The organism is Streptomyces rapamycinicus NRRL 5491 (assembly GCF_024298965.1).
Taxonomy (GTDB): Bacteria; Actinomycetota; Actinomycetes; order Streptomycetales; family Streptomycetaceae; genus Streptomyces; species Streptomyces rapamycinicus.
The window spans coordinates 9,541,543-9,599,213 of the sequence record NZ_CP085193.1; the positions used below are offsets into that span (position 1 = coordinate 9,541,543).

General features: G+C 69.7%; 14 protein-coding genes and 3 pseudogenes (2 of these 17 only partly in view). 9 read left to right on the forward strand and 8 right to left on the reverse strand.

Annotated features, from left to right (window positions below; translation table 11 throughout):
- Positions 1 to 21,337 carry the 3' portion of a type I polyketide synthase gene (locus LIV37_RS40155; protein ID WP_254807145.1) on the forward strand. Its footprint begins 3,539 nt before the window's first position, so only the last 21,337 of its 24,876 coding nucleotides appear in the window; its start codon lies beyond the left edge, outside the window; it ends in the stop codon at positions 21,335 to 21,337.
- A gap of 13 nt (positions 21,338 to 21,350) precedes the next feature.
- A complete protein-coding gene (locus LIV37_RS51870; RefSeq protein WP_420834391.1) occupies positions 21,351 to 45,269 on the forward strand; it encodes an SDR family NAD(P)-dependent oxidoreductase in 23,919 nt (7,972 codons plus the stop codon).
- 249 nt (positions 45,270 to 45,518) lie between these two features.
- Here LIV37_RS51870 and LIV37_RS40175 read toward each other — a convergent pair.
- A pseudogene (locus LIV37_RS40175) lies at positions 45,519 to 45,749 on the reverse strand (transposase); the annotation flags it as partial.
- A gap of 357 nt (positions 45,750 to 46,106) precedes the next feature.
- On the opposite strand from LIV37_RS40175, the gene LIV37_RS40180 reads away from it, so the two are divergent.
- Positions 46,107 to 46,781, forward strand: coding sequence for a lytic polysaccharide monooxygenase auxiliary activity family 9 protein (locus tag LIV37_RS40180; protein WP_020872782.1), 675 nt, complete (start codon positions 46,107 to 46,109; stop codon positions 46,779 to 46,781).
- A gap of 220 nt (positions 46,782 to 47,001) precedes the next feature.
- On the opposite strand, the pseudogene LIV37_RS40185 reads toward LIV37_RS40180, so the two are convergent.
- Positions 47,002 to 47,448: pseudogene (locus tag LIV37_RS40185) on the reverse strand (integrase); the annotation flags it as partial.
- Positions 47,449 to 48,493: 1,045 nt separating this feature from the next.
- Here LIV37_RS40185 and LIV37_RS40190 point away from each other — a divergent pair.
- Positions 48,494 to 49,293, forward strand: a protein-coding gene (locus LIV37_RS40190) for an IS5 family transposase (protein ID WP_167525821.1) whose coding sequence is annotated in 2 segments (ribosomal slippage) — positions 48,494 to 48,833 and positions 48,833 to 49,293 — 801 coding nt in all. Because the reading frame shifts where the segments join, the coding sequence is not laid out codon by codon here.
- A 35-nt stretch (positions 49,294 to 49,328) separates the two neighbouring features.
- On the opposite strand, the pseudogene LIV37_RS40195 reads toward LIV37_RS40190, so the two are convergent.
- From LIV37_RS40195 to LIV37_RS40210, 4 genes and pseudogenes are all read right to left on the reverse strand, one after another.
- Positions 49,329 to 50,611, reverse strand: a pseudogene (locus tag LIV37_RS40195) (IS701 family transposase).
- A gap of 131 nt (positions 50,612 to 50,742) precedes the next feature.
- A complete protein-coding gene (locus tag LIV37_RS40200) occupies positions 50,743 to 51,855 on the reverse strand; it encodes an alkene reductase (RefSeq protein WP_254807146.1) in 1,113 nt (370 codons plus the stop codon).
- Between the two features lie 66 nt (positions 51,856 to 51,921).
- Complete coding sequence (locus tag LIV37_RS40205) at positions 51,922 to 52,512, reverse strand: NADPH-dependent F420 reductase (RefSeq protein WP_020872786.1); 591 nt, start codon at positions 52,510 to 52,512, stop codon at positions 51,922 to 51,924.
- An 8-nt stretch (positions 52,513 to 52,520) separates the two neighbouring features.
- Entirely contained in the window at positions 52,521 to 53,288 is a 768-nt protein-coding gene (locus LIV37_RS40210) for a zinc-binding dehydrogenase (RefSeq protein ID WP_243146074.1), read from the reverse strand.
- A 362-nt stretch (positions 53,289 to 53,650) separates the two neighbouring features.
- Between LIV37_RS40210 and LIV37_RS40215 the strand changes: the two genes are divergently transcribed.
- The 4 genes from LIV37_RS40215 (at position 53,651) to istB (ending at position 56,239) form a co-directional block, all read left to right on the forward strand.
- Positions 53,651 to 54,250 carry a TetR/AcrR family transcriptional regulator gene (locus LIV37_RS40215; RefSeq protein WP_020872788.1) on the forward strand — a complete coding sequence of 200 codons (600 nt, stop codon included), beginning with the start codon at positions 53,651 to 53,653 and terminating at the stop codon, positions 54,248 to 54,250.
- 357 nt (positions 54,251 to 54,607) lie between these two features.
- Entirely contained in the window at positions 54,608 to 55,033 is a 426-nt protein-coding gene (locus LIV37_RS40220) for an IS5 family transposase (RefSeq protein WP_243146073.1), read from the forward strand.
- 8 nt (positions 55,034 to 55,041) lie between these two features.
- On the forward strand, positions 55,042 to 55,413 hold the full coding sequence (locus LIV37_RS52735) for a hypothetical protein (protein ID WP_020872790.1): 372 nt from the start codon (positions 55,042 to 55,044) through the stop codon (positions 55,411 to 55,413).
- Positions 55,414 to 55,471: 58 nt separating this feature from the next.
- Positions 55,472 to 56,239: an IS21-like element helper ATPase IstB gene (gene istB, locus LIV37_RS40230; RefSeq protein WP_020872791.1), complete on the forward strand. Its 768-nt coding sequence runs from the start codon at positions 55,472 to 55,474 to the stop codon at positions 56,237 to 56,239.
- A 61-nt stretch (positions 56,240 to 56,300) separates the two neighbouring features.
- Here istB and LIV37_RS40235 read toward each other — a convergent pair whose 3' ends face one another.
- Positions 56,301 to 56,786 (reverse strand): GbsR/MarR family transcriptional regulator, encoded by a 486-nt coding sequence (locus tag LIV37_RS40235; protein WP_020872792.1) that lies wholly within the window; start codon positions 56,784 to 56,786, stop codon positions 56,301 to 56,303.
- A 141-nt stretch (positions 56,787 to 56,927) separates the two neighbouring features.
- Here LIV37_RS40235 and LIV37_RS40240 point away from each other — a divergent pair, with 141 nt between their 5' ends.
- Positions 56,928 to 57,416, forward strand: coding sequence for a DUF6653 family protein (locus LIV37_RS40240; protein WP_121823942.1), 489 nt, complete (start codon positions 56,928 to 56,930; stop codon positions 57,414 to 57,416).
- Positions 57,417 to 57,621: 205 nt separating this feature from the next.
- Here the strand turns inward: LIV37_RS40240 and LIV37_RS40245 are convergent, their stop codons facing one another.
- Positions 57,622 to 57,671, reverse strand: the final stretch of a protein-coding gene (locus LIV37_RS40245) for an alpha-amylase family protein (protein WP_020872794.1). Its footprint extends 1,576 nt past the window's final position; only the last 50 of its 1,626 coding nucleotides appear in the window; its start codon lies beyond the right edge, outside the window; it ends in the stop codon at positions 57,622 to 57,624.

Sequence of the window (57,671 nt, forward strand, 5' to 3'; positions counted from 1 at the left end):
GGCGTTCGACGGTGCTGGTCAGCCCGTCTTGCAGGCACAATCGCTGGCGATGCGTGAGGCCTTGGCCGGTCAGCTCAGCGGCTCGGACCGGCAAGTTCGGCAGTCGCTGTTCACCGTCGACTGGGTTCCGCTGCCGGCGCCTCAGGTCGCTGACGCCGAAGTGCGGTGGGTGCGGCACGGCGGGTCCGACGTGGCGCCGGTGGTGGTGGCGGTGGTTCCGGCTGCCGAGCCCGGGGTGTCGGCGCCGCGGGCGGCTCAGCTGGCTGCCGCGAGGGTGTTGGGTTGGGTGCAGGAGTGGCTGGCCGATCCCGGGACCGATGGTTCGCGGTTGGTGGTCTGGATCCAGGGTGCGGCTGCCGGGCAGGATCTGGCGGGCGCTGCGGTGGTGGGCCTGGTTCGTTCTGCGCAGTCCGAGCACCCGGGCCGGCTGCTGCTGGTCGACGTCGACCTGTCAGCCGACTTGGACCCTGGTCGCGACGCTGATGTGGACGCTGTCCTGGCCGTGGCACTGGACGCCGACGAGCCCGAGGTCCGCATCTCTCCGGCTGCTGACGGCGGGGGCATGGTTGCCTTTGGTCGGTGCTTGGCCCGCGCCAGTGAGCTGGCACTGCCCCGTGGTTCGGGTTGGCGGGTCGAGGTCGCCCAGCCTGGTGACCTGGGCAGCGCCGCTGTCGTCGACGCTCCCGACGCGGGCGTGGCCCTGTCGGCGGGTCAGGTGCGGGTGGGTCTGCGTGCGGCGGGTGTGAACTTCCGCGACGTGGTGACCGGTCTGGGAATGGTCGCGGACAACCGAGGCCTCGGCGGCGAAGGTGCCGGGGTTGTCCTGGAGATCGGTCCCGGGGTGGACGGTCTGACCGTCGGTCAGTCGGTGATGGGTCTGGTTCCGGGTTGGGGTCCGGTCGGGGTTGTGGACAGCCGGTTGGTGGCTGCCATCCCGCGGGGTTGGTCGTTCCAGCAGGCCGCGGCGGTGCCGGTCGGGTACCTCACCGCGTTCTACGCGTTGCGGGACCTGGCCCGGGTCCGCCCGGGTCAGCGGGTCCTCATCCACGCCGGGACCGGTGGGGTCGGTACGGCTGCGGTGCAGTTGGCCAAGGCGTGGGGTTTGGAGGTTTTCGCGACCGCGAGCCCGGCCAAGCAGCCCGCGTTGCGGGCCATCGGTGTGGAGGAGAGCCACATCGCCTCCACCCGTGACCTGGCCTTCTGCGACCAGTTCCTGGCCGTGACCGGTGGCGGGGGCATGGACGTGGTCCTCAATGCCCTCGCCGGGGAGTTCACGGACGCCTCCCTGCGGCTGCTGCCGCGCGGTGGCCGGTTCGTGGAGATGGGCAAGACCGACATCCGCAACCCCGAGCAAGTGGCCCAGACCTGCCCCGGTGTGGTGTATCAGGCGTTCGACCTGATGGATGCGGGCGAGCCACGGGTCGCGGAGATGCTGGCCGAGCTCGGTGGCTTGTTCGACGCTGGGACGCTGACTCCGCCGCCTGTGACGTGTTTCGAGCTGTCGCAGGCGGTGGCGGCGCTGCGCCATCTCCAGGCCGCCCGGCACGTGGGCAAGGTCGTGTTGAACGTCCCCGCTGAGTGGGACCCGCAGGGCACGGTGCTGGTCACGGGTGGCACCGGGACGCTGGGCGGGGAACTGGCCCGGCACCTGGTGGACGTACGCGGGATGCGGCACCTGGTGCTGTTGTCGCGGCGGGGTCCGGCGGCGCCGGGAGTCGCGCACCTAGTCGCCGAGTTGGCGGCCTCGGGAGCGCGGGTGAGCGTCCTGGCTGGTGACGCTGCCGACCGTGACGCCCTGATGTCGGTGTTGGCGCGGCTTCAGGTTGAGCGTCCGCTGACGGCGGTGGTGCATGCCGCCGGTGTGATCGACGACGCGACCGTGGAGTCGCTGACGCCCGAGCGCATGGCGACGGTGCTGGCCGCCAAGGCCGATGCGGCGTGGAACCTGCACGAGCTGACCGAGGACGCGGGCCTGGCGGGCTTCGTGCTGTACTCCTCGGCTGCGGCTGTCATGGGCAGCCCAGGGCAAGGGAGTTACGCCGCCGCCAACGCGTTCCTGGATGCGCTGGCCGCCTATCGTCGCGATCGGCAGCTGGCTGGCCAGTCGCTGGCGTGGGGCCTGTGGGCCCAGACCTCGGAGATGACCGGCCACCTGGAGGGCGCCGGTCTGTCGCGCCTGCGCCGTGGCGGCGTCCAGCCGCTGACGACCGAACAGGGCCTGGCGCTGTTCGAGGCCGCTACCGCATTGGGTGCGCCTCTGGCGGTCCCGGCCCGACTCGACTTGGCCGCGCTGTCGCGTGCTGGCGGGCCGGTGCCCACGCTGCTACGGGGGCTGGCTGCTGGCGGTGTCCCCGTGCGCCCGACCGCGGCTGTGGCTGCGGGCTCGGTTGGCTTGGCGGCGCGGTTGGCAGCGCTTTCGCCCGCCGATCGTGAGCAGGAGGTCCTGCAGATCGTCCGGGCCGCTGCCGCCGTTGTCCTGGGGCACAGTCGCCCCGGGGACATCGATCCTCAGCGGGCGTTCCGTGAGATGGGCATCGACTCCCTGACCGGGCTGGAGCTGCGCAACCGGCTGGCGGCCGAGACGGGCCTGAGCCTGCCCGCCACCTTGGTCTTCGACTACCCCGTCCCGCTGGAACTCGCCCGGCACCTGGTGGCAGAGGTGTGCGGGACCGACGGTGTGGCTGCCGCCCCTGTGGTCCGCGTCGGCATGGACGAGCCGGTGGCGATCGTGGGCATGGGGTGCCGGTTCCCGGGCGGGGCGGAGGATCCGGAGGGCTTCTGGCAGATGGTCGTCGGAGGCGCCGACGCGATGTCGGGCTTCCCGGCGGACCGCGGCTGGGACATGGTGGCCCTGCCTGACCCGGACTCCGATGACGGGGGCGCGGGTTACGCCCGAGTGGGTGGTTTCCTGGATAAAGCTGGTGAGTTCGATGCGGAGTTCTTCGGGATCAGTCCGCGCGAGGCGTTGGGGATGGACCCGCAGCAGCGACTGCTGTTGGAGACGTGTTGGGAGGCGCTGGAGGACGCGGGCATCACTCCAGCTTCGCTGCGGGACTCCGATACCGGGGTTTACGCCGGCATCATCGCGTCGGGTTACCAGCTCGGTGAGCAGGACGGCGATGGCGGCTTCGGGATAACCGGGACGACGGCGAGTGTGGCGTCAGGACGCGTGGCGTACTCGCTGGGGTTGCAGGGTCCGGCCGTCTCGATCGACACGGCGTGTTCCTCGTCGCTGACGGCGATTCACCTTGCGGCGCAGGCGTTGCGGTCCGGTGAGTGCGGGCTCGCGCTGGCGGGCGGCGTCACGGTCATGGCCACCCCGGGCGCGTTCACGGAGTTCGCGCGGCAGCGAGGACTGGCCGGCGACGGCCGTTGCAAGCCGTTCGCGGACGCCGCCGACGGCACCGGTTGGGGTGAAGGCGTCGGGATGGTCGTCCTGGAGCGGCTGTCGGACGCGCGTGAGCGTGGGCACCGTGTTTTGGCGGTAGTGGCGGGTAGTGCGGTCAACCAGGATGGGGCCAGTAATGGTCTGTCGGCGCCGAATGGTCCGTCGCAGCAGCGTGTGATCCGGGCGGCGTTGGCGAGTGCGGGGCTTCAGTCGGCTGACGTTGACGTCGTGGAGGCGCACGGTACCGGTACGGCGTTGGGTGACCCGATTGAGGCGCAGGCGCTGTTGGCGACTTATGGGCAGGGTCGGCCGGAGGGTCGGCCGTTGCTGTTGGGTTCGGTGAAGTCGAACATCGGTCACACGCAGGCGGCTGCTGGTGTGGCGGGTGTGATCAAGATGGTGCAGGCGATGCGGCACGGGATGCTGCCGCAGACGTTGCACGTGGATGCCCCGTCCTCGCATGTGGACTGGTCGGCTGGAGCGGTGGAGCTGCTGACCGAGCCGCGGGAGTGGCCGGCGGGCACTGGTCCGCGGCGTGCGGGTGTGTCGGCGTTCGGGATCAGCGGCACCAACGTCCACCTCATCCTCGAACAGCCCGCGCAGGACGCGGCTGCTGTGGAGGTTCCTGTCCTGGATGGGCCGGAGTCTGCGGGTTCGGTGGCGTGGGTGGTGTCGGCGCGGTCGGCTGCGGCGTTGGCCGGGCAGGCGGGTCGGCTGGCGGAGTTCTTGGCTGATCGGCCGGAGGTTTCGGCCAAGGACTTGGCGTTTTCTCTGGCGGTGACGAGGACCACGGGGTTTGCGCACCGCCTAGCGGTGATCGGTCAGGACCGTGAGCAGCTGCTGGAGAGCCTGGGCGCGGTCGCGGCGGGCCAGGAGGCGTCCGGTGTTGTGACCGGGGTGGTGACCGGAGGCGCTGGTTCGGCGTCGGTGTCGCGGCCGGTGTTCGTGTTCGCGGGTCAGGGTGCGCAGTGGGTCGGGATGGGTCTGCAACTGTGGGATGAGGAGCCGGTGTTCGCGGCGGCGATGGAGCGCTGCGCGGCGGCCTTGGCGCCGTTTGTGGACTGGCAGTTGCGTGATGTGCTCGCGGATGCGGGATTGTTGGCGCGGGTGGATGCGGTGCAGCCGGCGTCGTGGGCGGTAGCGGTCAGCCTGGCCGGGTTGTGGCGCGCGTACGGCGTCGAGCCTGCGGCGGTGGCGGGTCACAGCCAGGGTGAGATCGCGGCGGCGTGCGTCGCCGACGGCCTGTCTCTGGAGGACGGTGCGCGGGTCGTCGCTTTGCGCAGCCGGGCGTTGGCGGGTCTGGCGGGTACGGGCGGGATGGTGTCGGTCCCGGCCGGGTTGGACGAGGTGGGGGAGTGGATCTCCCGCTGGGGTGAGGACCTGTCGGTCGCGGCCGTCAACGGCCCCCGGCAGATCGTGGTGGCCGGTGCCGCGAACGCGTGTGCGGAGTTCGTGGACGCCTACGGCGATCGCGGTGCGCGCCGCATCGCGGTGGATTACGCCTCGCACACCGCGCATGTCGAGGCCGTCCAGGAGCGTCTTGCCGAGGATCTGGCCGCAGTGGTTGCCGACAGCAGTGCGGTGCCGTTCTACTCCACGCTTGAGGCCGCGGTGGTGGACACCGCCGGGCTGGATGGCGGGTACTGGTTCCGGAACCTGCGTGAGCCGGTGCGGTTCGGCGAGGTCATCGCCGCGCTGGCGGCGGACGGCCACCGGGCGTTCGTCGAGGTCAGCCCGCATCCAGTGCTGGGCTTGGCGATCGCGCAGGCCGGTGAGGACCTGGTCGCGGTGGGCACGTTGCAGCGCGGCGATGGCGGCCGCGGCCGCTGGTTGGCCGCGCTGGCCGGTGCCTACGCCGCCGGTGTCGAGGTGGACTGGGCCGCGGTGGCCGGCGAGGGCGCGCAGACGGTTGCTCTGCCGACGTATCCGTTCCAGCGGGAGCGTTACTGGCCCAAGGCGATGGCCGGTCGTGGGGATGTTTCGTCGGCTGGGCAGCAGCAGAGCGGGCATCCGTTGTTGGCCGCTGCGGTGTGGCTGGCCGAGGGCAACGGACTGGTGCTGACGGGTCGCCTGTCGCTGGCCGCGATGCCGTGGCTCGGCGACCACACCGTCCACGGCACCGTCCTGCTGCCCGGCACGGCGTTCGTGGACCTGGCGATCCACGCCGGAGATCTGGCCGGTTGCGGGACGCTGGAGGAACTGACGCTCCAGGAACCGCTCATCCTGCCGGACCGGGGCGGCGTCCAGCTCCAGGTCCACGTCGGCGACAGCGACAGTGGTCGCCGAACGGTCACCGTCTCCTCCCGTGAGGGGGAGGGCGAGTGGGTTCGGCATGCCGTGGGCGTACTCGCCCCGGCTGGTAGTGAGCCCGTCCCGGCCCCGCTGGGTGCGTGGCCTCCGGCGGGTGCGGAGCCCGTTCAGACGGACGGCACCTATGAGAAGTTCGCTCAGCGGGGCTATGGGTATGGTCCGGCGTTCCAGGGTCTGCGTCAGGTCTGGCGCGCCGGGGACACCGTCTACGCCGAGGTGGAGCTGCCTGAGGTCATCGACTCCGATGTGGCCGGGTTCGGTCTGCATCCCGCTCTCCTTGATGCCGGTCTGCACGGTCTGCACGGTCTGCACGGTCTGCTGGCCGTGAGTGACGGCAGCGGTGGGACGGGGTTGCCGTTCGCGTGGTCGGGGGTGCGGCTGCTGGCGGGCGGTGCCCGACACCTGCGCGTGGTTCTGGCCCCCGTACAGGGTGGTGTCTCGGTCACCGCGTTCGACGGTGCTGGTGAACCGGTTTTGCAGGTGCGGTCGTTGGCGCTGAGGGATGCCTTGGCCGGTCAGCTCAGCGGCTCGGACCGGCAAGTTCGGCAGTCGCTGTTCACCGTCGACTGGGTTCCGCTGCCGGCGCCTGAGGCCGTTGACGCCGAAGTGCGGTGGGTGCGGCACGGCGGGTCCGAGGTGGCGCCGGTGGTGGTGGCGGTGGTTCCGGCTGCACCGTCCGGGGTGTCGGCGCCGCAGGCGGCTCAGGCGGCTGCCGCGACGGTGTTGGGTTGGGTGCAGGAGTGGCTGGCCGATCCTGAGACGGACGATTCGCGGTTGGTGGTCTGGACCCAGGGTGCGGCCGCCGGACAGGATCTGGCGGGCGCGGCGGTTACGGGTCTGGTTCGTTCTGCGCAGTCCGAGCACCCGGGCCGGCTGCTGCTGGCCGATGTCGACCCGTCGACCGGCCTGGACCCGGACAGTGACGCCGACGTGGACACCGTCCTGGCCGTGGCACTGGAGGCTGACGAGCCTGAGGTCCGCATCTCTCCGGCTACTGGCGGCGGGACTGTGGTGGCCAATGGTCGGCGGTTGGTCCGGGCGGGCGCGTCCGGTGAGTTGGCCTTGCCGGGTGGTTCGGGTTGGCGGGTGGAGGTGACCCAGCCTGGTGACCTGGGCAGTGTCGCTGTGATCGATGCTCCCGAGGCGGGTGTGGCGTTGTCGGCGGGTCAGGTGCGGGTGGGTCTGCGTGCTGCGGGCGTGAACTTCCATGACGTCGTCGGCGGGCTGGGGATGGTCGTGGATGGCCGGGTCCTGGGTATGGAAGGTGCCGGGGTTGTCCTGGAGCTCGGTCCCGGGGTGGACGGCCTGACCGTTGGCCAGTCGGTGATGGGTCTGGTGTCGGGTTGGGGTCCGGTCGGGGTTGTCGACAGTCGGCTGCTTGCCCCGATCCCGCAGGGTTGGTCGTTCCAGCAGGCCGCATCGGTGTCGGCAGGGTTCCTGACGGCGTTCTACGGGTTGCGGGATCTGGCCCGGGTCCGCCCGGGCCAGCGGGTGCTCATCCACGCCGGGACCGGTGGTGTGGGTACGGCCGCGGTGCAGTTGGCCAAGGAATGGGGGCTTGAGGTTTTCGCGACCGCGAGCCCGGCCAAGCAGCACGCGCTGCGAGCCATGGGTGTGGACGAGAGCCACATCGCCTCGACCCGTGATCTCACCTTCTGCGACCAGTTCCTGGCCGTGACCGGTGGCGAGGGCATGGAAGTGGTGGTCAACGCGCTGGCCGGGGAGTTCACGGACGCCTCGTTGCGGCTGTTGCCACGCGGTGGTCAGTTCGTGGAGATGGGTAAGACCGATATCCGCGATGCGGCGCAGGTTGCCGAGTCCCACCCCGGTGTGGTGTATCAGGCGTTCGACCTGATGGACGCCGGTGTACCGCGGGTTGCGGAGATGCTGTCCGAGCTCGGTGGCATGTTCGACGCGGGCACCCTGGTCCCGCCGCGGGTGACGTGTTTCGAGCTGTCGCAGGCGGTGGCGGCGCTGCGCCACCTCCAGGCCGCCCGCCACATCGGCAAGGTCGTGTTGAACGTCCCCGCTGAGTGGGACCCGCAGGGCACCGTGCTTGTCACGGGTGGTCCCGGAACGTTGGGCGGGGAACTGGCCCGGCACCTGGTCGACGTCCGTGGCATGCGGCATCTGCTGCTGATGTCACGGCGCGGTCCGGCGGCGCCGGGAGTGGCTCGTCTGGTGGCGGAGCTGGCGCAGTCGGGGGCGAGTGTGCGGGTGCAGGCTGGCGATGCCGCCGACCGCGACGCCCTGGCGTCTGTGTTGGCGCGGATTCAGGTTGAGCGGCCGTTGACCGCCGTGGTTCATGCGGCTGGGGTGATCGACGACGCGACGGTGGAGTCGTTGACGCCCGCGCGGATGGTGCCGGTGCTGTCGGCGAAGGCCGATGCGGCCTGGAACCTGCACGAGCTGACCGAGGGCGTCGGCCTTGCTGGCTTCGTGCTGTACTCCTCGGCTGCGGCGGTCATGGGTAGTGCGGGTCAGGGGAGTTATGCCGCCGCGAACGCGTTCCTGGACGCGCTGGCCGCCTATCGTCGAGACCGGCACCTGGCCGGTCAGTCGCTGGCGTGGGGACTGTGGGACCAGACCTCGGAGATGACCGGCCACCTGGAGGGCGCTGGTCTGTCGCGCCTGCGCCGTGGCGGCGTTCAGCCGCTGTCGACGGAGCAGGGCTTGGCGCTGTTCGAGGCTGCTACCGCGCTGGGTGCGTCGTTGGCGGTCCCGGCCCGGCTGGAAGTGACGGGGCTGTCCCGTGGCGGAAGGCCGGTGCCCGCGCTGCTGCGAGGGCTGACCGCTGGTGATGTCCCCACACGCCCGACCGCGGCCATGGCAACGGTTGCGCATGCGGGTGGCCTGGCGGCGCGTCTGGTCGCGCTCGGTCCTACCGAGCGTGAGCAGGAGGTTCTGGAGGTCGTCCGGGCCGCTGCTGCCGTGGTTCTGGGTCACAGTCGCCCTGGGGACGTCGATCCTCAGCGGGCGTTCCGCGAGATGGGCATCGACTCTCTGACCGGGCTGGAGCTGCGCAACCGGCTCGCGAACGAGACAGGCCTGAGTTTGCCTGCCACCTTGGTCTTCGACCAGCCGACACCGCTGGAGGTTGCCCGGTTCCTGGTGGCCGAGGCGTGCGGGACTGAGCGGGCCGTCGGTGCGGCGGTTGTGCCGGTGGTCCGTGTCGGTACGGATGAGCCGGTGGCGATCGTCGGTATGGGGTGCCGGTACCCCGGCGGGGTCGAGGACCCGGAGGGCTTCTGGCGGTTGGTCGCTGCCGGGACCGATGCGATGTCGGGCTTCCCGGCGGACCGCGGCTGGGACGTGGACGGCCTGTCCGAGTCAGGTGACGAGGGTATTGCTTTCGCCCCGGTGGGCGGCTTCCTGGACGGCGCTGGTGAGTTCGATGCGGAGTTCTTCGGGATCAGTCCGCGTGAGGCGTTGGGGATGGATCCCCAGCAGCGGTTGCTGTTGGAGACGTGTTGGGAGGCCCTGGAGGACGCGGGCATCACTCCGGCTTCGCTGAAGGGCACCGACACGGGTGTCTACGCCGGAATCATCACATCGGGGTACCGGATCAGTGAGCAGGACGGTGCCGGCGGTTTCGGCCTGACCGGGACGACGGCGAGTGTGGCGTCGGGCCGGGTGGCGTACTCGCTGGGGTTGCAGGGTCCGGCCGTCTCGATCGACACAGCTTGCTCGTCGTCGTTGACGGCCATCCACCTTGCAGCGCAGGCGCTCCGCGCGGGTGAGTGCGGGATCGCGCTCGCCGGCGGTGTCACCGTGATGGCCACCCCAGGGACATACACGGAGTTTGCGCGGCAGCGGGGGTTGGCTGCCGATGGGCGGTGCAAGCCGTTCGCGGAGGCTGCTGATGGCACCGGGTGGGGTGAGGGTGTCGGTGTCCTGGTGTTGGAGCGGTTGTCGGATGCGCGTGAGCGTGGGCACCGCATTTTGGCGGTGGTTGCGGGTAGTGCGGTGAACCAGGATGGTGCGAGTAATGGTTTGTCGGCGCCGAATGGTCCGTCGCAGCAGCGGGTGATCTGGGCGGCGTTGGCGAGTGCGGGGTTGCAGCCGGCTGACGTTGATGTCGTGGAGGCGCACGGTACCGGTACCGCACTGGGTGACCCGATCGAGGCGCAGGCGCTGCTGGCGACCTACGGGCAGGGTCGGCCGGAGGGTCGACCGCTGTTGCTGGGGTCGGTGAAGTCGAACATCGGCCACGCCCAGGCGGCTGCTGGTGTCGCGGGCGTGATCAAGATGGTGCAGGCGATGCGGCACGGGATGCTGCCGCAGACGCTGCACGTGGATGCCCCGTCCTCGCATGTGGACTGGTCGGCCGGGGCGGTGGAACTGCTCAGCACGGCGCGGGAGTGGCCGGCGGGTACTGGTCCGCGGCGTGCGGGTGTGTCGGCGTTCGGGATCAGCGGCACCAACGTCCACGTCATCCTTGAGCAGCCTGCCCAGGACGCCCCTGTATTGGATGTCCCTGTCCTGGATGGGGTGGGGCCGGCCTCGGAGTTGGGGTTGGTGTCTGCGGGTTCGGTGGCGTGGGTGGTGTCGGCGCGGTCGGGTGCGGCGTTGGCCGGGCAGGCGGGTCGGCTGGCGGAGTTCGTGGCGGCGCGTCCGGACGTTTCGGTTCGGGATGTGGCGTTCTCGTTGGCCGCAACCCGGACGACGGGCTTCTCGCACCGTCTGGCGGTGATCGGCGATGAGCGCGATCAACTGGTGGCGGGTCTGGCTGCCGTTGCAACGGGTCAGGAGGCTCCGGGTGTGGTGACCGGGGTTGCTGGTTCGTCGTCGGTGTCGCGGCCGGTGTTTGTGTTTGCGGGTCAGGGTGCGCAGTGGGTCGGGATGGGTCTGCAACTGTGGGATGAGGAGCCGGTGTTCGCGGCGGTGATGGAGCGCTGCGCGGCGGCCTTGGAGCCGTTTGTGGACTGGCAGTTGCGTGATGTGCTCGCGGATGCGGGATTGTTGGCGCGGGTGGATGTGGTTCAGCCGGCGTCGTGGGCGGTAGCGGTCAGCTTGGCTGAGCTCTGGCGGGCGTATGGCGTGGAGCCTGCGGCGGTGGCGGGTCACAGTCAGGGTGAGATCGCGGCGGCGTGTGTCGCCGGCGGGTTGTCTTTGGAGGATGGCGCGCGGGTTGTGGCGTTGCGCAGCGGGGCGTTGGCGGGGCTTGCGGGTACGGGCGGGATGGTGTCGGTGCCCGCTGGTCTGGATGAGGTGGGGGAGTGGGTCTCCCGCTGGGGCGTGGACTTGTCGGTCGCGGCGGTGAACGGTCCCCGGCAGGTGGTGGTGGCCGGTGCCGCGAGCGCGTGCGCGGAGTTCGTGGACGCCTACGCGGATCGGGGGGCGCGGCGGATCGCGGTGGACTACGCCTCGCACACGGCGCACGTCGAAGCCGTCCAGGATCGTTTGGCCGGGGATTTGGCGGGGGTGTCTCCGGTTTCTGGTTCGGTGCCGTTCTACTCCACGCTTGAGGCGCGTGTGCTGGACACCGCCGGGCTGGATGGCGGGTACTGGTTCCGGAACCTGCGTGAGCCGGTGCGGTTCGGTGAGGTCGTTGCCGGGCTGGCGGCGGAGGGTCACCGGGTGTTTGTGGAGGTGAGCCCGCATCCGGTGTTGGGTTTGGCGATCGTGCAGGCGGGTGAGGACCTGGTCGCGGCGGGCACGTTGCAGCGCGGCGATGGCGGCCGGAGCCGCTGGCTGACCGCGCTGGCCGGAGCTTACGCCGCCGGTGTCGAGGTGGACTGGGCCGTGGTGGCCGGCGAGGGCGCGCAGACGGTTGCTCTGCCGACGTATCCGTTCCAGCGGGAGCGTTACTGGCCCAAGGCCGTCGCCACTCGCGGGGACGCCTCGTCGATCGGACTGCAGCGCTCCGGTTATCCGTTGCTGGGTGCTGCGGTGTGGCTGGCCGAGGGCGACGGGCTGGTGTTGACGGGGCGTCTGTCGCTGGCCGCGATGCCGTGGCTGGCCGACCACGCGGTCCACGGCACGGTTTTGCTGCCCGGCACGGCGTTCGTGGACCTGGCGGTCCACGCCGGGGACCTTGCTGGTTGCGGGACGCTGGAGGAACTGACGCTCCAGGAACCGCTGACCCTGCCGGGCCAGGGCGGCGTCCAGCTCCAGGTCCACGTCGGCGACAGCGACGACGACAGTGGTCGGCGAACCGTCACCGTCTCCTCCCGCGAGGGCGAGGGCGAATGGGTCCGACACGCGGTCGGCGTGCTTACCCCGGCCGGCAGTGAGCCCGCCCCGGCCCCGCTGGGTGCGTGGCCGCCCGCCGGTGCGGAGCCGGTTCCGGTCGACGACGCCTACGAGAAGCTCGCCCGGCGCGGTTACGCTTACGGGCCGGCGTTCCAGGGTCTGCGTCAGGTCTGGCGTGCCGGGGACACCGTGTACGCCGAGGTGGAGCTGCCCCAGGCCGCGGAGGCCGATGCGGCCGGGTTCGGTCTGCATCCGGCTCTGCTCGACGCCGCGCTGCACGGTCTGCTGGCCGCGAGTGACGGCAGCGGTGGGACGGGGTTGCCGTTCGCGTGGTCGGGGGTGCGGCTGCTGGCCGACGGTGCCCGCCACCTGCGCGTGGTTCTGGCCCCCGTACAGGGTGGTGTCTCGGTCACCGCGTTCGACGGTGTTGGTGAACCGGTGTTGCAGGCGCGGTCATTGGCGCTGCGTGAGGTTCCGGCTGGTCAGTTCGCCGGGCCGGGACGGCAGGTGCGGCAGTCGCTGTTCACCGTCGACTGGGTCCCGCTGCCGCAGGTCCCGGCCGCTGGAGTGCAGTGGGTGCGGCACGGCGAGTCGGTCGGGTCCGTGGTGGCGCCGGTTGTTGTTGCTGCGGTTCCGGCTGCCGAGCCCGCAGTCTCGGCGCCGCGGGCGGCTCAGCTGGCTGCCGCGAGGGTGTTGGGTTGGGTGCAGCAGTGGCTGGCCGATCCCGGGACGGACGATTCGCGGTTGGTGGTCTGGATCCAGGGTGCGGCCGCCGGACAGGATCTGGCGGGCGCTGCGGTGGCGGGTCTGGTTCGTTCTGCGCAGTCCGAGCACCCGGGCCGGCTGCTGCTGGTCGACGTCGACCTGTCAGCCGACTTGGACCCCGGTCGCGACGCTGATGTGGACGCTGTCCTGGCCGTGGCACTGGACACCGACGAGCCCGAGGTCCGCATCCGCCTCGAGGCCGGGGGGATCGCGGCGTTCGGTCGACGGCTGGTCCGGGCCGGTGTGTCCGGGGAACTGGTGCTGCCCGGTGGTGCGGGCTGGCGGGTCGAGGTTGCCCAGCCTGGTGACCTGGGCAGTGCGGCTGTGATCGATGCTCCCGAGGCGGGCGTGGCGTTGTCGGCGGGTCAGGTGCGGGTGGGTCTGCGTGCGGCGGGCGTGAACTTCCATGACGTCGTCGGCGGGCTGGGGATGGTCGTGGATGGCCGGGTCCTGGGTATGGAAGGTGCCGGGGTTGTCCTGGAGATCGGTCCCGGGGTGGACGGCCTGACCGTTGGCCAGTCGGTGATGGGTCTGGTGTCGGGTTGGGGTCCGGTCGGGGTTGTCGACGGCAGGCTGCTTGCCCCGATCCCGCGGGGTTGGTCGTTCCAGCAGGCCGCATCGGTCTCGGCAGGGTTCCTGACAGCGTTCTACGCATTGCGGGATCTGGCCCAGGCCCAGCCCGGTCAGCGTGTGCTCATCCATGCCGGGACCGGTGGCGTGGGCACGGCCGCGGTGCAGCTGGCAAAGATGTGGGGTTTGGAGGTTTTCGCGACTGCCAGCCCGGCCAAGCAGCCCGCGCTGCGAGCCATGGGCGTGGCGGACACCCACATCGCCTCCACTCGTGATCTGGTCTTCTGTGAGCGGTTCCTGGCCGTGACCGGTGGCGAGGGCATGGACGTGGTCGTCAACGCGCTGGCCGGGGAGTTCACGGACGCCTCCCTTCGTTTGTTGCCGCGCGGCGGCCGGTTCGTGGAGATGGGCAAGACCGACATCCGCAACCCCGAGCAGGTCGCCCAGACCCACCCGGGAGTGGTGTATCAGGCGTTCGACCTGATGGACGCGGGAGAGCCGCGGGTCGCGGAGATGCTGTCCGAACTCGGCGGCATGTTCGAGGCTGGGACGCTGACTCCGCCGCCGGTGACGTGCTTCGAGCTGTCGCAGGCGGTGGCGGCGCTGCGCCACCTCCAGGCCGCCCGCCACATTGGCAAGGTCGTGCTGAACGTCCCCGCTGAGTGGGACCCGCAGGGCACCGTCCTGGTCACGGGTGGCACCGGAACGTTGGGCGGGGAACTGGCCCGGCACCTGGTCGACGTCCGAGGCATGCGACACCTGCTCCTGATGTCCCGGCGGGGTCCGGCGGCGCTGGGAGTCGCGCACCTGGCAGCCGAGTTGGCTGAGCTTGGTGCGGAGGTTCGGGTACAGGCCGGCGACGCCGCCGACCGCGACGCCCTGGCGTCTGTGTTGGCGCGGATTCAGGTTGAGCGGCCGTTGACCGCCGTGGTTCATGCCGCCGGTGTGATCGACGACGCGACGGTGGAGTCGTTGACGCCCGCGCGGATGGTGCCGGTGCTGTCGGCGAAGGCCGATGCGGCCTGGAACCTGCACGAGCTGACCGAAGACGCGGGCCTGGCGGGCTTCGTGCTGTACTCCTCGGCTGCAGCGGTCATGGGTAGTGCGGGTCAGGGAAGTTACGCAGCTGCCAACGCGTTCCTGGACGCGCTGGCCGCCTACCGTCGCGATCGGCAGTTGGCCGGTCAGTCGCTGGCGTGGGGACTGTGGGACCAGACCTCGGAGATGACCGGCCACCTGGAGGGTGCGGGTCTGTCGCGCCTGCGTCGCGGTGGCGTTCAGCCGCTGTCGACGGAGCAGGGCTTGGCGCTGTTCGAGGCTGCTGCCGCACTGGGTGCGTCGTTGGCGGTCCCGGCCCGGCTGGAAGTGACGGGGCTGTCCCGCAGCGGGCGCCCGGTGCCTGCGCTGCTGCGGGGTCTGACCGCTGGTGAGGTCTCCGCACGCCCGACTGCGGCCGTTGCCGTGGCTGCCGGCGGTCTGGCGGCGCGGTTGGCCGCGTTCAGTCCCGCTGAGCGTGAGCATGACGTCGTGGAGGTCGTTCGGGCCGCTGCGGCGGTTGTTCTGGGTCACAGTCGCCCTGGGGACGTCGATCCTCAGCGGGCGTTCCGTGAGATGGGTATCGACTCGCTGACCGGTCTGGAGCTGCGCAACCGGCTGGCGGCCGAGACGGGCCTGAGCCTGCCCGCCACCTTGGTCTTCGACCAGCCGACACCGTTGGAGGTTGCCCGGTTCCTGGTGGCCGAGGCCTGCGGGCCGGAGGAGCCTGTCGGCGAGAGCGCCGTGCCGGTGGTCCGTGTTGGCACGGATGAGCCGGTGGCGATCGTCGGTATGGGGTGCCGGTTCCCGGGCGGGGTGGAGGACCCGGAGGACTTCTGGCAGCTGGTGGCTACGGGGACCGACGCGATGTCGGGCTTCCCGGTGAACCGCGGTTGGGAGACGCCCGACCTGTCCGAGTCCGGCGATGAAGGTACCGCTTTCGCCCCGGTGGGTGGATTCCTCTATGGCGCTGGTGAGTTCGATGCGGAGTTCTTCGGGATCAGTCCGCGTGAGGCGTTGGGGATGGATCCGCAGCAACGGTTGTTGCTGGAGACGTGTTGGGAGGCGCTGGAGGACGCGGGCATCACTCCGGGTTCGCTGAAGGGTACTGACACGGGTGTCTACGCCGGGATCGTCGCCTCGGGGTACCGGATCAGTGAGCGGGACGGTGCCGGTGGTTTCGGGATGACCGGGACGACGGCGAGTGTGGCGTCGGGCCGGGTGGCGTACTCGCTGGGGTTGCAGGGGCCTGCCGTCTCGATCGACACAGCTTGCTCGTCGTCGCTGACGGCCATCCATCTGGCGGCGCAGGCGCTGCGGTCCGGTGAGTGCGGGATCGCGCTCGCCGGCGGTGTCACCGTGATGGCCACCCCAGGGACATACAGGGAGTTTGCGCGGCAGCGAGGACTCGCTGCCGATGGGCGGTGTAAGCCGTTCGCGGAGGCCGCTGATGGCACCGGGTGGGGCGAAGGCGTCGGGATGGTGGTCCTGGAGCGGTTGTCGGACGCGCGTGAGCGTGGGCACCGGGTGCTCGCGGTGATCTCCGGTAGTGCGGTGAACCAGGATGGTGCGAGTAATGGTTTGTCGGCGCCGAATGGTCCGTCGCAGCAGCGGGTGATTCGGGCGGCGTTGGCGAGTGCGGGGTTGCAGTCGGCTGACGTTGATGTGGTGGAGGCGCACGGTACGGGTACGGCGTTGGGTGATCCGATTGAGGCGCAGGCGCTGTTGGCCACTTATGGTCAGGGTCGGCCGGAGGGTCGGCCTTTGTGGTTGGGGTCGGTGAAGTCGAACATCGGTCACACGCAGGCGGCGGCGGGTGTCGCGGGCGTCATCAAGATGGTGCAGGCCATGCGGAACGGCGTGCTGCCGCAGACGCTGCATGTGGATGCTCCGTCGTCGCATGTGGACTGGTCGGCCGGAGCGGTGGAGTTGCTGACCGAGTCGCGTGAGTGGCCGGCGGGTACTGGTCCGCGGCGTGCTGGTGTCTCGGGCTTCGGGATCAGCGGCACCAACGTTCATCTGATCCTGGAACAGCCCGTGCAGGATGAGTCTGCCCAGGACGTGTCTGCGGTGGACGCCCCTGTTCTGGATGGGTTGGTGTCTGCGGGTTCGGTGGCGTGGGTGTTGTCGGCGCGTTCTGATGTGGCGTTGGCCGGGCAGGCGGGTCGGTTGGCGGAGTTCGTTGTGGCTCGTCCGGAGGTTTCGGTTCGGGATGTGGCGTTCTCGTTGGCCGCGACCCGGACGACGGGGTTTGCGCATCGCTTGGTGGTGGTGGGTGGGGGTCGTGAGCAGTTGTTGGAGAGCTTGGGTGGGGTTGCGGGGGGTGGGGTGGTGCCGGGTGTGGTGTCCGGTGTTGCTGGTGGTGGTGGTGGTGGGGTTGCGGTGGTGTTTTCGGGTCAGGGTTCGCAGCGTGTGGGGATGGGTCTTGGGTTGTATGAGGTGTTTCCGGTGTTTGCTGAGGCGTTTGATGAGGTGTGTGGGGAGTTCGAGGGGTTGTTGCCGGGGTCTTTGCGTGAGGTGATCGCGGCTGGTGGTGCGGGGTTGGATCGGACGGTGTTTGCGCAGGCGGGGTTGTTCGCGGTGCAGGTGGGCTTGTTCCGGTTGTGGTCGTCGTGGGGTGTGGTGCCGCAGTGTGTGGCGGGTCATTCGATCGGTGAGGTGACGGCTGCGTATGTGGCGGGGGTGTGGGATCTGGCGGATGCGTGTGCGGTGGTGGCGGCGCGGGGTCGTCTGATGCAGGCGTTGCCGGCGGGTGGGGCGATGGCGGTGTTGGATGCGTCGTGGGCGCAGGCGGATGGGTTGGTTGCCGGGCGGTCGGGTGTGGCGGTTGCGGCGGTCAACGGTGTGCGTCAGACGGTGATTTCGGGTGTTGAGTCCGTGGTGGAGGAGTTGGCCGGGGTGTGGTGTGAGGGTGGTGGGAGGGCGCGTCGGCTGCGGGTGAGTCATGCGTTCCATTCGCCGTTGATGGATCCGATGTTGGAGGAGTTCGGGGCGGTTTTGGAGGGGGTGGTCTGTCGTGAGCCGCAGATTGCCATGGTGTTGGGGACGCCGGGTGCGGATGTGACGGATCCGGCGTATTGGGTGTCGCATGTGCGGGAGACGGTCCGCCACCACGATGTGGTGCAGGCGATACGGGCTCAGGGTGTCGGGGTCTTCGCCGAACTGGGCCCGGACGGTGCGCTGTCGGCGATGGACGACGATGGCAGCGCGATATGGATTCCGGCGCTGCGCGAGGGCCAGGACGAACCCGAGACCGCACTACGCGCGCTCGCCGGCCTCTACACATCTGGTGTCGAGGTCGACTGGGCCGCGGTAACGGCTGCCGGCGCCAGCAAGGTCGCGCTGCCGACGTATCCGTTCCAGCACCAGCACTACTGGCCCAAGGCCTTCACCACTCGTGGGGATGTTTCGTCGGCTGGGCAGCAGCAGAGCGGGCATCCGTTGTTGGCCGCTGCGGTGTGGCTGGCCGAGGGCGACGGGCTCGTGCTGACGGGCCGTCTGTCGCTGGCCGCGATGCCGTGGCTCGGCGACCACACCGTCCACGGCACCGTTTTGCTGCCCGGCACGGCGTTCGTGGACCTGGCGATCCACGCCGGGGACCTGGCCGGTTGCGGCACGTTGGAGGAGTTGACACTCCAGGAGCCGTTGCTTCTGCCTAGCTCCGGTGGAGTGCAGTTGCAGGTCCACGTCGGCGACAGCGACAGTGGTCGGCGAACGGTCACCGTCTCCTCCCGTGAGGGCGAGGGCGAGTGGGTTCGGAACGCGGTCGGTGTGCTGGCCGCAGTCGGCAGTGAGACGGCCCCCACTCCGCTGGATGTTTGGCCGCCGACGGGTGCGGAGCCTGTTCAGACGGACGGCGCCTATGAGAGGTTCGCTCAGCGGGGCTATGGGTATGGTCCGGCGTTCCAGGGTCTGCGTCAGGTCTGGCAGGTCGGGGACACCGTCTACGCCGAGGTCGAGCTGCCCGAGGTTGTCGAAGCCGATGTGGCCGGGTTCGGTCTGCATCCGGCTCTGCTCGACGCTGGTCTGCACGGTCTGCTGGCCGTGAGTGAGGGCAGCGGTGGGACGGGGTTGCCGTTCGCCTGGTCGGGGGTGCGGCTGCTGGCGGGCGGTGCCCGACACCTGCGCGTGGTTCTGGCCCCCGTACAGGGTGGTGTCTCGGTGACGGCGTTCGACGGTGTTGGTGAACCGGTGTTGCAGGTGCGGTCGTTGGCGCTGAGGGATGCCTCGGCCGGTCAGCTCAGCGGCTCGGACCGGCAAGTTCGGCAGTCGCTGTTCACCGTCGACTGGGTTCCGCTGCCGGCGCCTGAGGCCGTTGACGCCGAAGTGCGGTGGGTGCGGCACGGCGGGTCCGAGGTGGCGCCGGTGGTGGTGGCGGTGGTTCCGGCTGCACCGTCCGGGCTTTCGGCGCCGCGGGCGGCTCAGCTGGCTGCCGCGAGGGTGTTGGGTTGGGTGCAGCAGTGGCTGGCCGATCCCGGGACCGATGGTTCGCGGTTGGTGGTCTGGATCCAGGGTGCGGCTGCCGGGCAGGATCTGGCGGGCGCTGCGGTGGCGGGTCTGGTTCGTTCTGCGCAGTCCGAGCACCCGGGCCGGCTGCTGCTGGTCGACGTCGACCCGTCAGCCGACTTGGACCCCGGTCGCGACGCCGATGTGGACGCTGTCCTGGCCATGGCACTGGACGCCGACGAGTTCGAGGTCCGGATCCGCCCCGAGGCCGGGGGGATCGCGGCGTTCGGTCGGCGGTTGGTGAGGGCCGGTGCGGCCGGCGAACTGGAGCTCCCCCGTGGTTCGGGTTGGCGGGTCGAGGTCGCCCAGCCAGGTGACCTGGGCAGCGCCGCTGTCGTCGACGCCCCCGACGCGGGCGTGGCCCTGTCGGCAGGTCAGGTGCGGGTGGGCCTGCGCGCGGTGGGCGTGAACTTCCGCGACGTGGTGACCGGTCTGGGGATGGTATCCGACGGCCGGGTCCTTGGCGGGGAAGGGGCCGGGATCGTCCTGGAGACCGGTCCCGGGGTGGACGGTCTGACCGTCGGCCAGTCGGTGATGGGTCTGGTGCCCGGTTGGGGTCCGGTCGGGATCGTGGACAGTCGGCTGCTTGCCCCGATTCCGCGGGGTTGGTCGTTCCAGCAGGCCGCGGCAGTCCCGGTCGGGTACCTCACCGCGTTCTACGCGTTGCGGGGCCTGGCCCAGGCCCAGCCCGGTCAGCGGGTTCTGATTCACGCCGGTACTGGCGGTGTGGGTACGGCTGCGGTGCAGTTGGCCAAGGCGTGGGGTTTGGAGGTTTTCGCGACCGCGAGCCCGGCCAAGCAGCCCGCGTTGCGGGCGATGGGTGTGGAGGAGAGCCACATCGCCTCCACCCGCGATCTGGCCTTCTGCGAGCGGTTCCTGGCCGTCACGGGTGGCGAGGGCATGGACGTGGTCGTCAATGCCCTCGCCGGGGAGTTCACGGACGCCTCCCTGCGGCTGCTGCCGCGCGGTGGCCGGTTCGTGGAGATGGGCAAGACCGACATCCGCAACCCCGAGCAAATCGCCGAGTCCCACCCCGGGGTCGTCTACCAGGCGTTCGACCTGATGGATGCGGGCGAGCCGCGGGTCGCGGAGATGCTGTCCGAGCTCGGTGTCATGTTCGACGCGGGCACGGTGGTTCCGCCGCGGGTGACGAGCTTCGAGCTGTCCCAGGCGGTGGCGGCGCTGCGCCACCTCCAAGCCGCCCGCCACATCGGCAAGGTCGTGGTGAACGTCCCGGCCCAGTGGGACCCGCAGGGCACCGTCCTGGTCACGGGTGGCACCGGAACGCTGGGCGGGGAGTTGGCCCGGCACCTGGTGGATGTCCGTGGCATGCGGCATCTGCTGCTGATGTCCCGGCGCGGTCCGTCGGCCCCAGGAGTCGCGCACCTGGTCGCCGAGTTGGCTGAGCTTGGTGCGGAGGTTCGGGTACAGGCCGGCGATGCCGCCGACCGCGACGCCCTCGCCTCCGTCCTGGCCAGGATCGCGGGTGAACGTCCGCTGACGGCGGTGGTGCATGCCGCCGGTGTGATCGACGACGCGACCGTGGAGTCGCTGACGCCCGAGCGCATGGCGCCGGTGCTGGCCGCCAAGGCGGATGCGGCGTGGAACCTGCACGAGCTGACCGAGGGCGCGGGCCTGGCCGGCTTCGTCCTCTACTCCTCGGCCGCAGCGGGCATGGGCAGCCCGGGCCAGGGCAGTTACGCCGCCGCCAACGCGTTCCTGGACGCACTCGCCACCTACCGTCGAGACCGGCACCTGGCCGGCCAGTCGCTGGCGTGGGGGCTGTGGGCCCAGGCCAGCGAGATCACCGGGCAGTTGGCCGGCGCCAACCTCTCCCGTCTGCGCCGTGGCGGCGTCCAGCCGCTGTCGACCGAGCAGGGCCTGGCGCTGTTCGAGGCCGCCACCGCGCTGGGTGCGCCGTTGGCCGTCCCGGCCCGACTGGACCTGGCAGCGTTCTCTCGCGGCGGAAGGCCGGTGCCCGCGCTGCTGCGGGGTCTGACCGCTGGTGGCCTCGCCGCACGCCCGACCGCGGCCGTTGCCGTGGCTGCCGGTGGCCTGGCGGCCCGGTTGGCCGCCTTGAGTCCTGCCGAGCGTGAGCAGGAAGTCCTGGAGATCGTCCGGGCCTCCGTCGCCGTCGTGCTGGGCCACGCACACCCCGGGGACATTGATCCCCAGTGGGCGTTCCGGGACATGGGCATCGACTCCCTGACCGGGCTGGAGCTGCGCAACCGGCTCGCGAACGAGACCGGCCTCACCCTCCCCGCCACCTTGGTCTTCGACCAGCCGACACCATTGGAGGTTGCCCGGTTCCTGTGCCCGGAGATCCTTGCGGACGTGGTGGTGGAACCGGCGGTCCTCACCCAGCTCACCCAGCTGGAATCAATCCTCTCCGAAGTACCCGCGGACAGCGAAATGCGCTCCGACATCACGGCCCGGCTGCGGACGGTGCTGTTGAAATGGATGCGCAACCAGGAGCCGGCGGCGGAGAACACCGCGGCACAGAAACTCGAGTCGGCCTCGGCTGATGAAGTCTTTGACTTTATTGCTAAAGAGCTAGGAGTTTCCTAATCCAATGACTGAGATGACAGAGCACGAGAAGCTCCTCAGCTACCTGAAGAAGGTCACGGCCGACTCCTACGAGACCAAGGAACGCCTGCGGAAGATCGAGGCACGCGAACAGGAACCGGTGGCGATCGTCGGTATGGGGTGCCGGTTCCCGGGTGGGGTCGAGGACCCGGAGGGTTTCTGGCAGCTGGTTGCTACGGGGACCGATGCGATGTCGGGCTTCCCGGTGAACCGCGGTTGGGAGACGCCCGACCTGTCCGAGTCCGGTGACGAGGGCGCTGCCTACACCCCGGTGGGCGGGTTCCTGGAGGGTGCCGGTGATTTCGATGCGGAGTTCTTCGGGATCAGTCCGCGTGAGGCGTTGGGGATGGATCCCCAGCAGCGGTTGCTTTTGGAGACGTGTTGGGAGGCGCTGGAGGACGCGGGCATTGCCCCGGGTTCGCTGAAGGGCACTGATACCGGGGTTTATGCGGGAATCATCGCGTTGGGGTACCGGGTCGGTGAGCGGGACGGTGCCGGTGGTTTCGGGATGACCGGGACGACGGCGAGTGTGGCGTCGGGCCGGGTGGCGTACTCGCTGGGGTTGCAGGGTCCGGCCGTCTCGATCGACACTGCCTGCTCGTCGTCTCTGACGGCGATTCACCTGGCCGCGCAGGCGCTCCGCTCCGGTGAGTGCGGGATGGCGCTGGCCGGTGGTGTGACGGTGATGGCCTCGCCTGGGACGTTCACGGAGTTCGCGCGGCAGCGGGGGTTGGCTGCCGATGGGCGGTGCAAGCCGTTCGCTGAGGCCGCTGATGGCACCGGGTGGGGCGAGGGCGTCGGTGTCCTGGTGCTGGAGCGGCTGTCCGATGCGCGTGAGCGTGGGCACCGGGTGCTCGCGGTGATCTCCGGTAGTGCGGTGAACCAGGATGGTGCGAGTAATGGTTTGTCGGCGCCGAATGGTCCGTCGCAGCAGCGGGTGATTCGGGCGGCGTTGGCGAGTGCGGGGTTGCAGCCGGCTGACGTTGATGTGGTGGAGGCGCACGGTACGGGTACGGCGTTGGGTGATCCGATTGAGGCGCAGGCGCTGTTGGCAACGTACGGTCAGGGTCGGCCGGAGGGTCGGCCGTTGCTGTTGGGGTCGGTGAAGTCGAACATCGGTCACACGCAGGCGGCTGCGGGTGTCGCGGGCGTCATCAAGATGGTGCAGGCCATGCGGAACGGTGTGCTGCCGCAGACGCTGCATGTGGATGCTCCGTCCTCTCATGTGGACTGGTCGGCCGGAGCGGTGGAGTTGCTGACCGAGTCGCGTGAGTGGCCGGCGGGTACTGGTCCGCGGCGTGCTGGTGTCTCGGGCTTCGGGATCAGCGGCACCAACGTTCATCTGATCCTGGAACAGCCCGTGCAGGATGAGTCTGCCCAGGACGTGTCTGCGGTGGACGCCCCTGTTCTGGATGGGTTGGTGTCTGCGGGTCCGGTGGTGTGGGTGTTGTCGGCGCGTTCTGATGTGGCGTTGGCCGGGCAGGCGGGTCGGTTGGCGGAGTTCGTGGCCGGGCGTCCGGAGGTCGCGGCGAAGGATGTGGCGTTCTCGTTGGCCGCGACCCGGACGACGGGGTTTGCGCATCGCTTGGTGGTGGTGGGTGGGGGTCGTGATCGGCTTTTGGAGGGTTTGAGGGCGGTGGCTGCTGCTGGTGTGGGTGGGGTGGTGCCGGGTGTGGTGTCTGGTGTTGCTGGTGGTGGTGGGGTTGCGGTGGTGTTTTCGGGTCAGGGTTCGCAGCGTGTGGGGATGGGTCTTGGGTTGTATGAGGTGTTTCCGGTGTTTGCTGAGGCGTTTGATGAGGTGTGTGGGGAGTTCGAGGGGTTGTTGCCGGGGTCTTTGCGTGAGGTGATCGCGGCTGGTGGTGCGGGGTTGGATCGGACGGTGTTTGCGCAGGCGGGGTTGTTCGCGGTGCAGGTGGGCTTGTTCCGGTTGTGGTCGTCGTGGGGTGTGGTGCCGCAGTGTGTGGCGGGTCATTCGATCGGTGAGGTGACGGCTGCGTATGTGGCGGGGGTGTGGGATCTGGCGGATGCGTGTGCGGTGGTGGCGGCGCGGGGTCGTCTGATGCAGGCGTTGCCGGCGGGTGGGGCGATGGCGGTGTTGGATGCGTCGTGGGCGCAGGCGGATGGGTTGGTTGCCGGGCGGTCGGGTGTGGCGGTTGCGGCGGTCAACGGTGTGCGTCAGACGGTGATTTCGGGTGTTGAGTCCGTGGTGGAGGAGTTGGCCGGGGTGTGGTGTGAGGGTGGTGGGAGGGCGCGTCGGCTGCGGGTGAGTCATGCGTTCCATTCGCCGTTGATGGATCCGATGTTGGAGGAGTTCGGGGCGGTTTTGGAGGGGGTGGTCTGTCGTGAGCCGCAGATTGCCATGGTGTTGGGGACGCCGGGTGCGGATGTGACGGATCCGGCGTATTGGGTGTCGCATGTGCGGGAGACGGTCCGCCACCACGATGTGGTGCAGGCGATACGGGCTCAGGGTGTCGAGGTCTTCGCCGAACTGGGCCCGGACGGTGCGCTGTCGGCGATGGACGACGATGGCAGCGCGATATGGATTCCGGCGCTGCGCGAGGGCCAGGACGAACCCGAGACCGCACTACGCGCGCTCGCCGGTCTCTACACATCTGGTGTCGAGGTCGACTGGGCCGCGGTAACGGCTGCCGGCGCCAGCAAGGTCGCGCTGCCGACGTATCCGTTCCAGCACCAGCACTACTGGCCCAAGACGATGGCTGGTCGGGGAGATGTCTCGTCGGCTGGGCAGCAGCAGAGCGGGCATCCGTTGTTGGCCGCTGCGGTGTGGCTGGCCGAAGGTGACGGGCTCGTGCTGACAGGTCGCCTGTCGCTCGCGGCGATGCCATGGCTGGCCGACCACACGGTGCATGGCACCGTTTTGCTGCCCGGCACGGCGTTCGTGGACCTGGCGATCCACGCCGGAGATCTGGCCGGTTGCGGCACGTTGGAGGAGTTGACACTCCAGGAGCCGTTGCTTCTGCCTAGCTCCGGTGGAGTGCAGTTGCAGGTCCACGTCGGCGACAGCGACAGTGGTCGGCGAACGGTCACCGTCTCCTCTCGTGAGGGCGAGGGCGAGTGGGTCCGGCACGCGGTCGGTGTGCTGGCCACAGCCGATCGGGAGACGGCCCCGGCGCTGCTGGATGTTTGGCCGCCGGCCGGTGCGGAGTCGGTTCCGGTCGATGACGCCTATGAGAGGTTCGCCCAGCGGGGCTATGGGTATGGTCCGGCGTTCCAGGGTCTGCGTCAGGTCTGGCAGGTCGGGGACACCGTCTACACCGAGGTCGAGCTGCCCCAGGCCGCGGAAGCTGATGTGGCCGGGTTCGGCTTGCATCCCGCTCTCCTTGATGCCGCCCTGCACGGTCTGCTGGTCGCCAGTGATGGTGGTACTGGGACGGGGTTGCCGTTCGCCTGGTCGGGAGTGCGGCTGCTGGCCGACGGTGCCCGACACCTGCGGGTCGTCCTGGCGCGCGGCGCGGGCGGCGTCTCGGTGACGGCGTTCGACGGTGCTGGTCAGCCCGTCTTGCAGGCACAATCGCTGGCGATGCGTGAGGCCTTGGCCGGTCAGCTCAGCGGCTCGGACCGGCAAGTTCGGCAGTCGCTGTTCACCGTCGACTGGGTTCCGCTGCCGGCGCCTCAGGTCGCTGACGCCGAAGTGCGGTGGGTGCGGCACGGCGGGTCCGACGTGGCGCCGGTGGTGGTGGCGGTGGTTCCGGCTGCCGAGCCCGGGGTGTCGGCGCCGCGGGCGGCTCAGCTGGCTGCCGCGAGGGTGTTGGGTTGGGTGCAGGAGTGGCTGGCCGATCCCGGGACCGATGGTTCGCGGTTGGTGGTCTGGATCCAGGGTGCGGCTGCCGGGCAGGATCTGGCGGGCGCTGCGGTGGCGGGTCTGGTTCGTTCTGCGCAGTCCGAGCACCCGGGCCGGCTGCTGCTGGTCGACGTCGACCTGTCAGCCGACTTGGACCCTGGTCGCGACGCTGATGTGGACGCTGTCCTGGCCGTGGCACTGGACGCCGACGAGCCCGAGGTCCGCATCTCTCCGGCTGCTGACGGCGGGGGCATGGTTGCCTTTGGTCGGCGCTTGGCCCGCGCCAGTGAGCTGGCACTGCCCCGTGGTTCGGGTTGGCGGGTCGAGGTCGCCCAGCCTGGTGACCTGGGCAGCGCCGCTGTCGTCGACGCCCCCGACGCGGGCGTGGCCCTGTCGGCGGGTCAGGTGCGGGTAGGCCTGCGTGCGGCGGGTGTGAACTTCCGCGACGTGGTCGCCGGGCTCGGAATGGTCGCGGACAACCGAGGCCTCGGCGGCGAAGGTGCCGGGGTCGTCCTGGAGATCGGTCCCGGGGTGGACGGTCTGACCGTCGGTCAGTCGGTGATGGGTCTGGTTCCGGGTTGGGGTCCGGTCGGGGTTGTGGACAGCCGGTTGGTGGCTGCCATCCCGCGGGGTTGGTCGTTCCAGCAGGCCGCGGCGGTGCCGGTCGGGTTCCTCACCGCGTTCTACGCGTTGCGGGACCTGGCCCGGGTCCGCCCGGGTCAGCGGGTCCTCATCCACGCCGGGACCGGTGGGGTCGGTACGGCTGCGGTGCAGTTGGCCAAGGCGTGGGGTTTGGAGGTTTTCGCGACCGCGAGCCCGGCCAAGCAGCAAGCGTTGCGGGCCATCGGTGTGGAGGAGAGCCACATCGCTTCCACCCGTGACCTGGCCTTCTGCGACCAGTTCCTGGCCGTGACCGGTGGCGGGGGCATGGACGTGGTCCTCAATGCCCTCGCCGGGGAGTTCACGGACGCCTCCCTGCGGCTGCTGCCGCGCGGTGGCCGGTTCGTGGAGATGGGCAAGACCGACATCCGCAACCCCGAGCAAGTGGCCCAGACCTGCCCCGGTGTGGTGTATCAGGCGTTCGACCTGATGGATGCGGGCGAGCCACGGGTCGCGGAGATGCTGTCCGAGCTCGGTGGCTTGTTCGACGCTGGGACGCTGACTCCGCCGCCTGTGACGTGTTTCGAGCTGTCGCAGGCGGTGGCGGCGCTGCGCCATCTCCAGGCCGCCCGGCACGTGGGCAAGGTCGTGTTGAACGTCCCCGCTGAGTGGGACCCGCAGGGCACGGTGCTGGTCACGGGTGGCACCGGGACGCTGGGCGGGGAACTGGCCCGGCACCTGGTGGACGTGCGTGGCATGCGGCACCTGGTGCTGTTGTCGCGGCGGGGTCCGGCGGCGCCGGGAGTGGCTCGCCTGGTCGCCGAGTTGGCTGAGCTTGGTGCGGAGGTTCGGGTGCAGGCGGCCGACGCCGCCGACCGTGACGCCTTGGCCCCGGTGCTGACCAGGATCTCGACGGATCGGCCGTTGACCGCCGTGATTCATGCCGCCGGTGTGATCGACGACGCGACCGTGGAGTCGCTGACGCCCGAGCGCATGGCGCCGGTGCTGGCCGCCAAGGCGGATGCGGCGTGGAACCTGCATGAGCTGACCGAAGACGCGGGCCTGGCCGGCTTCGTCCTCTACTCCTCGGCCGCAGCGGGCATGGGCAGCCCGGGCCAAGGCAGTTACGCCGCCGCCAACGCGTTCCTGGACGCACTCGCCACCTACCGTCGAGACCGGCACCTGGCCGGCCAGTCGCTGGCCTGGGGCCTGTGGGCCCAGGCGTCGGGGATGACCGGGCACCTGGAGGGTGCGGGTCTGTCGCGCCTGCGCCGTGGCGGCATCCAAGCGCTGACTACCGAGCAGGGCCTGGCGCTGTTCGAGGCCGCTGCCGCGCTGGGTGCGGCCTTGGCCGTCCCGGCCCGGCTGGACCTGACGGGTCTGTCTCGTGGCGGCCGCCCGGTGCCCGCACTGCTGCGCGGCTTGGCCGTCGGCGCGCTGGCCCGCCCGACCGCAGCCGTTGCCGTGGCTGCCGGTGGCCTGGCGGCGCGTCTGGTCGCGCTCGGCCCCGTCGAGCGTGAGCAGGAGGTTCTGGAGATCGTCCGGGCGGCTGCGGCCGTTGTCCTGGGTCACAGTCGACCTGGGGACATCGATCCTCAGCGGGCGTTCCGTGAGATGGGTATCGACTCGCTGACCGGTCTGGAGCTGCGCAACCGACTGTCGGCCGAGACGGGCCTGAGCCTGCCCGCCACCTTGGTCTTCGACCAGCCGACACCGTTGGAGGTTGCCCGGTTCCTCGTGGCAGAGGTGTGCGGGGCTGAGCAGGCTGTCGGTGCGGCGGTTGTGCCGGTGGTCCGTGTCGGTACGGATGAGCCGGTGGCGATCGTGGGCATGGGGTGCCGGTTCCCGGGCGGGGTGGAGAACCCGGAGGGCTTCTGGCGGTTGATTGCTTCGGGGACCGATGCGATGTCGGGCTTCCCGGTGAACCGCGGTTGGGAGACGCCCGACCTGTCCGAGTCCGGTGACGAGGGCGCTGCCTACACTCCGATGGGCGGGTTCCTGGACGGCGCTGGTGAGTTCGATGCGGAGTTCTTCGGGATCAGTCCGCGTGAGGCGTTGGGGATGGATCCGCAGCAGCGGTTGCTGTTGGAGACGTGCTGGGAGGCGCTGGAAGACGCGGGGATCGAGCCGGGTTCGCTGCGTGGCTCCGACACGGGTGTCTACGCCGGCATCATCGCGTTGGGGTACCGGGTCGGTGAGCGGGACGGTGCCGGTGGTTTCGGGATGACCGGGACGACGGCGAGTGTGGCGTCGGGACGCGTGGCGTACTCGCTGGGGTTGCAGGGTCCCGCCGTCTCGATCGACACTGCCTGCTCATCGTCGCTGACGGCCATCCACCTGGCCGCGCAGGCGCTCCGCTCCGGTGAGTGCGGGATCGCGCTGGCCGGTGGCGTCACCGTCATGCCCACCCCAGGAACGTTCACGGAGTTCGCGCGGCAGCGAGGACTCGCTGCCGATGGGCGGTGCAAGCCGTTCTCGGACGCCGCTGACGGCACCGGGTGGGGCGAAGGTGTCGGGATGGTGGTGCTGGAGCGGTTGTCCGTTGCCCGTGAGCGTGGGCACCGGGTGTTGGCGGTGGTTGCGGGTAGTGCGGTGAACCAGGATGGTGCGAGTAATGGTTTGTCGGCGCCGAATGGTCCGTCGCAGCAGCGGGTGATTCGGGCGGCGTTGGCGAGTGCGGGGTTGCAGCCGGGCGATGTCGATGTGGTGGAGGCGCACGGTACGGGTACGGCGTTGGGTGACCCGATTGAGGCGCAGGCGCTGTTGGCAACGTACGGTCAGGGTCGGCCGGAGGGTCGGCCGTTGCTGTTGGGGTCGGTGAAGTCGAACATCGGTCACACGCAGGCGGCGGCGGGTGTCGCGGGCGTCATCAAGATGGTGCAGGCCATGCGGAACGGCGTGCTGCCCCAGACGCTCCATGTGGATGCTCCGTCCTCTCATGTGGACTGGTCGGCCGGAGCGGTGGAGTTGCTGACCGAGTCGCGTGAGTGGCCGGCGGGTACTGGTCCGCGGCGGGCTGGTGTCTCGGGCTTCGGGATCAGCGGCACCAACGTCCACGTCATTCTTGAGCAGCCTGCCCAGGACGTCCCTGCGCTGGACGGTTCTGGCGACGGCGGAGAGGCCCTGGAGGCCACTGCCCAGGACGTGTCTGCGGTGGACGCCCCTGTTCTGGATGGGTTGGTGTCTGCGGGTTCGGTGGTGTGGGTGTTGTCGGCGCGTTCTGATGTGGCGTTGGCCGGGCAGGCGGGTCGGTTGGCGGAGTTCGTTGTGGCTCGTCCGGAGGTGTCGGTTCGGGATGTGGCGTTCTCGTTGGCCGCGACCCGGACGACGGGGTTTGCGCATCGCTTGGTGGTGGTGGGTGGGGGTCGTGATCGGCTTTTGGAGGGTTTGAGGGCGGTGGCTGCTGCTGGTGTGGGTGGGGTGGTGCCGGGTGTGGTGTCTGGTGTTGCTGGTGGTGGTGGGGTTGCGGTGGTGTTTTCGGGTCAGGGTTCGCAGCGTGTGGGGATGGGTCTTGGGTTGTATGAGGTGTTTCCGGTGTTTGCTGAGGCGTTTGATGAGGTGTGTGGGGAGTTCGAGGGGTTGTTGCCGGGGTCTTTGCGTGAGGTGATCGCGGCTGGTGGTGCGGGGTTGGATCGGACGGTGTTTGCGCAGGCGGGGTTGTTCGCGGTGCAGGTGGGCTTGTTCCGGTTGTGGTCGTCGTGGGGTGTGGTGCCGCAGTGTGTGGCGGGTCATTCGATCGGTGAGGTGACGGCTGCGTATGTGGCGGGGGTGTGGGATCTGGCGGATGCGTGTGCGGTGGTGGCGGCGCGGGGTCGTCTGATGCAGGCGTTGCCGGCGGGTGGGGCGATGGCGGTGTTGGATGCGTCGTGGGCGCAGGCGGATGGGTTGGTTGCCGGGCGGTCGGGTGTGGCGGTTGCGGCGGTCAACGGTGTGCGTCAGACGGTGATTTCGGGTGTTGAGTCCGTGGTGGAGGAGTTGGCCGGGGTGTGGTGTGAGGGTGGTGGGAGGGCGCGTCGGCTGCGGGTGAGTCATGCGTTCCATTCGCCGTTGATGGATCCGATGTTGGAGGAGTTCGGGGCGGTTTTGGAGGGGGTGGTCTGTCGTGAGCCGCAGATTGCCATGGTGTTGGGGACGCCGGGTGCGGATGTGACGGATCCGGCGTATTGGGTGTCGCATGTGCGGGAGACGGTCCGCCACCACGATGTGGTGCAGGCGATACGGGCTCAGGGTGTCGGGGTCTTCGCCGAACTGGGCCCGGACGGTGCGCTGTCGGCGATGGACGACGATGGCAGCGCGATATGGATTCCGGCGCTGCGCGAGGGCCAGGACGAACCCGAGACCGCACTACGCGCGCTCGCCGGTCTCTACACATCTGGTGTCGAGGTCGACTGGGCCGCGGTAACGGCTGCCGGCGCCAGCAAGGTCGCGCTGCCGACGTATCCGTTCCAGCACCAGCACTACTGGCCCAAGGCCTTCACCACTCGTGGGGATGTTTCGTCGGCTGGGCAGCAGCAGAGCGGGCATCCGTTGTTGGCCGCTGCGGTGTGGCTGGCCGAGGGCGACGGGCTCGTGCTGACAGGTCGCCTGTCGCTCGCGGCGATGCCGTGGCTCGGCGACCACACGGTGCATGGCACCGTTTTGCTGCCCGGCACGGCGTTCGTGGACCTGGCGATCCACGCCGGGGACCTGGCCGGTTGCGGGACGCTGGAGGAACTGACGCTCCAGGAACCGCTGATCCTTCCCGGCTCCGGTGGTGTCCAGCTCCAGGTCCACGTCGGCGACAGCGACAGTGGCCGGCGAACGGTCACCGTCTCCTCCCGTGAAGGCGAGGGCGAGTGGGTCCGGAACGCGGTCGGTGTGCTGGCCACAGCCGATCGGGAGACGGCCCCCACTCCGCTGGATGTTTGGCCGCCGACGGGTGCGGAGCCTGTTCAGACGGACGGCGCCTATGAGAGGTTCGCTCAGCGGGGCTATGGGTATGGTCCGGCGTTCCAGGGTCTGCGTCAGGTCTGGCAGGTCGGGGACACCGTGTACGCCGAGGTGGAGCTGCCCCAGGCCGCGGAAGCCGATGTGGCCGGGTTCGGCTTGCATCCCGCTCTCCTTGATGCCGCCCTGCACGGTCTGCTGGTCGCCAGTGATGGTGGTACTGGGACGGGGTTGCCGTTCGCCTGGTCGGGAGTGCGGCTGCTGGCCGGCGGTGCCCGCCACCTGCGCGTGGTCCTGGCCGCCGCACAGGGTGGTGTCTCGGTGACGGCGTTCGACGGTGTTGGTGAACCGGTTTTGCAGGTGCGGTCGTTGGCGCTGAGGGAGGCCTCGGCCGGTCAGCTCGCCGGGCCTGGCCGGCAGGTGCGGCAGTCGCTGTTCACCGTGGACTGGGTCCCGCTTCCGCAGGTCCCGGCCGCCCCGGTGCAATGGGTTCGGCATGGTGAGTCGGTCGGCTCCGTGCCGGTGGTGGTGGCGGTGGTTCCGGCTGCCGAGCCCGGGGTGTCGGCGCCGCGGGCGGCTCAGCTGGCTGCCGCGAGGGTGTTGGGTTGGGTGCAGCAGTGGCTGGCCGATCCCGGGACGGACGATTCGCGGTTGGTGGTCTGGATCCAGGGTGCGGCTGCCGGGCAGGATCTGGCGGGCGCTGCGGTGGCGGGTCTGGTTCGTTCTGCGCAGTCCGAGCACCCGGGCCGGCTGCTGCTGGTCGACGTCGACCTGTCAGCCGATTTGGACCCTGGTCGCGACGCTGATGTGGACGCTGTCCTGGCCGTGGCACTGGACGCCGACGAGCCCGAGGTCCGCATCTCTCCGGCTGCTGACGGCGGGGGCATGGTTGCCTTTGGTCGGCGCTTGGCCCGCGCCAGTGAGCTGGCACTGCCCTGTGGTTCGGGTTGGCGGGTCGAGGTGGCCCAGCCTGGTGACCTGGGCAGCGCCGCTGTCGTCGACGCCCCCGACGCGGGCGTGGTCCTGTCGGCGGGTCAGGTGCGGGTAGGCCTGCGTGCGGTGGGCGTGAACTTCCGCGACGTGGTCGCCGGGCTCGGAATGGTCGCGGACAACCGAGGCCTCGGCGGCGAAGGTGCCGGGATCGTCCTGGAGACCGGCCCCGGCGTAACCGGTCTTACGGTGGGCCAGTCGGTGATGGGTCTGGTGCCCGGCTGGGGTCCGGTCGGGATCGTGGACAGTCGGCTGCTTGCCCCGATTCCGCGGGGTTGGTCGTTCCAGCAGGCCGCGGCGGTGCCGGTCGGGTTCCTCACCGCGTTCTACGCGTTGCGGGATCTGGCCCAGGCCCAGCCCGGTCAGCGGGTCCTCATCCATGCCGGTACCGGTGGTGTGGGTACGGCTGCGGTGCAGCTCGCCCAGGCCTGGGGCTTGGAGGTTTTCGCGACCGCGAGTCCGGCCAAGCAGCAAGCGCTGCGGGCCATCGGTGTGGCGGAAACCCACATCGCCTCCACCCGCGACCTGGCCTTCTGTGAGCGGTTCCTGGGTGTCACGGGTGGCGAGGGCATGGACGTGGTCGTCAACGCCCTCGCCGGGGAGTTCACGGACGCCTCCCTGCGGCTGCTGCCGCGCGGCGGTCAGTTTGTCGAGATGGGCAAGACCGACATCCGCGATGCGGCGCAGGTCGCCGAGTCCCACCCCGGCGTCGTCTACCAGGCGTTCGACACGATGGACGCCGGTGCGCCGCGAGTCGCGGAGATGTTGGCCGAACTCGGGGCAATGTTCGACGCGGGCACCCTGGTCCCGTCGCCGGTGACGTGTTTCGAGCTGTCCCAGGCGGTGGCGGCGCTGCGCCACCTCCAGGCCGCCCGCCACATCGGCAAGGTCGTGGTGAACGTCCCGGCCCAGTGGGACCCGCAGGGCACCGTCCTGATCACGGGTGGCACCGGAACGCTGGGCGGGGAACTGGCCCGGCACCTGGTGAACGTCCGCGGGATGAAACACCTGCTGCTGATGTCCCGGCGGGGCCCGGCGGCCCCGGGGGCGGCTCGTCTGGTGGCGGAGCTGGCGCAGTCGGGTGCGGAGGTGCGCGTGCAGGCGGGCGATGCCGCCGACCGGGACGCCCTCGCCTCCGTCCTGGCCAGGATCGCGGGTGAGCGTCCGCTGACGGCGGTGGTGCATGCCGCCGGTGTGATCGACGACGCGACCGTGGAGTCGCTGACGCCCGAGCGCATGGCGCCGGTGCTGGCCGCCAAGGCCGATGCGGCGTGGAACCTGCACGAGCTGACCGAAGACACGGGCCTGGCCGGCTTCGTCCTCTACTCCTCGGCCGCGGCCGTCATGGGCAGCCCGGGCCAAGGCAGTTACGCCGCCGCCAACGCGTTCCTGGACGCACTCGCCACCTACCGCCGGGAACAGCACCTCGCCGGCCAGTCGCTGGCGTGGGGGCTGTGGGCCCAGGCCAGCGAGATCACCGGGCAGTTGGCCGGCGCCGACCTCTCCCGTCTGCGCCGTGGCGGCGTCCAGCCGCTGTCGACCGAGCAGGGCCTGGCGCTGTTCGAGGCCGCCACCGCGCTGGGTGCGCCGTTGGCCGTCCCGGCCCGACTGGACCTGAACGCCCTGTCACGCCCGGGACGACCGCTGCTTCCGCTGCTGCGGAGGCTGGCAGTCGGCACGTCCGTCCGCCCGACCGCGGCTGTGGCTGGGGGCGCGGGTGGCCTGGCGGCGCGGTTGGCAGCGCTTTCGCCCGCCGATCGTGAGCAGGAGGTCCTGCAGATCGTCCGGGCCGCTGCCGCCGTTGTCCTGGGGCACAGTCGCCCTGGGGACATCGATCCTCAGCGGGCGTTCCGTGAGATGGGCATCGACTCTCTGACCGGGCTGGAGCTGCGCAACCGGCTGGCGGCCGAGACGGGCCTGAGCCTGCCCGCCACCTTGGTCTTCGACTACCCCGTCCCGCTGGAACTCGCCCGGCACCTGGTGGCAGAGGTGTGCGGGACTGCCGAGGCCGCCGGAACCCCGTCCGCGCCGGCAGTCCGCTCCGGTACGGATGAGCCGGTGGCGATCGTGGGCATGGGGTGCCGGTTCCCGGGCGGGGCGGAGGATCCGGAGGGCTTCTGGCAGATGGTCGTCGGAGGCTCCGACGCGATGTCGGGCTTCCCGGCGGACCGCGGCTGGGACGTGGACGGGCTGTCCGACCCGGATCCCGGTGACGCGGGCGCCGCCTTCGCCCCGATGGGTGGGTTCCTTGACGGCGCTGGCGATTTCGATGCGGAGTTCTTCGGGATCAGTCCGCGCGAGGCGTTGGGGATGGATCCGCAGCAGCGGTTGCTGTTGGAGACGTGTTGGGAAGCGCTGGAGGACGCGGGCATCACCCCGGGTTCGCTGCGTGGCTCCGACACGGGTGTCTACGCCGGCATCATCGCCTCCGGATACCGGGCCGGTGAGCAGGACGGCGCTGGTGGTTTCGGCCTGACCGGGACGACGGCGAGTGTGGCGTCGGGCCGGGTGGCGTACTCGCTGGGGTTGCAGGGTCCGGCCGTCTCGATCGACACGGCGTGTTCCTCGTCGCTGACGGCAATTCACCTTGCGGCGCAGGCGCTGCGGTCCGGTGAGTGCGGGCTCGCGCTGGCCGGTGGCGTCACGGTCATGGCCACCCCGGGCGCGTTCACGGAGTTCGCGCGGCAGCGAGGACTGGCCGGCGACGGCCGTTGCAAGCCGTTCGCGGAGGCTGCTGATGGCACCGGGTGGGGCGAAGGCGTCGGGATGGTCGTCCTGGAGCGGCTGTCGGACGCGCGTGAGCGTGGGCACCGTGTTTTGGCGGTGGTTGCGGGTAGTGCGGTCAACCAGGATGGTGCGAGTAATGGTTTGTCGGCGCCGAATGGTCCGTCGCAGCAGCGGGTGATTCGGGCGGCGTTGGCGAGCGCGGGGTTGCAGTCGGCTGACGTTGATGTGGTGGAGGCGCACGGTACCGGTACCGCACTGGGTGACCCGATTGAAGCGCAGGCGCTGCTGGCGACCTATGGGCAGGGTCGGCCGGAGGGTCGGCCGTTGCTGTTGGGTTCGGTGAAGTCGAACATCGGTCACACGCAGGCGGCTGCTGGTGTCGCGGGCGTGATCAAGATGGTGCAGGCGATGCGGCACGGAATGCTGCCGCAGACCTTGCACGTGGATGCCCCGTCCTCGCATGTGGACTGGTCGGCTGGAGCGGTGGAGCTGCTGACCGAGCCGCGGGAGTGGCCGGCGGGTTCCGGTCCGCGGCGTGCGGGTGTGTCGGCCTTCGGGATCAGCGGCACCAACGTTCACCTGATCCTGGAACAGCCCGCGCAGGATGCGTCTGTTCAGGACGCGTCTGCGCTGGACGCCCCCGTTCTGGATGGGTTGGTATCTGCGGGTTCGGTGGCGTGGGTGGTGTCGGCGCGGTCGGGTGCGGCGTTGGCCGGGCAGGCGGGTCGGCTGGCGGAGTTCGTGGCGGCGCGCCCGGAGGTAGCGGCCAAGGATGTGGCGTTCTCGTTGGCCGCAACCCGGACCACGGGCTTCTCGCACCGCCTGGCGGTGATCGGCGATGAGCGCGACCAACTGGTGGCGGGTATGGCTGCCGTTGCAACGGGCCAGGAGGCTCCGGGTGTGGTGACTGGGAGTGTTGGTTCGGCGTCGGTGTCGCGGCCGGTGTTTGTGTTTGCGGGTCAGGGTGCGCAGTGGGTCGGGATGGGTCTGCAACTGTGGGATGAGGAGCCGGTGTTCGCGGCGGTGATGGAGCGCTGTGAGCGGGCGTTGGCGCCGTTTGTGGATTGGCAGTTGCGTGATGTGCTCGCGGATGCGGAATTGTTGGCGCGGGTGGATGTGGTTCAGGCGGCGTCGTGGGCGGTAGCGGTCAGCTTGGCTGAGCTCTGGCGGGCGTATGGCGTGGAGCCTGCGGCGGTGGCGGGTCACAGTCAGGGTGAGATCGCGGCGGCGTGCGTCGCCGGCGGGTTGTCTTTGGAGGATGGCGCGCGGGTTGTGGCGTTGCGCAGCCGGGCGTTGGCGGGGCTTGCGGGCACGGGCGGGATGGTGTCGGTGCCCGCTGGGTTGGATGAGGTGGGGGAGTGGATCTCCCGCTGGGGTGAGGACTTGTCGGTCGCGGCCGTCAACGGTCCCCGCCAGGTCGTAGTGGCCGGTGCCGCGAGCGCGTGCGCGGAGTTCGTGGACGCCTACGCGGATCGCGGTGCGCGCCGCATTGCGGTGGACTACGCCTCGCACACCGCGCACGTCGAAGCCGTCAAGGAGCGTCTTGCCGAGGACCTGGCCGCAGTGGTTGCCGGCAGCAGTGCGGTGCCGTTCTACTCCACGCTTGAGGCGTGTGTGCTGGACACCGCCGAGTTGGACGGCGGGTACTGGTTCCGGAACCTGCGTGAGCCGGTGCGGTTCGGTGAGGTCGTTGCCGGGCTGGCGGCGGAGGGTCACCGGGTGTTTGTGGAGGTGAGCCCGCATCCGGTGTTGGGTTTGGCGATCGCGCAGGCCGGTGAGGACCTGGTCGCGGCGGGCACGTTGCAGCGCGGCGATGGCGGCCGGAGCCGCTGGCTGACCGCGCTGGCCGGAGCTTACGCCGCCGGTGTCGAGGTGGACTGGGCCGTGGTGGCCGGCGAGGGCGCGCAGACGGTTGCTCTGCCGACGTATCCGTTCCAGCGGGAGCGTTACTGGCCCAAGGCCGTCGCCACTCGCGGGGACGCCTCGTCGATCGGACTGCAGCGCTCCGGTTATCCGTTGCTGGGTGCTGCGGTGTGGCTGGCCGAGGGCGACGGGCTGGTGTTGACGGGGCGTCTGTCGCTGGCCGCGATGCCGTGGCTGGCCGACCACGCGGTCCACGGCACGGTGTTGCTGCCCGGTACGGCGTTCGTGGACCTGGCGGTCCACGCCGGAGACCTTGCTGGTTGCGGGACGCTGGAGGAACTGACGCTCCAGGAACCGCTGACCCTGCCGGGCCAGGGCGGCGTCCAGCTCCAGGTCCACGTCGGCGACAGCGACGACGACAGTGGTCGGCGAACCGTCACCGTCTCCTCCCGCGAGGGCGAGGGCGAATGGGTCCGACACGCGGTCGGCGTGCTCACCCCGGCCGGCAGTGAGCCCGCCCCGGCCCCGCTGGGTGCGTGGCCGCCCGCCGGTGCGGAGCCGGTTCCGGTCGACGACGCCTACGAGAAGCTCGCCCAACGTGGCTACGGCTACGGGCCGGCGTTCCAGGGTCTGCGTCAGGTCTGGCGCGCCGGGGACACCGTGTACGCCGAGGTGGAGCTGCCCCAGGCCGCGGAAGCTGATGCGGCCGGGTTCGGCTTGCATCCCGCACTCCTTGATGCCGCGCTGCACGGTCTGCTGGCCGCGAGTGACGGCAGCGGTGGGACGGGGTTGCCGTTCGCGTGGTCGGGGGTGCGGCTGCTGGCCGACGGTGCCCGCCACCTGCGGGTCGTCCTGGCCCCCGGGGCAGGCGGGATCTCGGTGACGGCGTTCGACGGTGCCGGTCAGCCGGTGCTGCGGGCGCGGTCATTGGCGCTGCGTGAGATTCCGGCTGGTCAGCTCACCAGCTCCGGTCGGCAGGCGCGGCAGTCGCTGTTCACCGTCGACTGGGTCCCGCTGACTGCGCAGGCTTCGGCCCTCGGGGTGCACTGGGTGCGGCACGGCCAGCCGGTCGGCTCCGCGCCGGTGGTTGTCGCGGCCGTGCCGGCTGCCCCGTTCGGGATGTCGGCGCCGCAGGCGGCCCAGTCGGCCGCTGCGACGGTGCTGGGTTGGGTGCAGGAGTGGCTGGCCGATCCCGAGACCGACAACGCGCGCTTGGTGATCTGGACCCAGGGCGCGGCCGCCGGACAGGACCTGGCCGGCGCGGCGGTGGCAGGCTTGGTCCGCTCGGCCCAGCCCGAGCACCCCGGCCGCTTCCTGCTGGTCGATGTCGACTCGTCAGCCGGGCTCTACCCCAGCTACGACGCCGACGTGGAGACCGTTCTGGCTGCTGTGCTGGATGCCGACGAACCGGAGGTCTGGGTCCGTCCCGCTGCCGACGGCGGCGGCGTGGTGGCGTTCGGCCGCCGACTGGCCCGGGCTGGGACAGAGGAGCCCGACACCGCGCCGGCCGAGTGGGACCGGCAGGGCACGGTGCTGATCACCGGCGGAACAGGGGCGCTGGGTGGGGAGTTGGCGCGGCACCTGGTGGATGCCCGTGGCATGCGGCACCTGGCGCTGATGTCCCGGCGCGGCCCGGCCGCGCCGGGAGTGGCTCGCCTGGTCGCCGAGTTGGCGGCCTCGGGGGCGAGTGTTCGCGTGCAGGCGGGCGATGCCGCTGCCCGCGACGCCCTCGCCTCCGTCCTGGCCAGGATCGCGGGTGAGCGTCCGCTGACGGCGGTGGTGCATGCCGCCGGTGTGATCGACGACGCGACCGTGGAGTCGCTGACGCCTGAGCGCATGGCGCCGGTGCTGGCCGCCAAGGCGGATGCGGCGTGGAACCTGCATGAGCTGACCGAAGACGCGGGCCTGGCGGGCTTCGTGCTGTACTCCTCGGCCGCGGCTGTCATGGGCAGCCCGGGGCAGGGGAGTTACGCCGCCGCGAACGGATTCCTGGACGCGCTCGCCGACTACCGGCACGGCCGGCAGCTGGCCGGTCAGTCGCTGGCGTGGGGGTTGTGGGCCCAGTCCTCGGAGATGACCGGGCACCTCAACGGCACTGGTTTGTCCCGCCTGCGCCGTGGTGGCGTCCAGCCGATGACGACCGAGATGGGCCTGGCACTGTTCGACGCCGCTACCGCGTTGGGTGCACCCTTGGCCGTTCCGGTTCTGCTGGACTTGACGACGCTGTCCCGCCCCGGAAGGCCGCTGCCGCCGCTGCTGCGCGGCCTGGTCGCCGGTGCCCCCGCCCGCCCGACCGCGGCCGGGTCCGCGACTGCGGCTCCGGACGCGGGCGGCCTGGCGGCCCGGTTGGCAGAGTTCTCGCCCGCCGATCGCGAGCAGGAAGTCCTGCAGATCGTCCGGGCGGCTGCGGCGGCTGTCCTGGGCCATGCCGGCCCCGGTGACATCGATCCCCAGCGGGCCTTCCGCGAGCTGGGCCTCGACTCCCTGACCGCGCTGGAGCTGCGCAACCGACTGGTCGCGGAGACGGGCCTGAGCCTGCCCGCCACCCTGGTCTTCGACTACCCCGTCCCGCTGGAACTCGCCCGGCACCTGGTGACAGAGGCGTGCGGAACGGCCGAGCCCCTCGGCGAGAGCGCCGTGCCGGCGGTCCGTGTCGGCACGGACGAGCCGGTGGCGATCGTCGGAATCGGCTGCCGGTTCCCGGGTGGAGCCGAGGGGCCGGAGGGCTTCTGGCGGTTGGTCGCCGGTGGCTCCGACGCGATGGCAGGCTTCCCGTCGAACCGCGGCTGGGACCTGGCAGGCCTGCCGGACCTTGAGCCGGGCGATGACGAGGGTGCGCGTTACGCCCCGGTGGGTGGCTTCCTGGACGGCGCTGGTGAGTTCGATGCGGAGTTCTTCGGGATCAGTCCGCGTGAGGCGTTGGGGATGGATCCGCAGCAGCGGTTGCTGTTGGAGACGTGTTGGGAGGCGCTGGAGGACGCGGGCATCACCCCGGGTTCGCTGCGCGGCACCGACACGGGTGTCTACGCCGGCATCATCACATCCGGCTACCGAGCCGGGGGACAGTACGGCGCCGGCGGCTACGGGATGACCGGGACGACGGCGAGTGTGGCGTCGGGACGCGTCGCGTACTCACTGGGGTTGCAGGGTCCGGCCGTCTCGATCGACACGGCGTGTTCCTCGTCGCTGACGGCGATTCACCTTGCGGCGCAGGCGTTGCGGTCCGGTGAGTGCGGAATCGCGCTGGCCGGTGGCGTCACGGTCATGGCCACCCCGGGCGCGTACCTGGAGTTCGCGCGGCAGCGAGGACTTGCTGCCGATGGGCGGTGCAAGCCGTTCTCGGACGCCGCTGATGGCACCGGGTGGGGCGAAGGCGTCGGGATGGTCGTCCTGGAGCGGCTGTCGGACGCGCGTGAGCGTGGGCACCGGGTGTTGGCGGTGGTTGCGGGTAGTGCGATCAACCAGGATGGCGCGAGCAATGGTTTGTCGGCGCCGAATGGTCCGTCGCAGCAGCGGGTGATCCGGGCGGCGTTGGCGAGCGCGGGGTTGCAGTCGGCTGACGTTGATGTGGTGGAGGCGCACGGTACCGGTACGGCGTTGGGTGACCCGATTGAGGCGCAGGCGTTGCTGGCGACTTATGGGCAGGGTCGGCCGGAGGGTCGGCCGTTGCTGTTGGGGTCGGTGAAGTCGAACATCGGTCACACGCAGGCGGCTGCTGGTGTGGCGGGTGTGATCAAGATGGTGCAGGCGATGCGGCACGGGATGCTGCCGCAGACCTTGCATGTGGATGCTCCGTCGTCGCATGTGGACTGGTCGGCTGGAGCGGTGGAGCTGCTGACCGAGTCGCGGGAGTGGCCGGCGGGTTCCGGTCCGCGGCGTGCGGGTGTGTCGGCCTTCGGGATCAGCGGCACCAACGTTCACCTGATCCTGGAACAGCCCGCGCAGGATGCGTCTGTTCAGGACGCGTCTGCGCTGGACGCCCCCGTTCTGGATGGGTTGGTGTCTGCGGGTTCGGTGGCGTGGGTGGTGTCGGCGCGGTCGGGTGCGGCGTTGGCCGGGCAGGCGGGTCGGCTGGCGGAGTTCGTGGCGGCGCGCCCGGAGGTAGCGGCCAAGGATGTGGCGTTCTCGTTGGCCGCAACCCGGACCACGGGCTTCTCGCACCGCCTGGCGGTGATCGGCGATGAGCGCGACCAACTGGTGGCGGGTATGGCTGCCGTTGCAACGGGCCAGGAGGCTCCGGGTGTGGTGACTGGGAGTGTTGGTTCGGCGTCGGTGTCGCGGCCGGTGTTTGTGTTTGCGGGTCAGGGTGCGCAGTGGGTCGGGATGGGTCTGCAACTGTGGGATGAGGAGTTGGTGTTCGCGGCGGTGATGGAGCGCTGCGCGGCGGCCTTGGAGCCGTTCGTCGACTGGCAACTGCGTGATGTGTTGGGCGATGCGGAGTTGTTGGCGCGGGTGGATGTGGTTCAGCCTGCGTCGTGGGCGGTAGCGGTCAGCTTGGCCGGGTTGTGGCGCGCGTATGGCGTGGAGCCTGCGGCGGTGGCGGGTCACAGTCAGGGTGAGATCGCGGCGGCGTGTGTCGCCGGCGGGTTGTCTTTGGAGGATGGCGCGCGGGTTGTGGCGTTGCGCAGCCGGGCGTTGGCGGGTCTGGCGGGTACGGGCGGGATGGTGTCGGTGCCCGCTGGTCTGGATGAGGTGGGGGAGTGGATCTCCCGCTGGGGCGTGGACTTGTCGGTCGCGGCGGTGAACGGCCCCCGGCAGGTGGTGGTGGCCGGTGCCGCGAGCGCGTGCGCGGAGTTCGTGGACGCCTACGCGGATCGCGGTGCGCGGCGGATCGCGGTGGACTACGCCTCGCACACCGCGCACGTCGAAGCCGTCCAGGACCGTTTGGCCGAGGACCTGGCGGGGGTGTCTCCGGTTTCTGGTTCGGTGCCGTTCTACTCCACGCTTGAGGCGCGTGTGCTGGACACCGCCGAGTTGGACGGCGGGTACTGGTTCCGGAATCTGCGTGAGCCGGTGCGGTTCGGTGAGGTCATTGCCGGGCTGGCGGCGGAGGGTCACCGGGTGTTTGTGGAGGTGAGCCCGCATCCGGTGTTGGGTTTGGCGATCGTGCAGGCGGGTGAGGACCTGGTCGCGGCGGGCACGTTGCAGCGCGGCGATGGCGGCCGGAGCCGCTGGTTGGCCGCGCTGGCCGGTGCCTACGCCGCCGGTGTCGAGGTGGACTGGGCCGCGGTGGCCGGCGAGGGCGCGCAGACGGTTGCTCTGCCGACGTATCCGTTCCAGCGGGAGCGTTACTGGCCCAAGGCGATGGCCGGTCGTGGGGATGTTTCGTCGGCTGGGCAGCAGCAGAGCGGGCATCCGTTGTTGGCCGCTGCGGTGTGGCTGGCCGAGGGCGACGGGCTCGTGCTGACGGGTCGCCTGTCGCTGGCCGCGATGCCGTGGCTGGCCGACCACACCGTCCACGGCACGGTGTTGCTGCCCGGCACGGCGTTCGTGGACCTGGCGATCCACGCCGGGGACCTTGCTGGTTGCGGCACGATGGAAGAACTGACGCTCCAGGAACCGCTGATCCTTCCCGGCTCCGGTGGCGTGCAGCTTCAGGTCCAGGTCGGCGACAGCGACGACGACAGTGGTCGGCGAACCGTCACCGTCTCCTCCCGCGAGGGCGAGGGCGAATGGGTCCGGCACGCGGTCGGTGTGCTGGCCGCAGCCGATGGTGAGCCTGCCCCGGCGCCGCTGGGTGCCTGGCCTCCTGCCGGTGCGGAGTCGGTTCCGGTCGATGACGCTTATGAGAAGTTCGCCCAGCGCGGCTACGGCTACGGTCCGGCGTTCCAGGGCCTGCGTCAGGTGTGGCGTGCCGGGGACACCGTCTACGCCGACGTCGAGCTGCCCCAGGCCGCGGAGGCCGATGCTGCCGGGTTCGGTCTGCATCCGGCTCTGCTCGACGCCGCGCTGCACGGTCTCCTGACCGTCGGCAACAGCACCAGCAATGGCAGTGGCGGGACGGGGTTGCCGTTCGCGTGGTCGGGGGTGCGGCTGCTGGCCGACGGTGCCCGCCACCTGCGGGTCGTCCTGGCCCCCACACAGGGTGGTGTCTCGGTCACCGCGTTCGACGGTGCCGGTCAGCCGGTGCTGCAGGCGCGGTCGTTGGCGCTGCGTGAGATTCCGGCTGGTCAGTCCGCCGGGCCGGGCCGGCAGGTGCGGCAGTCGCTGTTCACCGTCGACTGGGTCCCGCTGTCGGCACCTCAGGTCGCTGACGCCGAAGTGCGGTGGGTGCGGCACGGCGGGGCAGAGCTGGCGCCGGTTGTTGTTGCCGCGGTTCCGGCTGCCGAGCCCGGGGCGTCGGCGCCGCAGGCGGCTCAGCTGGCTGCCGCGAGGGTCTTGGGTTGGGTGCAGCAGTGGCTGGCCGATCCCGAGACCGACGATTCGCGGTTGGTGGTCTGGACCCAGGGCGCGGCCGCCGGACAGGACCTGGCGGGAGCTGCGGTGGCGGGCTTGGTCCGTTCGGCGCAGTCCGAGCACCCGGGTCGGCTGCTGCTGGTCGACGTCGACCCGTCAGCCGGCCTGGACCCGGACCGTGACGCCGACGTGGACACCGTCCTGGCCGTGTCGCTGGATGCCGACGAGCCCGAGGTCCGCGTGCGTCTCGCTGCTGACGGCGGGGGAGTCGCGGCGTTCGGTCGGCGGTTGGTCCGGACCGGTGCGTCCGGGGAGTTGATGCTTCCCACTGGTTCGGGTTGGCGGGTCGAGGTTGCCCAGCCTGGTGACCTGGGCAGCGCCGCTGTCGTCGATGCTCCCGAGGCGGATGCGGCGCTTCTGGCGGGTCAGGTGCGGGTGGGGCTGCGTGCGGCGGGTGTGAACTTCCGCGACGTGGTCGCCGGTCTGGGGATGGTCTCCGACGGCCGGATCCTTGGCGGGGAAGGGGCCGGGATCGTCCTGGAGACCGGCCCCGGGGTAAACGATCTGACGGTGGGTCAGCCGGTGATGGGTCTGCTGCCGGGTTGGGGTCCGGTCGGGGTTGTGGACAGCCGGTTGGTGGCTGCCATCCCGCAGGGTTGGTCGTTCCAGCAGGCTGCGGCAGTCCCGGTCGGGTACCTCACCGCGTTCTACGCGTTGCGGGACCTGGCCCAGTCCCAGCCCGGTCAGCGGGTGCTCATCCACGCTGGCACAGGCGGCGTGGGCACGGCCGCGGTGCAGCTGGCCAAGGAATGGGGGCTTGAGGTTTTCGCGACCGCGAGCCCGGCCAAGCAGCACGCGCTGCGAGCCATGGGTGTGGCGGACACTCACATCGCCTCCACTCGCGATCTCACCTTCTGCGAGCGGTTCCTGGCCGTCACGGGTGGCGAGGGCATGGACGTGGTGGTCAACGCGCTGGCCGGGGAGTTCACGGACGCTTCACTGCGGTTGCTGCCGCGCGGCGGCCGGTTCGTCGAGATGGGCAAGACCGACATCCGCAACCCCGAGCAGGTCGCCGAGTCCCACCCCGGGGTCGTCTACCGGGCGTTCGACCTGATGGACGCCGGTGTACCGCGGGTCGCGGAGATGCTGTCCGAACTCGGCGGCATGTTCGAGGCTGGGACACTGACTCCGCCGCCTGTGACGTGCTTCGAGCTGTCGCAGGCGGTGGCGGCGCTTCGGCACCTCCAGGCCGCCCGGCACATCGGCAAGGTCGTGGTGAACGTCCCGGCCCAGTGGGACCCGCAGGGCACCGTCCTGGTCACGGGTGGCACCGGAACGCTGGGCGGGGAACTGGCCCGGCACCTGGTCGACGTCCGTGGCATGCGGCACCTGCTGCTGATGTCCCGGCGCGGCCCGGTCGCGCCGGGAGTCGCGCACCTGGCAGCCGAGTTGGCCGCCTCGGGTGCGAGTGTGCAGGTCCAGGCTGGCGATGCCGCCGACCGCGACGCCCTCGCCTCTGTCTTGGCCAAGAACGCGGTCGACCGTCCGCTGACGGCGGTGGTCCATGCCGCCGGTGTGATTGACGACGCCACCGTGGAGTCGTTGACGCCCGAGCGGATGGCGAAGGTGCTGGCCGCCAAGGCGGATGCGGCGTGGAACCTGCACGAGCTGACCGAAGACGCGGGCCTGGCCGGCTTCGTGCTCTACTCCTCGGCCGCGGCCGTCATGGGCAGTGCGGGCCAAGGCAGTTATGCCGCCGCGAACGCGTTCCTGGACGCGCTCGCCGCCTACCGTCGCGACCGGCACCTGGCCGGTCAGTCGCTGGCCTGGGGCCTGTGGGCCCAGGCGTCGGGGATGACCGGGCATCTGGAGGGTGCGGGTCTGTCGCGCCTGCGTCGCGGTGGTGTTCAACCGCTGTCGACGGAGCAGGGGCTGGCGCTGTTCGAGGCCGCCGCCGTGTTGGGTTCGCCCTTGGCGGTCCCGGCCCGACTGGAAGTGACGGGGCTGTCCCGTGGCGGAAGGCCGGTGCCCGCGCTGCTGCGGGGTCTGGCCGCTGGTGGTGTCACCGAGCGCCCGACGGCGGCCGTGGCCGCAGATGCGGGTGGCCTGGCGGCCCGGTTGGCCGCGCTTCCGCCCGCCGATCGCGAGCAGGAGGTCCTGCAGACCGTCCGGGCCGCTGCGGCCGTGGTCCTGGGCCATGCCCGACCCGGGGACATCGATCCCCAGCGGGCCTTCCGCGAGCTGGGCCTCGACTCCCTGACGGCGCTGGAGCTCCGCAACCGGCTCTCGGCCGAGACCGGCCTGAGCCTGCCCGCCACCCTGGTCTTCGACCACCCCGTCCCCCTGGAACTCGCCCGGCACCTGCACGACCAGCTGGTACCGCGCGAAGCCGGCGCCATTGAGACTGCCCTGGCAGATCTGGACGGTCTGCGCGCTGTGTTGTCGGCTGTGACCCTCGATGACGTCGATCGCCAGCGGATCACCGAACAGTTGTATGCCCTCATGGCGGACTGGCGAGCGCAGGGATCAGAGGCGAACGACGAGGTCGACCTGGACTCGGCCACGAACGAGGATCTTTATCAGATCATCGAGCGCGGGTTCGGTAAGTAGCTGAATCGTCCGCCGCCAAACGAGGAGTAACGGAACACATGTCCGAGGAAGACGAGCTTCCGGATTATCTGCGAGGGCGTTTGATCTAGGCGTATTGCCCTTTACGCCCTAGCCTCGATCGTTCGTGAGTCCTGGTCGGTGTGCTGACGGGGACTCTGTGTTGAGGGCCCGGCTGTCGTGTTGGGTGGGCGCCGGGTTCCACTGCCCGGTGGGGTGGTGCGGCTTGTTGGGATGGTCGAAAGTGGCTGGTCAGCCGGGGTTCGGCAGGGCGTGGAGCCGGTCGGCTGCCCGGGTGATGATGTGGGTCCATGGGCATCGGTCGGGCATGCGGAGTCGGTGGCGGCGGCCGGTGGTGACGAGCCGGGCGGCGGCGGAGAACAGCCGCAGGCGGAGCTTCTTGGGTTTCCAGCGGCGGGTCTCGCCGGTCAGAGCAAGCATCGGCATCCAGGCGGGGAGGTCGAGTGCGATCTGGACGAGCCGGGTCTCTGCGCAGGTGAAGACACTTGGGCGAATGTCGAGGAGAACCGAAGATCCGTGATCAGGCTCCCAACCTGCGTGAATGATTCATCGGCACCCGCAGTGTCGTGGCTCTCTGAGCTCCGAATTACGCGGAACGCAGGTAGGCCGCACCCTCGTTTTCCGGTTTCGAGAAGGGTTCTGACCGTCGTGCCACCGAAGTCGCCGAAGCCTCCCGTGACTCCCGGCTCACGGCAGATTCCCTGATCGCCGCCCACCACCCCTGTAATCAACTCCCTCTGTTTCATTGACATTTCACTCAGAAGTCGTACGTTGGGAGCGCTCCCATGGTGCCTTTCAACTGGAAGGAGTTTCCCCCACATGCGCAAACAGAGCCCATTAACCGGGCGTTCCCGGTCGGCCTTCCGCCGGCCTCTCCAGTCGCTCGCCATGCTGTTCGCCGTGGTTGTCGGCGCACTGACCTGGTCGGCCCCCGCCCAGGCTCACGGCTCCGTCGTCGGCCCCGCGTCCCGCGCGTACCACTGCTGGGAAAGGTGGGGTAACGACCACATGAACCCGGCCATGCAGACCGAAGACCCCATGTGTTGGCAGGCCTTCCAGGCCAACCCCGACACCATGTGGAACTGGATGAGCGCGCTCCGCGACGGCCTCGGTGGCCAGTTCCAGTCGCAGACCCCCAACGGGACGCTCTGCAGCAACAACCTCTCGAGGAACGCCAGTCTGAACAAGCCCGGGCAGTGGAAGACGACCACCGTCGGCAACAACTTCTCGGTCCACGTGCACGACCAGGCGTCCCACGGTGCCGACTACTTCACGGCCTACGTGAGCAAGCAGGGCTTCGACCCCAAGACCCAGACCCTGGGCTGGGGCAACCTCGACTTCATCACGCAGACCGGCCGCTTCGGCCCGGCGGCGGACTACACGTTCAACGTCAGCACCTCCGGCTACACCGGACACCACATCCTGTTCGTGATCTGGCAGGCCTCGCACCTCGACCAGGCCTACATGTGGTGCAGCGACGTGAACTTCGGCTGAGCAGGGGAGCGCCGCACACGGCACCGGTCTCTGCCGGGCGCCGGCAACCCGCCGCCCGGCCGACCGAGCTCCGTCGGGGCAGGGGACCCATTTGGTCACCCTGCCCCGACGGTGCTCCCTTCGCTCCTGGTGTGAACGCGCCCGATCGCACGGCAGTCGCACGGCAGCCGACTCCCCACCATCCCCATCGTACGACTCCAGCACTCAACGGCCATTGAGACTCCCAGACCGTGGAGGCGGCGATCTTGATTCCCAGCGCTGTGAGTTCGCCGTGGATCCGTCGGTATCCCCATGAGGTGTTCTCCCTGGCCAGGCCCAGGACCAGGGCGCGTATCGATCGGATGGTGCGTGGGCGTCCACGTCGCCTGGGTACGTAGGACGCGGCATGGCGCCGCTTGAGCAGGTCGCGATGCCAGCGCAACACCGTGTCGGGGCGGACCAGCAGCAGAAGGTGCCGGAGTCTGTCTTTGGGGAGGTGGTGGAGCAGGCCGGCGAGGATGGCACGGTCGCTGTCGGTGAAGGTCGGCTTGCCAACCTGGCGCTGTAGGACCAGCAGTTGGTGCCGGAGTACGAGGATCTCGATGTCCTTGTCTCTGTCGCTCATCGGCAGGAGGCGTAGGAATGCCAGGGCGTTGGTCGCGGCGAGGTAGGCCAGGCGCAGCAGCACGACAGACCATGATGCCGCCGGGTCCCTGCGCAGGTGAAGACACTTGGGCGAATGTCGAGGAGAACCGAAGATCCGTGATCAGGATCCCGACCTGCGTGGATGATTTATCGGCACCCGCAGAGTGAAGCCGGTCCGTCCAGCAGAAGTGGAATGTCCTATGGCCTCGGCAGCGGTGATGAGCGCCTGGATGAGCCGAAGGGCACGTCCTTGGACGGGCTTCGTGAGGCCCAGCGGTTGGGTTTCGCTCTGCATGGTCTGTACCACGGTGTGCGGACGCGCGAGCCGCGACGGCACGGAGATGGGTTTGAGGACGGCAAGGGGCCAGGCGGGGGGTGTCGACGAGCTTGATCTCGTACCCGCTACGGCACCAACTCCCGTATAGCTCCTTCGTCTCCGGGACCCTTCCGGACCTACGTGCCGCGGCGACGCGGGACGGCCACTTCTCCAAGTCCGGACCGCTGCCGCTCTTGACGATCCGGTCGCCGGCGCCCGCAAGCTCCTGCCTCGGTTCTCTTGCTTCCCGGCCCAGTTGACGGACGACTCCAGCGTGCGCTCCTTCACCCAGAAGCATGGGGTGCTACAGAACGAACGGGCACTGCTCAACCAGGTGGAAGCCCTGCTCACTGTGCGCGATCCACGGGAGTTCCTCAACGGTGGGCAAGAGGTGACTGTGGACGTGCCCGCGGTTGTCGACGGGACGGACTGGCACATGGAAGTGGCGGTCATGACGGCAGGCTGCTGCTGCCAGCCAGCGCCGTGGATGTGGAAATGGGTAGCACCGGCCGCAAAATTCTGCGCAATCACGGGCACGGCCGCTACGGCACTCACCTCATGCTGCCCGGCCCGGGAACCTGGCGGTTGACGGTGGGGGATCCGGTGAATGCCGGGTAGGTGCATGAGGTGAGCAGCGTTGTTCTGGTGGCGCAGCCGTGACACCTGCTAGGCCGCAGGCGCCGAGCTCAGGCAGCCGGTCGGCGTGGCGCGGTCCATGTCTTGCCTAAGAGGTCATCTCATTTGGACCGTTCGATAGCCTGCTGACGTGGGAATCGTTGAGCGGCTGGTGCCGGATGAGCTGTGGGAGTTGTTCCAACGCGTGCTCCCGGAAGCGCCGACCCGGCCTCAAGGAGGTGGCCGACGCCGACATGGCGACCGGGAGGTGCTGGCTGCGATCGTGTTCGTGGCAACGTCGGGCTGCACGTGGCAGCAACTGCCCTCCGCCTCGTTCGGGCCGTCGGGAGCCACGGCCCACCGTCGCTTCGCCGAGTGGTCGAAGGCCCGGGTGTGGGCGAAGCTCCATCGCCTGGTCCTCGATGAACTCGGCTCCCGCGGCGAACTGGACTGGTCCCGCTGTGCGATCGACTCGGTGAACATGCGGGCCCTGAAAAGGGGGACCTGACAGGCCCGAATCCTGTTGACCGGGGCAAGTACGGCTCGAAGATCCACTTGATCACAGAGCGGACCGGACTGCCCCTGTCTGTCGGGATCTCCGGCGCGAACCTGCACGACAGCCAGGCCCTCGAACCGCTCGTACGCGGCATCCCGCCCATCCGCTCCCGCCGCGGACCCCGCCGACGACGGCCTGCCAAGCTCCACGGCGACAAGGGCTACGACTACGACCACCTGCGCCGATGGTTACGCCAGCGCGGTGTCCGGCACCGCATCGCACGCAAGGGCATCGAGTCCTCCAAGCGCCTGGGACGGCACCGTTGGACCATCGAACGGACCATGGCCTGGCTCGCCGGATCCCGCCGCCTGCACCGCCGCTACGAACGCAAGGCCGCCCACTTCCTGGCCTTCACCAGCATCGCCTGTACCCTCATCTGCTACCGCAGACTCGCCAAATGAGATGACCTCTTAGTACTCCAGTGCGGTTTCGTGATCTACCCAGTGGGTTCGCTGGTGGTCCGTCGTCGGTAGTGGCTGCGCCGGGCTGTGGCCTGGTGGCGTCTGCGCCGGATTGACCAGTGCAGGAGCCTGGCCGCTGTCACCCCCGGTGGGGTGAAGACGGCGGCGAGCAGGTGGCGGATTTCCGGGACGGTCAGCGTGATCGGATCGCGGCTGTGGGCAAGGTGGTGCGTGCTGGCGGTCCGATCGGGGGCAGCGTCGGCGGCGAGGGCGGTCAGGAAGGCCAGGGCGAGCATGGCGAGCGTGATGTGCCGGTGCCATGAGGTCCAGTGCCTGACCTGGTAGTGGTCGAGTCCGACCTGGCCCTTGGCGGCCTGGAAGCACTCCTCGACGCTCCAACGGACGCCGGCGACGCGGACCAGTTCGGCCAGGGGCACTTCGGTGGGTGACCAGCACAGGTAGAAGGCGAGTTCGCCGGTGATGTGGTTGCGGCGGATGAGCAGGTGGTGGTGGCCGTCGGTGCCGAGGTGTATCCAGGCCCAGTCGTAGTGGCGCGGGCCCTTGGCACCGTTGCCTGCTCTGTGCCGCTGCCAGGCGGTGGCGGGCAGGCGGCTGGCGACGGTGTCCGCGCGGATGGTGGTGCGGCCGTGGTTGATCCGCACCCGCGTTGAGCAGGCGACGGCCATCACGTAGCCGGTCCCACGTGCCTCCAGGGCGGCACGAAGCTGCGGGTCCTGTCCGTAGACTTCGTCGCCGGTCACCCACGATGCCTGCACCCCGGCGTCCAGCGCGGCGGCGATCATCTCCCAGGCCAGGCGGGGTTTGGTCTGAAACCGCACCTCCTCGGGTATCCCCGCCGCGTGGCGGCGCTCGGCGTCAGCGCACCAGGAGTGCTCGGGCAGGTAGAGCCTGCGGTCGATCAGCGTCCGCCCCGGCTGGTGGCATAGGCGAGGAAGACCCCGACCTGGGAGTTCTCGATGCGGCCCGCGGTGCCGGTGTACTGGCGCTGGACGCCCGCCGAAGCCCGGCCCTTCTTCACGAAGCCGGTCTCGTCCACGATGAGCACACCGCCGTCGGCGCCGAGGTGTTCGACGGCGTAAGCACGGATGTCCTCGCGGACAGCGTCGGCGTCCCAGCGGGCGTAGCGCAGCAGGCGCTGCATCGGCCCGGGCCGGGCCAGGCCGGCCTGTTCGGCCAGCTGCCAGCAGTTCTTCCGCTCGGCACGCGACAGCAGCCCGAGCAGATAGGAGCGGGCACTCGCCCGGGGTTCAACCCGGCCGAAATGTCCCGCGATCCGGGCCATGGCCTGGTCGAACATCGCCCGCCAGCGGGCGGGGTCTACGCTACGGCCAGCGGCCACCGCACGATCTTCGTTTGTCCACACACCAACCGATGATCACGCGGTGGCCGTACCCGTTCCCGGCCGGGTACGGCCACAAGACTGGAGTATTAGGAGCCGGCCACCGCGGGGTAGTCCGTGTATCCCTCCGCGCCACCCGCGAAGTACGTGTCGCGGCTGCCCGCGGCGAGAGGGTGGCCGTGGGTGAATCGATCGACGAGGTCTGGATTGGCGATGAAGGGAGCGCCGAAGGAAACCGCGTCGGCCAGCTGCCGCTCGAGGAGCTCGTTGCCGCTCGCTTGCGTGAAGCCGAGGTTGGCGATGACGGCGCCGTGGTAGTGGGCGCGGTAGTGGGTGAATGCGGTGAAGGTGTCGTCAGTTCCCGTGTCGGGTTCCGGCCCCACGAGGTGGAGATAGGCCAGGTCGGTGTCGCTGAGGCGCTTGAGGAGCAGGTCGTACTCGGCCAGCGTCTCGGAATCTGCGGTGAAGGCAGGCCCGTGATTCCAGTAGGGCGAGAGTTTGACGCCGATGCGGTCGCTGCCCCACACGCTGCCGACGGCATCCACGACGTCGAACAGGAACTGGGCCCGCTTCTCACTGCTGCCGCCGTAGGCGTCGGTGCGCTGGTTCAGGCGGGGGTTGAGGAACTGGGCCACGAGGTGGGATGCCTGCGCGTGGATCTCCAGGCCGTCGAATCCGGCGCGCAGAGCGTTGGCGGCTGCCTGCCGGTAGGTGTCGATCGTGGTGGCGATATCCGCCGCGGTCAAGGCGCGGGGCGTGAGGGAGTCCTTCGGGCCGTCGGGGGTGTAGGACATCTCGTGGGGATTGATCGCCGAAGGGCCGGCGGGGAGCCTGCCGCCGTGGTGATCCGGGTGGGAGGCGGCGCCGGCGTGACCGAGTTGCGAGACGATCCTGCCTCCCGCGGAGTGCACGGCTTCGGTGACCTTGGTCCAGCCGACGGTCTGGGCGTCGGTGTAGATGCCGGGGACGTTGATGAAGCCGATCGCGTCCGTGCTGACCCAGGTCCCTTCGCTGATGATCAGGCCGGCGCCGGCGCGCTGCGTGTAGTGGGTGGCGTGCAGGGCGGTGGGGGCCAGTTCCTCGTTGCTGGCCCGGGAGCGCGTCATGGGAGCCATGACGACGCGGTTGGGCAGCTTGAGCGCGCCCAGCTGAACGGGCTGCAGGAGGGGCTGGGCGCTGGGTACTGAGGTCTGGTGGGGCATGAAGGATCTCTTTCGTGGCGGAAGGCGCTCCTCGTGGACTTGAGGAGCACGAGCGGGTCGGTGGGATCAGTCCTGCTTGAGGGCGTGGAGGGCGGACAGGGGGCCGCCGAGCTGGATGAGGCGTCCTCCCTCGCGCAGCGTTCCGAGGTCGACGGGAGCGAAGCCGAACTCGGAGGTCAGGTCTCTCACGGTGTTCTTGGCATCGGCGTCGTCGCCGGCGAGGAACAGCACCTGCCGCCCTGCCTCGTGGCGGGGATCGGGTGCGATGAACTGCGCGTAGAGGGAGTTGAACGCCTTGACCACGCGCGCGCCGGGAAGCAGGGAGGACACGTATTCGCTCCCGGTGAGGTCGCCCAGATCGGCGATCTCCGGGGTCGGGGAAAGGGAGGCGAACTGGTTGGTGGTGTCGATGACGACGGTCTTGTCCAGGCGGGGGAGCCCGGCGACGGTGTCAGGAATCCGCGGCCAGGGGACCGCGAGCACGACGAGGTCCGCGGTGGCGGCCTCCGCAGGGGTCGCGGCTGCCGCGAGCGCGCCGAGGTCCTTGACCAGCGGGGCCAGGGAGGCAGGTCCTCGGCTGTTGCTGAGCATGACCTCGTGGCCGTGACGGATCGCGTGCTGGGCGATGGCCTGGGCTATCGCTCCGGCTCCGAGCATTCCGATCCTCATCGGGCGGCCCCGTGTCCGGAGTCGGCCGTCCGCGGTGTGGTGAGCAGGACGGTTCCGCTCTTGGCCGGGCGGCGGGCGTGCTCGATGGCCGGCTTGAAGTCGGCGAGGTCGTAGCTGGCCGCGACTTCGAGCAGGTCCGGCGTGTTCTGCGCCAGATCCTGGGCGAAGGCGACATCCTGGGCCCGCTCCCCGGGGGTGCGGCTCATCCAGCGCAGTATCGACATCCCCCGCACCGTCAGCGCCCGCGCCATGAGAGGCAGCGCCTCCAACGATGTCGTGCCGGAACCCGGATGCCCGTAGGAGATCAGGGTGCCGCCGTCGGCGAGCAGTTCGGCAAGGTCCTGGGTCATGGCACCACCGACACAGTCGAGGACCACCTGGACATCCCGCTCACCGGCATGCAGGCGGACTTGTTCCCGCCAGTCGTCGTCGCACGTCGCGATCACGGGCTGGGAGGGGTACAACGTCCGCACCTTCTCGGCACCGGAGGTGCTGCGCACGAGGTTGATCAACTGCAGGTCGTGCCGGACCGCAGCCGCGCTGACCAGCCTGCCGACGGACGAGCCGGCGGCGGTCTGAAGCACCGGACCCGCCTGCCCGCGCAGGGCCTCCTCCACCCCGCGGTACAGCATGCACAGCGTCAGCGGGTTGACCAGCATCAGGGCCGCGGTCTCGTCGCTGACTCCGTCCGGCACCGGCACTGCCAGATCGGCCGGGACCACGACGAAGTCGCTCCACGTTCCCGGCGCCGGGAAAACCGCCACCCGCTGCCCCCAGGCGCGGCGCGCGGACGTTTGCTCCGACGCCCTCGACGACGCCCATCCCCTCCTCTCCGGGAGTCCGGGCCCCCGACTGCTGTTCCGGCTGCCCCGGCAGACCCTCCACACCGATCAGGTTCCCCGGATGGACGGGCCGGACCAGCATCCGAACCAGAACCTCTCCGCTGCCGGGAGCCGGCCGGCGGGCCTCTTCCCTAAGCGTCAGTACCTGTGCGGCATCCCCTTGCCGCGTGTACTCCACGGTGCGCATAGGCGCCTCCCCTCGCTCTTTGATGATATCCATCCTTAAAAGAATGATGAGGGGTAACATTGAAAACGTCAAGCACTGCCGACACAGGAGGGCGGCCATGCCGCGGATCACCAGGGAAGACAAGGCCAGGAACCGGCAGAACATCGTCGAGGCGGCTGGGCGCATGTTCCGCTCGCAGGGCGTCGATGCCGTAGGGATCGCCGAACTGATGAAGGAAGCGGGCCTGACCCACGGCGGCTTCTACAACCACTTCGCGTCCAAAGACGATCTGGCTGTCGAGGCGTGCGGCACCTCGTTCCAAGCCTCTCTGGGCTCCCTGGAGCACATCCTTGAGGAAGGCGTCGATCCCACCGGCCCACCGCTGAAACGAGTGGTGGACAACTATCTTTCGGCCGCCCACCGCGATGCCTCGGACGGCGGCTGTCCCTCCGCCTCCCTGGTCACCGACGCCGGACGGCACAGCGACACGGTCCAGCGCGCCTACGCGAGCGGCGTGGAGGGATACCTCACCGGCTTCGCCCAGGAGTTCGCCCGCGAGCACGAAGGGGAGATCACCTCACGGGAAGCACGGGACCGTGCGGTGCTGCTGTTCAGCCGACTCGTAGGGGCAATGGCCCTCGCCCGCGCAGTGAGCCACGTCCGGCCTGAACTGTCCGACGAGATTCTGCGGACCTGCCGCGCCCACGCTCTCGACTGACCGACTGACCGATTGTCAGCTGGAGGGAGTGCTCACGCTCGTGCGCCGACTGGTGCAGGGGACAGCTGCCGAGAGGACAGCTGTCATCTTCCGCCAGGCAGCCGCTGGAGAGGGCTACTGATCTCCGGCAACCCGCCACCTGGTTGCCGCTCCTGCCGAGTCTTCGGTGTAGCGGGCTGCCGTCGGGTGCGAGCGCCTTGAGATCGTTTGGTGCGGTGAGCCTCGTGCTTATCCGCTCCTAGTACTCCAGTGCGGTTTCGTGATCTACGCAGCGAACCCACTGGGTAGATCACGAAACCGCACTGGAGTATTAGGGCGTATTTCAGAAGTGGATCTTGATATGTCAAGATCCACTTCATGGGGAGGCACGATCTGACGAATGCGCAGTGGGCGAAGCTGGAGCCCCTGCTCCCTGCTGGGAAGAAGTCCGGACGACCGCCGGTACACACCAAGCGGCAGCTGATAGACGGCATGCGCTGGCGCACCCGCGCCGGTGCTCCGTGGCGGGACGTGCCCGAGCGGTACGGCCCATGGGGGACGGTGTACGGACTGTTCCGCCGTTGGCAGCGGGACGGCACCTGGCACCGCATCTTCGAGCAACTGCAGGCCCGGGCCGATGCCGAGGGACTGATCACCTGGGACGTCTCGGTGGACTCCACCATCGCCCGCGCCCACCAGCATGCGGCCGGTGCCCGCAAAAGGGGGATCTGCAGATCGAGCCGCCCGGTGGTCTGTTCACCGAGCCGGACGACCACGGTCTCGGACGCTCCAGGGGTGGGCTGACCACCAAGTTGCACCTGGCGGTCGAGCAGGCCCAGAAGCCGATGTCGCTGGTGATCACGGCCGGACAGCGCGGTGACTCCCCGCAGTTCCAGGTGGTCCTGGGCCGTATCCGGGTGCCTCGGCTCGGGCCGGGCCGTCCGCGTACCCGGCCGGACAAGGTGCGCGCCGACAAGACACTCCATGCGGTTATGGGGTCAAGCAGCTGCCGCGAGCGAGGACGGCTCAAGACGGGTGAAGGCGATTGTTTCGTCGAATCTCTGGCGGTCGGTCAGGCAGTGGTGGAGCTGCCCGAGCATGCGGTTGAACAGATGGCGGAGGGCAGCGTGGTAGCGGTCGCCGGTGTCGCGTCACCGGTTGTAGTGGGCGTGAGCCCCGGGTGAGGCGGTCAGTGCGGAGGACGCCCAGTGCCGCCCACTCGCGGCCAGACGACTGTTCTTGATGCAGGCCGCCACCACGGCCATCGACACCGCCTGCCGTCTGCTGCGGCTGCCGTCGATCCGCAGCGAGTTCGCCGACATCGCCGACCGGGCCGCCAAGGATCAGATGACCTACCGCGGCTTCCTCGCCGAACTGCTGATGGCCGAGTGCGACGACCGGGCCCGCCGCCGCTCGGAACGACGGATCAAGGCAGCCGGCTTCCCCCGGGAGAAGTCGCTGCGGACCTTCGACTTCGACGCCAACCCCAACATCGATCCGGCCACCATCAACACCCTCGCCGACTGCGAGTGGATCAAGAAGAGCCAGCCGCTCTGCCTGATCGGCGACTCCGGCACCGGAGAGTCCCACATGCTCATCGCGCTGGGCACCGAGGCCGCGATGAAGGGCTACCGCGTCCGCTACACCCTCGCCACCAAACTCGTGAACGAGCTGGTCGAGGCCGCCGACGAGAAGCAACTGAACAAGACCATCGCCCGCTACGGCCGCGTCGACCTCCTCTGCATCGACGAGCTGGGCTACATGGAGCTGGACCGGCACGGTGCTGAGCTGCTGTTCCAGGTCCTGACCGAGCGCGAGGAGAAGAACAGCGTCGCCATCGCCTCCAACGAGTCATTCGGCGGGTGGACGAAGACCTTCACCGATCCCCGCCTTTGCGCGGCCATCGTCGACCGGCTCACCTTCAACGGCACCATCATCGAGACCGGCACCGACTCCTATCGCCTCGCCAGTACCCGGGCCCGAACCGAACAGCCTGTCAAGGCCAGCTGACCTCCACACGCCACACCTCGACAGTCTGCCGCCTTTGACCAGCGCCTTCGAAGGCACACGCTCAGTCGTGGTCAGCTTCTCGTTTCGCTGTGAAGTTCGTACGCCACCGGTCGATCAGCGGGGGCAGCTCGCGCAGTATGAACGCATAGAAGTCCTCCATCTCCGCCAGTCGCCGCCCAGCCGGGGTGGATGGGCCGCCGGCCGCTGCGAGCCCCTGCTCGGCGACTTCACCCATGGTGGCCAGTAGCTGGTTCTGCTGCGACATGAGCTTTGCCCAGGCACCATCCGGGAAACGGTAGTGGTCCCGGCGGCTGCCCGGCGCCGGGACCCGCTCCAATAGGCCACTCTGGGTGAGCTGCTTCACGGCGCCGGACACCGCACCGGAACTGATCTGCAGCTCCTCGCACAGGTCGGCGGCGGTCATTGTTTCCCGCTGGCTGAACAGCAGGGAGGTCATCACCCGCGCGGTGGTCTTCTGCATCCCGCCCTGCGCGAGGATCAGCGCCAGCTTCTCCGCCACGTCCCGCAGCTGCTTGTCGTAGCTCATGCCGACACCCTAACCGAAAGCTCCCTTTGCTCAGAGTATTCAAAGATTTCTGAAACTTACATATGGTCGAGGCTGCGGACGCGACTGAGCATCGCGCCCGATGAGCGCCGAATACGTCGAGCAGAAAGGCCCCACCCGCCCATGACTCGCAAGAACGCCGCAGCCGCCGTCCACGGGATGTCCGACGAAACCTGGAAGAGGCACGCCAACCCGTGGAGCGTGTGGACTCGTTTCGCCGCCATCCCGGCCTTCGAGCTGGCTGTGTGGAGCCGGCAATGGCTCGGCTGGTGGTGCCTGGCCGCCGTCCTCACCGTCGTTGTCTGGCTCTGGCTCAACGTGCACCTGTTCCAGCCGGTGGAGCCCACCAGCTGGGCTGCCAGGGGCATCTACGGTGAGCAGCTCCACGTCGACGGCAAGGTTCCAGCCGAGCACAAGACGACCGCCAACTGGCTGATCGCATCCGGCCTGACCGGCTTCGCACTGATCGCCTGGGGGCTGACCGCCTTGAACATCTGGCCGCTCATACTGGGCACGGTCATGGTCGTGCTCGCCCAGCTATGGCGAATCGACCGCTACGGCCTGCTGTTCCAGCAGCACCTCCGCGAGCAGGTCCCGGATGACGCAGGGTGAAGCAATCCCTCGCCCTCACGGGCAGCGGCCCGCCCCCATGCACTGCTGCTATTTCTCGTGAACATCCATGAGCCTCAAGATCACAAACTGCTGCCCAAACCGGCAGACAAACGCTGCTGCTTGAAGTGAACGAAGCCATCCACCCGTCCGGCGGTGTCGCGAATCCACCCGCGCCTGACCAATGGCCAGGGCCGTCTACAGCTGTCTAGAGCGGAAGCGGCGGCCACGCACCCCAGGGCTGGGACCACGTGTACG

Coding starts and splice junctions, on each gene's coding strand:
- LIV37_RS51870 (WP_420834391.1), top strand. CDS start 21,351: ATGACAGAGCACGAGAAGCTCCTCAGCTACCTGAAGAAGGTCACGGCC.
- LIV37_RS40180 (WP_020872782.1), top strand. CDS start 46,107: ATGCGCAAACAGAGCCCATTAACCGGGCGTTCCCGGTCGGCCTTCCGC.
- LIV37_RS40200 (WP_254807146.1), bottom strand. CDS start 51,855: ATGCCCCACCAGACCTCAGTACCCAGCGCCCAGCCCCTCCTGCAGCCC.
- LIV37_RS40205 (WP_020872786.1), bottom strand. CDS start 52,512: ATGCTCGGAGCCGGAGCGATAGCCCAGGCCATCGCCCAGCACGCGATC.
- LIV37_RS40215 (WP_020872788.1), top strand. CDS start 53,651: ATGCCGCGGATCACCAGGGAAGACAAGGCCAGGAACCGGCAGAACATC.
- LIV37_RS40220 (WP_243146073.1), top strand. CDS start 54,608: ATGGGGAGGCACGATCTGACGAATGCGCAGTGGGCGAAGCTGGAGCCC.
- istB (WP_020872791.1), top strand. CDS start 55,472: ATGCAGGCCGCCACCACGGCCATCGACACCGCCTGCCGTCTGCTGCGG.
- LIV37_RS40235 (WP_020872792.1), bottom strand. CDS start 56,786: ATGAGCTACGACAAGCAGCTGCGGGACGTGGCGGAGAAGCTGGCGCTG.
- LIV37_RS40240 (WP_121823942.1), top strand. CDS start 56,928: ATGACTCGCAAGAACGCCGCAGCCGCCGTCCACGGGATGTCCGACGAA.